We start from the raw sequence: 57,671 nt of genomic DNA on the forward strand, positions 1-57,671 counted from the left end.
AATTTTCAGTCTTCAAAAAAAGAGAATATCAATCGCAAAAATATGTGGCCTAGCTTGGACAATATCCCCAAAGGGGATGTTTTCATTTGTTGAACGCTTGTGTCAAGACTTCAAAGACCAGCCTGTAGTGAAGGAGATCCTTAACAACATTTATATAAGTTCAATGGATGTTGATGAGCTTTCAAAAATATCAGGAATGTTAGTGCGAAACCTTGGCGGAGATTATCTAGCCAAAACACCACCCAGCAAAAATATGGTTAAAGCTCTTCATCTTGCAGCAAGTCACTTTGACTATATTTCTATGCGCTATTTGGGATGGTGTTATATGATTGGGTATGGTGTAGATAAAAATTCAAGCCTTGCCTTCAACTTAATAAAAAGAGCTGTAGAAGGAGGAGATAATCATGCACTATATCTACTTGGTTATTGTTATAGCAAAGGCATAGGGATAAAAAGGAATGGAAAAAAATCTATTTATATTTTTAAAAAGGCATGTGAAATTGGAAGTTACCACTCTGCCTACCAACTCGCAGAATTTTACAGAAAAGGTATTTTTGTAAAAAAAGATATTGATAAAGCCATTAAATACTATAGTGAATTAATTGATTCCGACAAGACTGCAAGCACAATAGAATATGAAATAAAAAGGAATGCGCTATTTGAGTTGGCCAGAATCTACTCAAAAAAAGGAAATGAAGATAAGCTTCATTTGGAAACAGCTTTCAAACTCTACCTAAAAGCCTATGATTATGGCCACAAGAAGTCTGCTCGTTATTTGGGAAAATGCTATTTAAGGGGGTGGGGGGTTGAGGAAAACGTCAAGGAGGCTCTTGAGTATTATGAGTCATTTTTAGTTCAAGGTGGCTACCATAAGATAGCAAATAGTACTGATGGTGTAGGGATATTTAGTTTTGTTCTGCTTTGGCATTCATTGATAAATAGGTTCCCAGTAGATATTACCTTTCGATATATGCGACTTGTATTCAAAAGTAATTTTTTCATAGCAATCGTAATGTCAATAATAATGATTGGGGGCGGGGCTGGTCTAGTCCACAGGTCGGAAACAATTGCAATCTTGCAGGAAAGATGTGGAAATGATTGCGATCTTGTCGATTCACTTATAGTATTTTTTGAAATACTTCAGCGATATATTCAGTGGTAATTAAACGTATAATTATCTGTTCTTACGTGCGAGACATTGTTCTTAAATTCTCCTTCATCTGTTCAGAACAATAGATATTGCATCAACCGATCTAGCTTGCGAACGACCCTTGAAGCCAAAGATGTCTCCGATCCAATTGATGCGCTATGATACCTTCCCAGCAAGTTTGATTTTTGCAACAAACCAAACTCAATTACAATCTATGCAAGATGTCCCCTTTGTAATACATTTGAAATCAGAACGTCACTAAAGTGTGCTACCTGATTTCAAATACAAAGGGGCGATCTTGGCAAGGGAAACCGCTGTGCTTTCCCGTTGCATCCCTTTCGACTTTTTCTAATTTCGTCTCTCAATAAGAAAAATGTGTTGGCATGGCGTTGAGATAATTGAATAGGACTGCCAACAAAAACGAGTGAGCGTTTTATCCTCAGTTAAGGTAACCTTCGAGCTCCCTTAACAATCCCATGATCAAAGGTGGCATGCCATAGCCCCTCTGAACACCCTCGGTCAACCGTACGCCGATTGAATGCCGCCAGTGTTTCGCCGCTGGACTGCGACCAAGGATAGTCCTTGGATGCTATCTACTATTCAAAGTAATTCAGTATATCCATTTTTTTATGTGGTATGCCAATAACCGCGATACCATCACCATACGGCATATAAAAAATGACATGCTCACCTTGAGGGAAGGAGTAGTAGTCTGGAGCAACATCATCACGTAACTTGCCTATGTGGGGATTTGCAGCAAGCCAACTGAATTTACTGTAGAGCGAAGACACATAACTATCGGCTTGAGCTATGCCCCAAACATCTAGTGAGTAATTCCATATGCCTTCTAAATCTGCTTTGGCTTTAGGCGTGATATTAACGCGTGGCACGATCACGTCTTTCTTTAAATTCGTCCAGCATATCATCAAGGGATTGGTCTACAAATTCACCTTGCAGCGCCTGATTAGCTCCTTCAGCCAAGTGTGCACGCAATGAGTCTAGCTTTGTTTTGCGCTCTTCTAATGTGCGCAATGCATCACGTACAACCTCGCTAGCAGAGCCGTAACGTCCGCTGGATACCTCGTTTTTTATAAATACTTCCCAATGTTCTCCAAGGGATAGACTGGTAGTGGCCATGATATTTACCTTTATTCATATTTAACAATTATGAATATAGCATGGTCGTTGTTAACAACCAATGAAGAAAAAAGCCATAACATGTTTATCAACCTTTTTTGAATTAAGCAGCGCTCAAAGGTATGTCGTTAAATGCATGCGCATCGATAATGCGCACCAAAAGACGATAATGAGTTGAGGTGCTGTATTTTTTGCAATCATATACGTATCGTATTTATGCCTTATTCAATGTGAACCTTGGTTTTACCCTTCATTTCATCCTAACCGCTCTCCAAATCCAGTTGTGCCAGCACATGTTGGTTAAGCGTAACGCGTGTCATATCTCCCCCGCTGAATGCGATGTCTAATAGCGTTGCGAGTCTTACCCAGTTCGTCGTCTATACAAGCCTAACCCTATCGGCCAAATAAGGTTCGACCGTGTTCTCATACTTGCGAGCCGCACCACGAACCTATTTGGGGCTGGTATAGCCGCCTAGTGAACTGGGCTGGCCGTCTCTCCCGCGACATACGCGATAATCAACAGGAGAGAAATCATGACAACTTTATTTGCACAATCATACTTGTATAGCGACACTGGATTTTACTTTGAGAGCGTGGAGGAATTTGAAAGCGGCATAAAACGCCTAAACGCAAAAGGCATTGAAGAGGTTGAAATACAATTCATCGACGGTGAGCAATACGAAGCCAAATTATTCAGCGCCGCCGCTATATTCCAAAGCACCGTCCATGATTGGTTTGAGCACCTAGACGACTTGAGCGAATACACAGCCACGCAAATGATTTACCTGCTGGAGCTGGGCTATACCTTACAAGAAACGCTTGAAAAACATGAAGACGTACAGCTTTATTTCGGTAGCGCCAGTGACTACGCTCAAGAGCTTATAGAGGACACTACCTCAGATATACCAGAGTTTCTGGTGAACTATATCGACTACCGTGCAATCGCGCACGATATGACGCTCAATGGTGAAATCACCGAACTCAGCCACGCTTTATACGTGATTAACGCCCTCGAATTTTGAGTGCGTTAGTTAGCTACTCTTTAAAGGTTTGCATGAGGCAGAATGTCGATTTTTTTAAATAACATTATACCGACATATGTAGCTCTTCCTCATCCAAGCTTTAATTCGACATCACCAACGGTTTTTTGCTCAATTGGAATGCTATTTAATGCTTTTGGGATGTGGGTTGATAGTTCATCATGTGGGGTAGAGGAGTCTACATATACTACTAATACTTTAATTCCCGCATTATTGAACGCATAACCAACACCAGAAAAGCCTTGATAAACATCAAGGCGCTTGCCAAGCAGTTCTTTAGCATCATTGAATTGTTTATCTAATCTATTCATCGTTTTCACTTAACCATTGAAGGTCAAATTTTTCAAGGGATTTTTTAAGAGGGCAAATATATGAAGTAGGTAAATATTTTGTGCCTTTCTTCACTTTACCACCACTAAACACGATACCTACAGCGTATAGGGTTTTATCTACTTCACAAAATACTAGACTACCAGAGTCACCATTTGTTGAAAAACAATGTTCGGATACAGGTTCGACCTCAATAACATCTTCGAATTTAAGCCGCAATGGATTTTGATTGCTTTTTCGACTAACTGCAACTGGAAACTGTTTTATTCCCCAGCCAGTTACAAGGCCTCTCTTAAAGCCACTTTCTTTCCCGATCAGATAAACCATTTCAACTTGATTTTGCAAGTGATCGGGCAACAACCCGCAGATTTCTCTACCGTCGAATGGTGAGTTTAATCTTGGGACAATATTCCCAGAGTATTTAATACCTTCCTTAAGTTCGGCGAAAGCAGTATCTGCATCAATCAGCCACTGTTCAGATAAAATCGTACAATGGGATAAATTTGCGGCATGGTTTTGAGTGTCGGGTTTGTTGTCAGCTGGACCTGGGTGATATATGGGTTGCCCTTCAGAAGCAACTCTATTTTCTCCCGGGTGTATTCCAAGGACATGGCTGCAACCAATGATATGAATGTTTTCTTCATCATCAATTGCAAATCCTCCAAGCGTACCAGTCTGATATTCAGAGCCAACTGAATGCCCTAAAACTAGTTCATCTCTCTTCAGGTTTACTGGTTTTTTAAAATTAACAAGGTCTAGACCAGAAGCGATCTGAGGTTCATCTATCCTTGTTATATTAACTTTGCATTTTTTTTGCAGCTGCTCTTTTATTTTAAGAGCCACATCAGCAGTTTTTTTTGTATTTCTAGGTACTTTTATTTCAACCACAGCATCATCTGTATTAGAAAAACTGTAACCTACAGCAATATTTTTCCAGGAAGCTTTGTTCCTTAAACTATTTAGTTCACTTTGAAGACCTGTCGGTAGTCTTGAATCCACAGTGTCATCCATTTGATAAGCTTGATTTAATATATCGTCCCTAAGGTCTTGTATTTCTTCTAAGTTCATTATTTTGCTTCTATGGTGAATCAAAAGTTTCGTTGTTAAATAAAGGAAATAAAAATACCACTAACGGCACTAATACAGCGCCATATGTCGTATCGTATCCGTCAAAAGTTCTTTCAAAGACAGTTCCGTTAGCCATAGAAAAAACAATGAAAGAAATGCACATGATGAACTGTTGCTTCCATTTGACTTGGCTATCAGTTTTTTTTAGATAAAACCAATTTCCTACCACGACAGCCGAAAATACAAACCAATCAAAGATGAAAGAAAGCTCACTTTTATCTAAAATAATATTTATAAAAGTATATACAGCGATTGACTCTGCGGGGATCAATTTAGTCAGTCTATCTGTGTATGTATCAGGTTCACTATGGGCATCTGCTTGTGAATGGAGAGATACTGTACCACCAGAAATCCTTCTCATAATACTTCCCGAACGAATAGAGCTAATACTATCTAACTAAATATAAGTTTTAATGAGTAAAAAGTATAATATTTATTCGATTTTTTAAATGATTTTCATAAAAAAACATGTTCTTAGTTAAATTTCGGAAATCAGCAAGACTTTAAGCAGTTCTGTAAATATACATTTGTGCACAGTGTGCATCTGATTTGAACAAGCTTATCTGGTTTTAATAATAGAACTATTGTTTACTGTAAGTGAGGTCATGAAAAATGCACGCCGTTGTATATTAGGTTTAAATTAGGAGCTTTAATGCTGGAATTTTTGGAAAGCAATTTAGATGTATCGAACGCAATAATAGCCATATCTAGCGTAGTTATTGCCTTTTTTGCATTTGTTACTTCAACCCTTTCTCTAATTGTTTCGGTAAAAGCACTTGTGGGACAACGTAAGCATAATATATTGACCGTTCAGCCTATTCCTGAGATTAGCGTTGCTGACTATGAAAATAGCTTGAGGGTTAAGCTGCGAAACAATGGTAATGGTCCAATGTTTATTTCTAGTTTTCAAGTTGCAGGGAAGAACGGCGAGGCTAAAAAATCTATTATTAGCTGTATGAAAACTTTACCAGAAGGAAGGGCATGGACGCATTTTACATCCGATTTAGAGGGGAGGGTTGTAATGCCAGGTCACTTTTTGCCTTTATTAGAGTTGACTGCATCAGACAACGAAGCAAAATTTAGTGTATCTAGAGATCTGTGCCGAAATTGGTTGAAAGACCTCAGTTGTGAATTGCGATACACCGATATGTATAAAAGTAATTTTCCCCATTACACAAAGTCTTTGAAATGGTTTGGCCGTAATATATAAGCCAAACCATATGCTCAAAATATGATGCTTTGTATTAATGTATTCATTTCTATTACGGTTGATTGTTTAGCGTTATTCATAGCCGCAGTATCGGCACAGATAACCGTAAAACATGCCTCATAATGGCGTGGATGCGTTTGCTTAAATACGCTTGAAGGCCTTCCATCTGTTTTACTGATGTATAAGACACGCGATTAAATGAAGATGATAACGACATGATGATTTCCTTTTGTTTGGTGTTGCTTGCCAAGACCGAGGCCTTTTTCCACCCAACCCCAAAAAGGCAGACAGGTCTGTAACAACCACCAGAGGATTGAAATCTGCGCTTTAGCCCTTCATGAGCTAATTCGCATTAGCGGCCACCATCCATCACCATTGCAAAAAAAAATCCCGCCTTCAAAGCGGGATAAAGTTTTAGAACAAGGAAGAGCCATAAAATGACCACTTCCGCGTAAGCGGGGGCGCTTACGAAGTTAAATCTATCACGCAATCCTTAATAAATGATTAAGGGGAATACGCATTTAAAACTCTTCAACCCCATTGAAATCATAATGCCGCGCCCGTTAACCAAATATAAAGATGTTTCCAATACACTGGGAACAAACAACACGACAAGATGTTGTACGTTATGGGAGTTTCACTTGATTATGTTATGGGGCCGCTGCGGCGGATAAAAGATATGGCAAAGTCGCAAGACCAAAACGCCAAGCAAAGCGTAGACGACAATAAAAACGATTCTGATAAGTCTTTAAAGAAGCAGGAACGTGATATCAGCACGGCGAATAACCATGCGCGCATTGCTATGGGAAATTCAACGCCAGTTGAGGGCACCCTGAACGGCAGACGCGTGGATAATGACGGCCTGACCAAGGAAATTGACCGTGAAGACAGTCGCGTTAAAAAGGCGGAAACCGCGCATAAGCTCAAAAAGCAGATGGAAGAATTGCAAGATTACCTGATGCTTTTGCAACATCAAAAACAACAATTCGTTGAGCAACAACGCACCTTGCAAGATCTGGGTAAGCGTATTGCCATTATTAATAATAACCTGCTCAAAGGCCAGTTGCCTGAACTTGATGAAAATGGCGCATTGCTTGATACCGAAATGGAGAACCGCCTGCGTGAATATGAAGATCAGATAGGCGAAACCGTCGACCGCCACGATATGACGGCCATGCGCGCCGCATGGAAACAGATTGAATTGCAAAATGCCGAATCCGTCAACAATGTAGGGCACCGCATATCTTTGGCGGATAGTCAGATTGAACAACAGCAAAAAGAAAATGTTGCCTCGCGAACCGAGGCAACACGCTTGGATGAAAATGATGTTTTTTCTCGTCGAGGAAAGTGGGGACAAGGTAAAATTAGTCAAAACCGCGCTGAGGACTTAACGGGATTGCTAGACCAAGAATCTGAGAGTGATACTATGGATATGGGGCTTGATTCATTCGGCTTTGATGACATCGTGGCCACCGAACCGCCACCTGATGAAGAAATGGCGGCCTTCGCGCGTCAGGTTGGCTTGGCCGCGGCGGCGGATGACCCTGCCGCAGAAATTGCGCAATTAATTCAATCGTATCCGCAGGCTGCGCAAGAATATGCCGCTATATCACCGGATTCCGACGTTGCCAAAATGATGGATAATGCAGGCGATCTTGACATGCAGGGCGGCGCGCCGTCATGGGATGATCAGGGGCAATCATTCGATGTTGAACGCGCACATCAGGGCGCATCCCATATGAAACTGTCGTAAAACAAAAGATATAATTTAATCGGCTGATGGTGCCAAACTTGCCGTCAGTTGCCCGTCGCCGTTATTGAATGTACGCGGATTGATAGGTACTGTGGATGGGTCTACGTTCAAACGAGCCATTAGCTGTTTATACAGCTTTTGAACGGCCGCATTGACGGCTGCGCGATCCATTTCGCTTTGCGTATAGACACGGTTATTTGTGCGTCCATGTACATATACGGTCACACCATTGTCTGGGCCACCTGGAATGGCCAAGGTGGGAACGCCAGATGTATTGTTTTCTTGTGCCGCGATACCGGCATCAAGCAATCCTTTACCAAAATGATAGATGACGCGATGTTCACCGATTCCGCTTTGAATGATGTCTTCTGCGGTCATTGGCTCCTCGAACTCCGCACTGGCGCATTCATATCCCTTGTTGGGTAAAGTACAAAATGATCGCGCATCTGCCTCGGTGCCTGTAGCGTCATAATAGTCGGCTTCCTCTCGCGTCATATCGCGCGCGTAGACTAATGTTTCGGCCTCAGCCGTTGGGGAAAAGGGCAACAGCGCCGATAACGAGAGCATTCCCGCGGCTGCACGTCCACGCGTGCCATTTAGAAATTTATCTTTTATACCTTGCAAAGACATTACAACCTCTTTGCACCCTCTATCTCTGTTCGAATAATTATTTATATTTTTTATTATGGTTTTATCGTTACCATATTTTTGGAATAAGCCGCAAGGAAAAACTAAGCTTTTGGTTATATATATGCGCAGATTTTGAAGGGGGTAAAAGCCATGTTCAGGCGCGGAAACTGCCGCCATATAGAACAAAAAGTTCTTTAACTTATATTTGAAAGATGATAAAGGTATAATTGTCTGAGTAAAAGCAAGGTGTTACGAAACTGCGACCCTGTGCTGTGCGTATTCGTGATTCCTTGCTAACCCTTTGATTTTACTTTAAGGAAATCGATAATGCCAACTTTCAAATAAAAGTTGGGGGATGAATATTTTCCATTGTAGATGAAGTGAGGTGGCGTAACATGCAAAAAGGCCGCAATAGTAATCATCCGCCCAAAGGCTCCTGCATTAAAGTGCAGCCTTTGCGCTCCCTTGAAGAAATCGCACAGATCAAAGCGTTGCTTGCCGATCAGCCCCGTAATCTTTGTTTATTTACCCTTGGGATCAATACGGCCTATCGGGCTAATGAACTGCTGTCATTGACCGTAGGACAAGTGCGTGGGTTGCAGGTGGGGGATGTGCTCGACGTTAAGCAATCAAAAACGAATGAATATCGCATTGCGGTGTTGAATAGCATGAGTGTCACCAGTTTGGATAATTGGCTGAAACAACATCCGAGAGGGCAGTTTGATGATGCCCCATTATTTGTATCGCAACGGCGTAGAAACCGATCATTGACGGTCTCTGCGGTCAGTAACCTCGTCAAGAAATGGTGCCGCCAGATCAAGGCCGTTGGTAATTTTGGTTCGCATACCTTGCGCAAAACGTGGGGCTATCATCAGCGCATAGCCAATCACGCCTCTATCGCCTTGCTCATGCGTGCCTTTGGTCATCGCTCAGAGGCGCAAACATTGGAATATTTGTGCATAACGTCTGGTGAAGTAAAACAGCTATATATGGCGGTGGAGTTGTAGTGGAAATAGGTTCGGGAATAGTCAAACGAGAGGTTACCGTGTTTTCTTATAACATTCGGCTTGAAGAATTAACATTCTAGCGCATCCCATTTCTATAGTACGCTCATCAGGCTGGCCGCTAAGTGCTTGGTGAGGAATGTTGCAGATTGGATTTTCTACTTTTATGCCATCTTGTGCGGCTTCAAATTCATCAACGACATTATTCCAATGCTCACCAATATAATCTGCTATCCAAATAAGTTCATCTGTACCAGCATGTTCACCAGCTTTGATAAGATATTCGTGGTTGATGCTTGCTATATCTATGGCTTCAGAGAGGGCTCTATCTTCTTCCGGATGCAGACTTTTGATGTCACGACAATTTAATATTGCGGAGACTTGCATGCAGGCGGCTAAAGCTTCATCTAGTTTTTCTAGCACAAGAGGTGAAATAAAGGGCCGTTCTATATATTCTTCCCAGTCTTTTTTGAAATCCATATCTGGTAACGGAATGTTTGAAGATGGCTGCACAGCAAGCGGAGCAACAACAAATCCGTTCATAACTGGGACTACTTTATAGGGCCAAGTACTATTTAAATGACGATTTGCAGTTTCAATAGTGATTGCCATATATTCGGCATCGCTCTCAAAGTCATTAACCTCGACAGCAATTGCAATTTCTCTGGCAGGCCAAAATGGACTATCTTTCTCATCAATTGGTTTAGACCAACATTTAGAACTCCACCCTTTGTCAAGAAGGCTCTTTTCTATTGCCCTTAATTTTTGGTCAAACCTTTGATTTGCACTAATGATACACCGTCGAGAGGCTTGAAAAACGGCCTTTCCCGGAGAGCTATTCTGCGTATGTTTTATAACTTTCTGGATAGATGCGTTATTTTTGTTATAAGCAATTTCACTCAATATATATGAAATTTGGGTAAGCCTTTCAGTCAGTGCTAAGAGCTCTTTCGTTGGAGGATTTAAACTAGTTTTCCATATCTTGGATTGTAGATGAATCTGTGCCTGCATTGCTAAGTTTCCCGCAAAGACGGCTGCTGTTTTTGGGTTTTCCTCACCATTAACCCTGTTCATTCTGCCCAGTAGATTACCTAAAATTCCGGTGATTAGTGAGCCTAAAGAGTCATCAATCTCTTTTACGTTTGAAGGAGGTTGAGACATATCGTGAAATGGTGCTTCTGGGCTCGCATATGCAATCTTGTTTACAGATTGAATAATGTTATCAATTTCATCTACTAGTGTATTTATATTGGGAATTCTTTTTCCTCTAACCCATTTCTCACTAAAAGTTCGAAATATCTTTTCGGTACGCCTAACTAGCTCAGCCATTGTTTTTGTGTAGGTTGTTAGGCTATCGGCAGCTGATCGTGCTAATAAGATCTGACGAAAAGCTATATTCCAAGAAATACGTGCTTTTGCGACAATATTTTCCCTAGGCATATTTTTGGAGTAAAAGTTATATTCTCCGACAGTGACTTGCTGCCCAAGGGGGGTGATCGCGTCTGAGGCCGCTGCATCGGATTCTGGGGAAATAGCTATTAACGTCTCACATATGTTGCAAACACTTTCGTGAAGGTCTTGTTGGACATTATCAGATATTGTGAATACATCTGAGCGGACTGTTCTACCGTGTTTGCCTTTGGCATCAATTTTCGGGAAGGTAACCCATGGAGTTTGGGTGGAAAACCAACGAAATAAAGTTTCTTCTCCTCCGAAGCTTTCGACGAGACTTATGGCTAAAGCGGGACTAATTAGATATGCAGTAGCTAGAGCTTCTTTTACATCACGAATATCAGCTTCTCCGTCGCCGGAAATATTAGTTGATATATTAAGGTCAATAGATGCACCTCCGCAAATTGGAGAAAGGCAGGAAAATAGCTTGTTGATGTCACGAATACTTTGACATGGTGGTATTGAAATCTCAGTAAAAAGTTGGTTTAAGCAGAGCTGACGCAAATCCTGTTTTGGTTCACTACGGAATGATATTATTGCTTCTCGAATTGTTCCCCATTCTACAAGTGAGTCAAGTTTAGGAAGATCTATTTTCGGATCGCAAAACATTGACGCAAGGTTCCACTGTGCGCGCTGGACTCCATGTTGCTCCAATATTTTCATATATTTAACAACGTTTTTCTCTAGAGTGGCGAGCCCCAATCCAGTTAGAATCGCTATCCATACTTTAAGATCGTGGGTGTTTGCTAATATGCTTGATAATTTTGTTAATGTTGTTTTTTCATTGTCAATTGGTGTTGCCACAAGGATTGATTGAACAACTCTTGGCAAAGTTTCGTTGGTCACTGCAGGCAGACCTTGCCATAAAGAATTCTCGGTCGAGAAGATTGTTTGATCATGAGACGCTTCAACGAGTGCTTTTGATCTTAGTATGTGTAACCCTCCAAGAACTCCAGGCTTGGCTTCTCGTATTAAATGCTCGTCTATAAGACGGGCTAGAGCTTTGCTGGCGTTATCCGGTTCTATATCCAGTAGCTTGATAAGCTCACTAACCTTTATATCACCTCCTTCGGAATTTAAAATTGCTGCAACTCTAAGGATTTTCAACTCGTCGTTTCTATTTTCTCGCTGCCTAACTAATACTTGATCTTGAATAACGGATAAGAGGCGTACACCTTGTGTAAGGATGTGAACGTATTCAAGCATTAACCCTTCAGATTGTTCAAAAGGTTCTTTCCAGTGTTCCCACTCAGTTTGATGATCAGCTTTGAGTTTCAGCCATATATTTTTTGCCAAAATTTCATTTAGGCTAATTTCAATAACTTCAATGTCTGCAATATTTGATATTAAAAATATATCTTCTTTGCGTATTGTTCCTAGAAGGTAAATGTTAGAAAAGTTGCGAAGTTCACGTACAAGTACATCCCATAGGTCAGTATTTGTGGACCCTATATCATCAAAAGCTAGACCTATCGGGGATTTCTCTGATGGCCTACGGGCACGCAGAAAACGAATGATCGACTCTGCGTCTGAGGCAATAGAACTTGATGAGAGTTGAAACCACCGAATACTTCTGCTTAACCTTTCAACGGTTAGCCATAGCAAAGCTGACTTTCCAGCGCCAGATTGGCCTGATATGAGTACATTTCCTTTTGTTTTGAGTATGCGGACGACGTTTGCTTGGTCATTTTTTCTATTGAGAACAAGACCTGATGTAACATGGCCGGGAGAGACTTTTACGCCTTGATAAAATGTCGGCTCGAACTTTGGCTGACTAAAATCAACTGGCTTAAGTAAGCCTGAATATAATGCATGATCTATTGATGATGGAGCATAAGCATCAAGCTGCTCGAAAATTGTGCGTTCAATTTCAGATGTATTTATTCTTCGTCTATTCTCAAATGATAAGGATGTATTGTTTTCCGAGGCTGACGCTACTAATTTGTATAGGCTGCTAAGAATTCCTTCGGCAATAATCTCGGCCACACTCAGTTTTTTCTTGAGAATTTTGAGAGCGTCTTCTTGTGGAGAATTACATATAAGGACTTTGGGGTTATCTTTGACAAACAGATCCTCAATAGTAATGCTTTCAATCTCCAAACACGGTTGTTCTAAAACAGCAAAAATAATTCGCTTATTTGTTTCTTGAACCGAGTTAGCTTTGCTTTGAATTTCTTTCAGTATTTTTGTGACTTCTAAATCTCGAAAATTAGCTTTTTTTCTTGATTTAACTTGTAGCCAATATTCCTTCCCATGTGTCTCAACTACACAATCCTCTAACCCTTCCGGAACTAAATTTCCCACAGGAGCCATTCCTGCCCATTGTCGGACCAGAATTAATACTGAAAATAGGTGTTGAAAGTGAAAACCTCTCCCTGCCCAAGCACCTGAGCGCGATTGATTCCATGCCTCTATTGTGCTTGTTTTTTTTCTATCCATAACTCCAAAACCTGCGATTTAAAATAGATCTGTAAATTCGAATTGAATTAATTGGCAGTATGTTAAGTGTTGAGATCTGTATATTAAAAATTTAGCAACGACATGAAAATTAAGATTTACCGTAGTAAAGTTCTATCAACTTATTACAAGCTTTAGTCGCTTTCGAATGATCTCGTGCTACCGAGGCTCTAATCAAACGCTGAACGTTACTGTCTTTAAGTTGTAAGCTTTCGAGCTGTCTAGCTTTAACTTCGTAAGCCCACCTGTTAAAAGGCTTACTTTCGGTTAGCTTTTCCAAAATTCTAATGTCGCCAGGGAGTACTTGATTCAAATAATACTGCCAGCGATCATTGGTCACTTTATCAAGTATTTCTGACGCTACTGAAACTGCATTCCAAGCATGACCATAACGATTGCCAAGCATTATGCTTAGTGTCGCAGTCATGCAAGCGGGAAAAGCTGGGGTAGGAATGGTGCTTCCTAGTTTAGCTAAGCTGTTGATAGGGGAGAATTCGTTGTAGAAATTATTAGTACCATCATGTGCTCTTAAAACCGCTTCCGCAGTCTTTACAAATGTATCGCTTCTGAGGTTTTCGGGGACGTAGTCAAAACCCTTTACTTTCATTAAAGCTGTTTTAAGTGCACTAACTGATGATGTTTTTCCTTCCGAATAAACTTCAGCATAAGTATGTCCAACTTGCCAGCGCTCAGTTTCTCTGAATTCTGCCCATAAAATTGGAATAAGGGTATTTATATTTGCTAGAGAGTGCTCAAGTTGTGCGCCATTTTTTTGTTTGGCCGCGTTCAGTAATATACTTAAAGTGAGTTTTTTAAAGAAGTAAGGGGAAGAGATGAGCATTGCTAATTGAGGATCTTCCTCACGTAATGCTGTATTTTCAATTGTTTCTCTAAAAGTAACAAATTTCTTTGCGACTTCAATGCGAGGTCTTGCTAAAACGCCTCTAACACATGCTTTTAAAGACGATTTAGCTTCACTTTCTTCAATTTCCTCGATTTCACCCTCTTCATTATTTAATTGAGAGAAGTGATTTAGTAGCTCATTGGTATGCCTCAGCCTCATAGCTTCAGTTGATGTTATTACCCCTAGTTCTTCCGCCAGCCTAATCGCATCCTTAGTTGTGAGGATATCGTTGACGTCATCATCTTCATCTACATCTGTTCTACCAAGCATTTCTCCCAACAATCCAACGCCAACACTACCTAATTCATTTTTAAGTGCTGAAGATGTTCTATCCCAGAGGAAGGTTAGGCCCATTTCATAATGACCTGATTCAAAGGCAGATATCAGTTGTTTTTGTTCTTTGGGTTTTAGTTGAACTGCATACTTAGTAATTTCAGCCGGGGTTTTTGCTGTGGATGGTACTAAGTCTAGCGTATCATTTTCCCATATTCTTAATTCTTTACTCATGATTTTGCCTCAAATTCTGTCCACCCATCCTGTGATTGCATAAACGCTGCGTAAATCCCATTTTTTCCTACTTTAGACTTTAAGCTCGAATATGCCCTTTTTCGAGCCCCGCCAATAACTTTTGACTTTTGGCTGATTTTGATAAAGCAGTTGTATCCCAATAATCGACCTTTCCAGTCAAATAAAATAATACCATCTGAGTTCAACATTCCTTTTAGTAGCTCTATCTTACTTATCAAAAATTCAAACAAATTAGGGTCTTTATTGGCATCATCGACCAATTTTACAAAATCTATTGGCTCTTCAAGAAATACTCCATCTTCTTTCAATAACGCTGGGGCATCGTTTTTATTAGTGACAGCAATTAAGCAGCCATGGGAATCTCGCAATCCCTCGAATAAAACATTATTAAGGAAACTTTCAATTCTTTCTTTATCTCGAATATCTACTCGGTGACATATCGCTGTGACAAGATTCTTTAGGTGCTGAAGCGGAGGGGGACTGCTATCTTTTACATGATTTAGAAAGATGTAATGACTCATTTGATTATTACACTTGATTTCAACGCATTCATCTGCGACTTGGAAGACTTTAACTACGATTAGATCATCGGTTTCTGCAAGTAGAACATCATCAAGTGGGACAGCGGTTATATGTGAAGACCCCCTAAATACACCAAATTCAATTGTATCCCTTAAGTCATGAATGTAAATGCACCAAGGCCCAGTAGCAAGTGGTGCACATTTTTTAATAGCTTGCTTTATTCCTGACTCGTCAGATTGGCCGGAACCTATTTTGATTTTTTCTGCGTTTCCAATCATGGAATTGCACACATTGATATTGTTTGTTATGTAAACTCTAGGATGAAGGCCAACACCTTCTTCTTTATACCTTGATAGTAAAACTACAAGCTCAATGAAAGTAAGGGTATTTGTGAGTAGTGGTAGGCCGCTTTCAGAACAAAAGTCCGTTAATCCGCCAACTAATCCTGATCTAAAAGTGATATTACGTGGCACTTAATTAACCTCCTTGGGTAAGCTTTGAATCGGCTGTCGATTATTTATTGTTGTAAATCGTTATTGAAAGCCTGTTCAGTCAATTGAACGCTTTATTCAAGTGCATGCTTCTTTCTTTATATCCTAAGTTACATATCTTGTGGTTGAAAGACCTTTTTTGAAAAAAACTATAGAGCGTTTTAACACGTGTTCCCTGAAGTTGTTAGGTATCGTCTCACCACATCTCATTGTCAATCGTTAGCATCTTTATAGTGAAAAGGTCGGCAAGTCGTTTACTATGTGTGCAGTTGGAAGTTTTCATATTAAAAAGTACTTGCAACGATGAGGGCTCGTCTGTACCATGCGCGTCATTCGAGGTTGCAAGGCTAAGCGTTAATCGCCCTCCCGCAACCACATTCAAACCCTGAACAATGTTCAGGGTTTTTTTGTATCTAGGCTTTACCCAATCACCAAAGTTCTCACCTGATTATTTAGGTTTAAAACACTTTACTAAAAAGCACTTGCTTAAACGAATAGCTATTCGTTACTCTATTTTTTGCCTGATCAGCAGTACAGGGAGTGTTTTTTAGTCAGTTAGACTGAAAAATGGAATTAAACCTTTCTTTCAAGGAGTTAACATGGAACATTATCTTAAAGGTTGCTACATGCCTGGCGGTGGTGGCAACGACGATGACGATGATGAACAGAAAAAAGAAGACGATACCGTCGCTCGATAGTTGAGCCGTTATACCTGAGCCGTTATACCTGAGCAGTATAGCGTGGTAGGTGTAGTTTTTTTTCAACGTTCAATGTTTGAATGATTGCGAAAAAGTGCACTTGTGGTGTGTACTGCTCAGTATAGAGAACATGTAAGTATGAGTGCGATGACAGAGTTTTTAACGCTAGCAGAGCGTTATAGTTTTTATGCTTGCGTTGTTGCGCTGTTTATTTCATGTGTCTTGCGCGACAACAAGTGGCGGCTTTTTAACTTGATTACCTGTCTCTCATTTGCAATTGCTTATGTTTTAGACGATAGTGTTAAGAGTCAAGACCCAGACAAAACATGGCGGTATGTGTTTTGGGTGTTGAATGATAGTGTGTGGTACGGGCTTATATATGTGTTTTGGCAACGTGGGAAAATTTACGATCACCAAGCGGTAATCGCAGGTTTAGTCGCGTTGGCGCTGATACTGTTGAATGGTTTGCGTTTTATCGACAGACACTTTTTTGAACTTGCCTTCACAACTAGCTTTTACAAGCCATTTTATCCAGCAATAACCCTGTTAGTGGTACTGTTGTGTTGGCTTCCCGTTATTTCATTGAGAAGGAGTCGTTAATATGGAAATAGCGATTTGTTCAGCCATTTTAATTCTCTCTGTTGGTTTTACTTTGTCTCGCTTTTTACGTGTTTACGGTAAAGTGGAGCAAAAAAATACTTCGGTTGAAGTGTCGAAAGAGTTTTACGACGCAGCAATGGAGGTGCATTACGCATTTTGTTTGTCTAAATCTGTGTCAGAAAAAAATGCAAAGCTACCCAGCGCCGTGATTAATCTAGACCGAGCGATCATAAAAATGAACCAGCAGACGGTGTCAGATAATCTAAAGCAAAGCACTACAGCAGAGTGTTATTCTAAGTAAGTGACAAAGCGCTCGCGAGTGAGTATAAAAGCAGGATTAACTGCAATAATCTCGCAATAGGGTGAGAAAGCGATCATCTGCGGCTTCTCTGCCTTGCGTTGATGCTGTTTTCAAGCAAGCCGAGAATATCGAGGCCTTTTGATAAATGTCATTCACCCCAGATTCTTCTAAAACCATATCGATTCGTCGGTAAACCCATTCAATATCGCTTATACTTGGAGAAGCTTCATACCCAATTGGAACGGCTGCTTCGTCTAAGCCATTTTCCCAAACAAGAATAGAGGCAGGTATGCCCAAAGTGATTGAAAGCGAGTCGATCGTTTCTGATTTTATTGGTTTGTTGGTATGAAGAAGGTTACTGATTGTGGTTTTGTGTATAGGAACCCCTTTTTTTACCGATAAATCATGTAGCGCTTGCATATTGTAGCCGCGGTGTAGCATCAAGCGATGTAGATTTTGTCTCAAGTTTTCGCGCATGCTCATAGCGTTATCCGATTTTTTCGTTGATCTACCGATGTCCGTAATCGGGCACGTATCAATAACTATATGAATATATTACTATTGTAATGTAATAAAACAACGTTTTTATGACTGATATTAAAAACTAAAGCGGGATGCGTCTAGACGAAAATTTGAAAATGTTATGTAAGGCATCCATTTGTTTAGCATGAACTTTTTTTGCTTATTAGCGTAAATATGCTTGAGTTCCAATCAGTCGCATAGTATCAATATTCGTTCATCAGGCGTTTTCTAGTACTAGTGACGTAAAACAACAATTAATAAATAGCGGCAAAAACCGTATGTGGGTAATCATTTTATGTTGCAATGGCTAGTTTCTCTGTTTCAAATTGATGACGTGTCTCTTGTCATGCAAGGCGAATACAGTGTTGCTTTAGTACTTCTGTCTATCTTTATCGCGATTAGTGCATCTTTCATGGGCTTTTACGTCGCGAATCAAGCCAGTCGCTCATCGTCTAAACGCATGCATTATAGCTTGGTTACTGCTGGGAGCTTGGCCTTGGGCGTGGGGATCTGGTCAATGCATTTCATTGGTATGCTTGCTTTCGAACTGTGTACGCCCATTCATTATGGTATAGAACTTACGTTAATTTCACTGATCCCCGGTATCGCGGCGGCATGGGTCGCGTTGCAGCAATTAACTAATCAAACAGTAAAAGCCCATCATATTCTATTCGCTGGCATACTTGTGGGTGCCGGAATAGGTACAATGCACTACAGCGGCATGGCGGCCATGGAAATGGCGCCGCTGCTGCGTTATGACCTCTCGATGTTCTTATTGTCGATTGTGGTTGCTGTGGCACTAGCAATGTTGTCTTTGTGGATTCGTTACGGCGTGGTGGCGCGCAGCAAACGCAACAGCAATTCTCTGGCTATTAATGCTTTTGCCAGTGTTGTTATGGGGCTAGCAATTGCAGGCATGCACTACACGGGAATGGCAGCGGCGCGATTTGTTCGTCCACCAGGTCTGGAATTGTCTAGTCAGGACGAGCATATAAGCTGGTATCTCGCGGCTTCGGTCACGTTTGTTACCTTTGTCATTATTGCCTTTGTGCTGTTTTTCACTCTGTTGCTTAAGTATCGCCAAAAATCTCATCAAGCAAACGAAAGTGAAGTACTGCAACGTGCCATTATGAACACTGCGATTGATGGCGTGTTAACCGTTGATCGCGAAGGTAATATTGTTTCGATGAACCAAGCCGTTACCGATATACTCGGCTGGCAATCCGAAGAACTGATTAACAAATCAGTGTATAAACTCATCCCTGAATCTCGCCAACATTTGTATGGCGAGCATTTCTTCGAAACCGCGAATCAAGAAAACAGCGATATCATTGGCGTCAGTCGCGATGTAGAAATGGTCGACAAGCAGGGTAGACACGTGCCTGTTCGCGTGGGTATTGGCTATTCAAAGATTCGTAATGAACATTATTTCGTAGCATTTATCTCGGATATTCGAGAGCGCTTGGAAATGGAGTCTGCGTTACGGGAGAATGAACAAAAGTTGCGTTCATTGGTGTCTAATATCCCAGGTATTGTATATCGCTGCCTGAACAGCGGCGATTGGCCGATGGTTTTCATCAGTGATGCTGTAGAACAAATGACTGGTTATTCGGCCAGTGACTTTCTATTGCCACACCCCAAAATTAGCTTCTCTCAGTTGTACATCAAAGAAGATATACCCGCTATTGAAGCGGCAGTCGTTGAGCAAAAAGAGTTTACTGTGGAGTACCGTATTCGCCGTAAAGATGGCGAAATTCGCTGGGTTCGCGAGCAGGGTAAATTCGTTTATAACGACGACGGCACTATCTGGATCGACGGTTTTATTATGGATATTACAGACCGTAGACAGATGGAAGACGCACTTGTAGACGCCAGAGACGTGGCAGAACGAGCAGCGGCATCTCGAGCTGCCTTCCTCGCTAATATGAGTCATGAAATTCGCACACCTATGAATGCCATTATTGGCTTCAGTGATATTTTACTCGACACTCATATGAATCCCGAGCAGTTCAAACATGTGTCTACGATCAACCGGGCAGCACGGTCATTGTTGCACTTGTTAAACGATATTTTAGACAGTGCCAAGTTAGAAAAAGGTAAGTTGGAACTAGAGCTGCGTGACTTTGTGTTGTCAGAAGAGGTTGATACTGTCATTTCTACGTTCTGGCTTGAAGTTAAGCGCAAGGGCTTAAAATTAACGGTTGATGTTGCCCCAGAACTTGCGCCTGCTTATCGAGGTGCGCCAGAACGTATTCGACAAGTGCTGAATAACTTAATTGGCAATGCTGTGAAATTTACCGAGTCAGGTACTATAAGTATTCGAGTAGAAGCTGAACAGAACAACGTGACTATTTCGGTCACAGATTCAGGTATCGGCATGTCGGCTGAACAAGTCACCCGAGTCTTCGACGCTTTTGCGCAGGCTGACGCATCGATGAGCCGGAAATTTGGTGGTACAGGCTTAGGCACGACGATCAGCAAACAACTTGTGGAATTAATGGGCGGCACTATTGGAGTGAGCAGTGAGTTGGGTAAAGGTACGACCTTCTCGTTTACTATTCCATTGGAGCCACTAGATGAAGCGGCAGGAGAAACCGAAAACGGTATTTTGGATTTACCTTCGTTGCGCGTATTAATTGTTGACGATATCGAGCAAAATATTGATTTGCTTACCGTATTGTTAAAGCGTACTGGTCATGTTATCGATACTGCACGCGATGGGCAGCAGGCGCTGATGAAAATGCAAAGTCACGAATTTGATATTGTGTTGATGGATGTGCAAATGCCTGTGATGGACGGGTTAACCGCTGCAACTCAGCGTAGAGCCTATGAGCAAATGCACAATTTACCGAGATTACCTATCGTTGCGTTAACGGCTAGCGTATTGCCTGAAGATAAACATGCAGCAGAAGCCGCAGGCATGGAAGGATTTGCCAATAAACCGGTGGATTATCCCGTTTTGGTCAACGAAATGGCCCGAGTGCTTAAGATTAAAGGGGCTAAACAGGTTAAAATCAACGCCGTGAAAACCGGCGCTGCGCTTATAGATTGGCGCAAAGGCGAGATGTTGTGGGGCGATAAACCCACTCTGATACGCGAAATTAAGGGGTTTATGAGCGAGTGGGCGAGAAGTAATACGGCACTTAATGACGCTTATGAAAAAGGCGATTTTGAAGATATTTATCAAATTAGCCACCGAATAAAAGGTGTCGCGGGCAACTTAGGCCTAATGCAATTAATGGATGTATGTGGTCAACTGGAAGTCGCGGCAAGAAAAGACAATGCCGCACCCTATGCAAAAGATGAGTTTATTGCGTTGTGGGACCAAGTGGACAGTTTGCTCACTTCCCATGACGAAGCGAGCGCACCAGCGAAAGCGGTGAATTTTGATGAAGGGCAGCTGCTTTCTGCACTGACGCGTTTACTCGATGCAGTTGTACAAAATCAATTGAATGATGAAGATTTATCAGCATTGATTGAATTACCTGACCATCCTTATTCAGAGGCCGTTGCTAAGATTGCCGCGGCAATTGATGATTTTGAATTCGACGATGCCCAAACCCAATTATCTACACTAATTAAAAGGTTAACTGAGACAAAATAATGATTCGTTTAGACAAGCCAGCAACCATCCTTCTGGTCGATGATGAGCCAGTAAACTTGCGTGTGCTTAAACACTTACTTTCTCCTTATTACAATTTGGTTTACGCCAAAAATGGTGAAGAGGCGCTACGGATAGCCGAATCTCAATTGCCTGATTTAATCTTATTAGATGTGATGATGCCGGGAATGACAGGGTTTGAGGTGTGTCGCGCGCTCAAACAAAAATCGGTTACTTCAGTAATACCGGTTATTTTTGTTACTGCATTAAACGAAGAACACGACGAAGCCGAGGGCTTTAAAGTGGGTGGGGTTGATTACATCACTAAACCCATCTCTCCGCCGATCGTGTTAGCGCGGGTTAAAAACCACTTGTCGCTGGTAAAAGCGGATGAGTTGAAGCGCACTCGCTTGCAAGTTGTACAGCGATTAGGGCGAGCGGCAGAATATAAAGATAACGAAACCGGTATGCATGTATTACGCATGAGTCACTACGCGCGGGTACTGGCTTTGGCCTATGGTTTTAGCGAACAACAAGCTGAAACTATTTTGCATGCTGCGCCAATGCATGACATTGGTAAAATAGGAATTCCAGATAGTATTTTGCTCAAACCCGGTAAACTTACCGAAGAAGAATTTGAAGTGATGAAACGCCATCCTCAAATTGGTGCAGAAATCTTGGGTGACGCAGACAGTATCCTGTTAAAAGTAGCGAAGTCAGCGGCGTTAACTCACCATGAAAAATGGGATGGAAGCGGTTATCCCAACGGGTTGGCTGGCGAAGATATTCCGGTTGAAGGGCGCATTGTGGCGATTGCCGATGTGTTTGACGCGTTAACATCGCCACGGCCGTATAAGCCTGCTTGGTCGATAGAAAAAACCATCAACCATATACGCGAGCAAAGCGGTAAGCACTTTGAACCCAAGCTCGTGACACTGTTAGAAGAAAATCTCGACAAAATTCTTGAAATAAAAGCGCGTTGGCGAGAAGAGTAGGGGCGACCACGGCTGATTGGCGGCGCGACAAAAGGGCAAGTCGGCGCTTTGTTCGATAAATCGCAGTTAGATACGGCAGAAACCCATAGGTTGGTTGCGTATTGTGTTTGAGAGCAGTATACTATGCCCCACATAGCGCGAGCGGGCTCCCTCAATTGGTTAGGATAGTAACGCTGAGCTACAGGCAAACCGTAGCCAAATGAGTTATTGCTCAGGTTTGTCGCTGCCAAATATGGCAGTTATGGGTCCAGATTTTTGCAAAAAGCCCCGCTTGTACGGGGCTTTTTGTTGTGCTGGTACTCAGTTACATAGGGTGCTGTTGTCAGTATCATTACATTGGGCTTTACGCCCTTTTTTCGTTTTTGGAGGTATCGATTGTCACAATTAGAGCAACGTCTGACTGACATGCTTAATCCAGCAGTAGAAGCGCTAGGGTTTGAACTTTTAGGCGTGGAATTCGTTCGCGCGGGTAAACATTCAATCCTTCGGGTTTTTATCGACCATGAAAATGGCATTACTGTTGACCATTGCGCAGATGTAAGTCATCAGGTGAGTGCAATTCTGGACGTCGAGGATCCGATTACTACTGAATACAATCTGGAAGTATCATCACCGGGTATGGACCGTCCATTATTTAAAGAGAAGCACTATGCCGACATCGTGGGTGAAGTGGTTTCTGTTCGATTAACCATGCCAATGGATAATCGTCGCAACTTTAAAGGGCGTTTATTAGCATGTGAAAATGGCATGTTAACCGTCGAAGTCGATGGTACAGAGTTTGAGCTGGCCTTTGCCAATATTGAAAAAGGCAATCTGGTTCCAACGTTCGAATAAGGAAAAAGAAGCATCTCTTAGAGAAGTGCGATCAGTGAGGCAGAAATGAATAAAGAAATTTTGTTAGTGGCGGAAGCCGTTTCCAATGAAAAACAAGTGCCCAGAGAGAAGATTTTCGAAGCGTTGGAGTTTGCAATTGCCAGTGCTACGAAAAAGAAAAACGAAGGCGAAATTGAAGTGCGTGTGTGCATCGATCGCCAAACGGGCGATTTCGATACATTCCGTCGTTGGATGGTTATTCCTGATGATCAGGAACAAGAAAACCCATTCGCCGAAATCACTATTTCTGCTGCTCAAGTAGAAGAGCCAGAAATTCAATTAGGTGATTTTGTCGAAGAACAAATTGAATCTATCAAGTTCGACCGAATTACTACGCAAACGGCGAAGCAAGTGATCGTACAAAAAGTACGTGAAGCTGAGCGTGCGCAAATGATTGCTGAATACGAAGACAAAGTCGGTGAGTTGGTCACAGGTACAGTTAAGAAAGTGAACCGTGACAACATTATTATCGACTTAGGCAACAACGCAGAAGGCGTGATTTATCGCGACGATATGCTTCCTCGTGAAACATTCCGTCCGGGCGACCGTGTTCGCGGTTTGCTTTATGTGATCCGCCCAGAAGCGCGTGGTGCACAGTTGTTCATCAGCCGTACTCACCCAGACATGTTGGTTGAGCTTTTCCGCTTAGAAGTTCCTGAAATTGCAGAAGAAACGCTTGAAATTAAATCAGCGGCTCGCGATCCAGGTTCACGCGCAAAAATTGCAGTGAAAACCAACGACAAACGTCTTGACCCAGTGGGAGCGTGTGTTGGTATGCGTGGCTCACGTGTACAAGCCGTTTCTGGCGAGTTGGGCGGAGAGCGCGTTGATATCGTATTATGGGATGAAAACCCAGCACAATTCGTTATCAATGCCATGGCACCAGCCGAAGTGGCTTCAATTGTTGTTGATGAAGACAGCAACACCATGGACGTAGCGGTAGAATCTGACAACCTAGCCCAAGCGATTGGTCGCAGCGGTCAGAACGTACGTTTAGCCAGCCAACTTACGGGTTGGGAATTGAACGTGATGACAGTAGAAGACCTGAACTCTAAACACGAAGAAGAAAACGCGAAAGTGTTGAGCGTGTTTACTGAAGGGTTGGATATTGATGAAGACTTTGCGTCTTTGTTGGTAGATGAAGGCTTTACCACGCTTGAAGAAGTGGCATATGTTCCGGTAAGTGAATTATTGGCTATTGATGGCCTTGATGAAGATACCGTTGAAGAGTTGCGTAATCGTGCCCGAGCAGCTCTAACAACTCAAGCTCTGGCAAATGAGGAATCTCTAGAATCAGCAGAACCTACTGAAGAACTGTTGAGCCTAGATGGCATGGACAAACACCTGGCTTATGTACTGGCCAGCCGTGGTATCACCAGTTTGGAAGAGCTGGCAGAGCAGGGCACTGACGATATCAGCGATATTGAAGATCTTGATGAAGAAAAAGCGGGCGCATTAATTATGGCAGCTCGAAATATCGTCTGGTTTAACGAAGAATAAGGTCAACAGGGGGAATCACATATAATGGCAGAAGTATCCATTGAAAAACTCGCCACCGACATCGGTACGAGTGTTGACCGACTGGTTTCTCAGTTCAGCGACGCTGGTATTAGTAAAAATGCTGGTGACAATGTAACTGAAGATGAAAAACGCAAGTTGCTCGACTTTTTGAGTCGTCAACACGGTGGCGCGGGTTCTGAAGAACCTAAGCGCATGACGCTGAAGCGCAAATCTACTAGCACGTTAAGTGTGGGTAAGTCTAAGTCGGTAAAAGTTGAAGTGCGCAAAAAGCGCACATACGTGAAGCGTGAAGATATTGAAGAGCAGAAGCGCAAGGAAGAGGAAGAAGCTCGTCTGAAGCGTGAAGCGGAAGAAAAAGCAGCCGAAGAAGCACGTAAAGCAGCTGAAGAAAAAGCGCGTAAAGCGGAAGAAGCTCGCAAGCAAGCTGAAGAAGAACGCGCTAAGCGTGCTGAAAAAGCACGTTTGGAAGAAGAAGCCCGTAAAGCGGCTGATGAGCCTGAATTGACTGAAGCTGAAAAAGCGGAACAAGAAAAGGCACGTCAGGAAGAAGAGCGTCTTCGCAAGCAGCAGGAAGAAGAAGCACAGAAGAAGCTTGAAGAAGAAGCGAAAAAAGCGGCTGACGAAGCGAGAAAACTGGCTGAAGAAAACGAACGTCGCTGGAAAGAAGAAGAAGAGCGTCGTAAGCAAGCTGAAGCTGAAGAAGTGCACCTTCACTCAAACAAATACGCGCAAGAAGCGGAAGACGAAGAAGACATGCAAGTTGAGCGTTCTTCACGTCGTCGCAAGAAATCTAAGAAGCAAGCTGCAGATCACTTGAAGCACAAGTTTACTAAGCCTGCTTCTCCTGTTGAGCGTGTGGTTAAATTGGGCGAAACCATCACCGTTGGTGAGTTGGCTAGTCGTATGGCAGTGAAGTCGAACGAAGTTATCAAGACCATGATGAAAATGGGCGAGATGGCGACGATCAACCAAGTGCTTGACCAAGACACAGCAACACTTGTTATCGAAGAAATGGGTCACAAGTACGAGTTGGTTAACGACAATGCGTTAGAAGACGAATTGTTGGCTGGTTCGGCGTCTGGTGATAAGTCTGGTCGTGCACCTGTTGTGACTATCATGGGTCACGTTGACCACGGTAAAACGTCACTACTTGACTATATCCGACGCGCCAAGGTTGCCGCTGGCGAAGCAGGTGGTATTACACAGCACATCGGTGCATACAGTGTAGAAACTGACTCAGGTAAGATTACTTTCCTAGATACACCTGGACACGCCGCGTTTACCGCAATGCGTGCTCGTGGAGCAACGGCAACGGATATCGTTGTATTGGTTGTGGCAGCAGACGATGGCGTAATGCCACAAACCAAAGAAGCGGTTCAGCACTCTCGTGCTGCAGGCGTACCTTTGATTATTGCTGTTAACAAAATGGATAAAGAAAGCGCTGACCCTGACCGTGTGAAAACTGAGCTTTCTCAGCTTGAAGTTATCTCAGAAGAATGGGGCGGTGAGCATCAGTTCGTTAACGTATCTGCGAAAACAGGTATGGGCGTTGATGAGCTTCTAGAAGCTATCTCGTTGCAAGCTGAAGTACTTGATCTACAAGCAACACCAACGGGTCCAGGTCGCGGTATCGTGATCGAATCACGTCTTGATAAAGGCCGTGGTCCAATCGCTTCTGTACTTGTACAAGAAGGTGAAGTGAAGTCTGGTGACATCCTACTTTGTGGTGAAGAGTACGGTCGTGTTCGTGCAATGCGTGATGAAAACGGTAACGAAGTAAAAGTCGCAGGCCCATCTACACCAGTCGAAGTATTGGGTCTTTCAGGTGTGCCTGTAGCGGGTGAAGATGCATTGGTAGTACAAGACGAGCGTAAAGCCCGTGAAGTTGCCGCTAAGCGTCATCAGAAGAAGCGTGAGCTTAAATTGGCTCGTCAGCAAAAAGCGAAACTTGAAAACATGTTTGCGAACATGGAATCAGGTGACGTGAGCGAGCTGAACGTAGTGTTGAAAGCTGACGTTCAAGGCTCTGTTGAAGCGATTTCTGAATCACTTATCAAGCTATCAACTAGCGAAGTAAAAGTGAACATCGTAGGTAGCGGTGTCGGTGGTATTACCGAGACTGATGCGAGCTTAGCCGCTGCATCAAGCGCTATCGTGGTTGGCTTTAACGTTCGTGCCGACGCTACTGCGCGTCGCGTGATTGAAGCTGAAGAAATTGACTTGCGTTATTACAGCGTTATCTATGACTTGATTGATGAAGTGAAAGCGGCCATGAGTGGTATGCTTGCACCAGAATTCAGACAAGAAATCATGGGTCTTGCTGAAGTTCGTGATGTGTTTAAGTCACCGAAATTGGGTGCTATCGCGGGCTGTATGGTTACTGAAGGTTCAGTGAAGCGCAGCAATCCAATCCGTGTACTTCGCGATAACGTGGTTATCTACGAAGGTGAACTAGAGTCTCTACGTCGCTTTAAAGACGACGTACAAGAAGTTCGCAACGGTATGGAATGTGGTATCGGCGTTAAGAACTACAACGACGTTAAAGTCGGCGACCAAATCGAAGTCTTCGAGGTTGTTGAAGTTAAACGTGAAATCTAGTTGTTAGCTGGCTGACACAGAATAGAAACGGGGGCCAGCGCCCCCGTTTTTGTCTCAACGATATTTAGGATATCACCATGGCTAGAGAATTTTCTCGTACAGACCGCGTGGGTCAACAAATCCACAAAGAAGTCGCGAGCATTCTACAAAATGAATATAAACATCGACTTGTCGATGTTCCCTTGATGACAGTATCGGGTGTTGAGGTGTCTCGCGACCTTGCTCACGCGAAGATCTACATCACTATCTACAATGCAGACGCTGACGAAACCAAAGCTCACATCAAAGAGTTAGTTGAGCACAAAGGTTTCGTGCGAAGTCTGTTGTCAAAGCGCTTGCGTATGCGCTCTGTGCCCAACTTGCATTTCTTCGCTGATGTTTCTATCACTGAAGGTATGCGTATTTCTAATTTAGTGTCTGAAACGGTTGCTCGCGACAAAGCGCGCCAAGTGAATGATGACACTGAGCAGGATGATTCACAGGACTAATTATGGCGCGTAAACGCAAAGGCCGTGCAGTTAACGGCATTGTGTTGTTAGACAAACCTTTAGGCGGTTCGTCGAATCAAATCCTACAAAAAGTGCGCTGGTTATACCAAGCAAAAAAGGCTGGGCATACTGGCGCACTCGACCCGCTAGCATCGGGCATGTTGCCTATCTGTTTAGGCGAAGCGACCAAGTTCTCTCAGTTCTTACTCGATGCCGACAAAACGTATCAAGTTACCGCGCATTTAGGTATTCGTACCACAACCTCTGATGCTGATGGCGAAGTGGTCACAGAATTACCCGTTACTTGTTCAGAAGACGAAGTTAAACAAGCGTGTTTATCTTTTCTTGGTCAGAGCAAGCAAATTCCATCGATGTTCTCGGCGTTAAAATATCAGGGGAAACCTTTGTATTTTTACGCGCGCCAAGGCATAGAAGTGCCGCGCGAAGCACGTGACATTACAATATATGCCTTGACTATTGATCGCATTGCGCTGCCAGAAGTGGATATGACGGTAACGTGCAGTAAAGGTACCTATATTCGCTCTTTAGTTGATGACATCGGCCAGCAGCTCGGATGTGGTGCTTATGTAACCCGTTTACACCGCACCCAAGTGGCTGACTATCCTGTTGATCGTATGATTGGACTGGATGAATTAGCGGCGATGGTGTCTGAGGATGTAGCAGAACGTGAATACGATGGCATAGATGAACTACTCTTGCCGATGGATACGGCGGTGAAACCTTTGCCAGCTTTGTACTTAGATGCCAACGAAACCCATCGTTTTAATCATGGGCAAAGCGTACAAGGTGAAACAGGCGAAGCGCTCGTTGCTGAACAGTACTACCGAATTTACGGTGATTTTGGTGACGGTGAAAAGGTCTTTTTAGGCGTCGGTGAAGGGGTGATTAACCCAAAAGATCAAAAAGCAGAAGGCACCTATGTTTTCCCGCGCCGTCGTGTTGTTTACGACGAACAAGCATAGCGGCTATTTTTTACCTATCTGTTGGGAAATACTTGCTTAGCCCATAAGGGTAAGTATAATACGCCCCTCTTTGCACCGCTGAATTAGTGATCGGCGGTGTGTTAACTCTCAATCTGGAGAATATTATGTCACTAACTAAAGAAGAAACCGCAGCGATCATCGCTGAGTACGGTGTGAAAGAAGGCGATTCTGGTTCTACTGAAGTTCAAGTTGCTTTGTTGACTCACAACATCAACAAGTTGCAATCTCACTTCTCTTCACACAAGAAAGATCACCACTCACGTCGTGGTCTTCTGCGCATGGTTAGCCAACGTCGTAAGTTGTTGGATTACCTTAAAGGCAAGAACGTTGAACGTTACCTTGACCTTATCAAGCGTTTGGGCCTACGTCGTTAATCGACACAGTCTCAAAAGAAAAGCGCCTTTACGGCGCTTTTTTTGTGCTCGTTGACCCATCCTAAATAGCGTTTCTCTTCCTGTAATGACAAGGCGTTGGTGTCGCTTTATCAGACTGGTAAAGAGACCCAACAGCGCGTGGCCTTTGTGCTAAAAAAAGCCGATGTTTCTATTTAACGGCAAAAGTTCCCATCATAATTTTTTCTTATCAAAGCCATAATGAAAGCGCCATTCAAATGGTAATAGTTCTCATTTATTATTCTTTGCACAAAAATAACAAAACGTAGCCGAGTCGGTCGTCAAATACGTTTTACCTTGCAGGCCATGCTCAAACATCGAAGTGTAAGAGTGATTTACACGGAATTTTCCAACTTAAACCGTCAATAAGTTTTTAAAGCAGATGTTGAGTTAATCACTGAATTCAAATTATTAGCATTTGTATTCGTTTTCTAATTGGTTGGCGCGTTAAACATAAAAAGCACCAAGCTATCGGGACACACTGTTAGATAGCTGCAAAGCGTACAACTGAAATTAAGGGATTCTATTTCATGCCTATTTCAAAAAAACATTTATTACTTACGTCACTTTTTCCCATGCTTTCTGTCGGTGGCGTTGTTGCACAAGAAACCAGTGACATCGAAACCTTGGAAACCACGGTAGTAAAAGCGGCGTCAGAAGAGTTAAAGCAAGCGCCTGGTGTGTCGGTTATTACTACGGAAGATATGAAACGTCGACCCATTACCAATGATATCGCTGAACTGGTACGCACCATGCCAGGTGTAAACCTAACCGGTAACTCAAGCTCAGGCCAATATGGCAACAAACGTCAAATTGATTTACGTGGGATGGGGCCGGAAAACACGTTAATCCTGATTGATGGCAAGCCTGTTCTTTCGAGAAACTCGGTAAAAATGGGCCGCGCAGGAGAGCGAGATACACGCGGTGATAGCAACTGGGTACCAGCAGAGGCGATTGAGCGTATTGAAGTTATTCGTGGCCCTGCAGCAGCACGTTATGGCTCAGGCGCATCTGGTGGTGTGATTAATATTATTACCAAGGCACCAGAAACAAGTTCAGCGTCGATTACCCTACAAACAGAGCAACCTGAAAACTCAGATGAAGGGGCGAATAAGCGAGCGAATGTTGTATTAAGCGGTCCATTAAGTGAGCGCTTTTCACAGCGCACCGTTTTAAACTACAACAAGCAAGATGCCGACTCACCCGATTTAAACCGCGAAGACACAGTAGAAGGTTCTAATGTGGCTGCGGGTAGAGAAGGGGTAGAGAATATTGATTTGCGCTCTCTTGTGCGTTTTGAACAAGACGAGAGTAACGTTTGGGAACTCGAAGCTGCCTATAGTCGCCAGGGTAATATCTATTCGGGCGACAACGCATTTCAAGGTGTCGACCATACTGCAACGCAACTCTATATCGGTGAAGAAACCAATATCATGCGCCGTAAAACAGCAGCATTAACACACAAAGGTAACTTCTCCTTTGGTGATTCATTTAGTTACCTTCAATTTGAACAAACGGAAAATACCCGTTTAAGTGAAGGGGCAGCCGGTGGTGGCGATGGTGCCATTAATACCACAGAAGGCGAAATGAAAACCGTTATGTTGCGTAATATCACGGCAAAATCAGAGTGGAACTTACCGCTTCAGCTTGCAGGGCTTAACCAAACAATGACGATTGGTGCTGAATACCGTGGCGAACGTCTAGATGACAGTGTTTACAATCAGTCTTCGATTGCCGTTGTTGATTCAAGTGAAATCGAGGAAAACGTCGATGTAGAAGACCGCCCTTCGGTTACTACCGCAGATTTGGTTGGCGTGTATGTTGAAGACAACATTATGGTAAGCGAAGCCTTAACGGTGACGCCAGGCGTACGTTTTGATAACCACAGTGAAGCGGGCACTAATGTGTCACCGAGTTTAAACATTGCTTACAGTGCATCGTCTAACCTCACTTTTCAGGCGGGTATTAGCCGCGCGTTTAAAGCGCCTAACTTATACCAACTCAACCCTAACTATGTATATACCACACGCGGTAATGGTTGCCCTGTTGCTTACCCAAGTCAAGGTAGCGGGTGCTCAATTATTGGTAATCCAGATCTTGAGCATGAAACCTCGATCAACAAAGAATTGGGCGTGAATTACACCAATGATACGGGCTTAAACGCGGGTATTACCTATTTCCATAACGCTTACCACAACAAAATAGGAACAGGTAATCAGAGCCCTGTTTATATTTTAGACGGCACGCGTGGTGGTTACGTACAAGTCTTCAAATGGGCCAATATTCCTAAAGCCGTGGTAGAAGGTTTAGAAGCCAACTTGTCATTGAAACTCACCGATAGCATTGAGTGGTCTACCAATGCCACCGTGATGTTGGAATCAAAAGACAAAACCACCGGCGAGCCTTTGTCTATTGTTCCAGATTACACCATCAATTCACTGATCTCTTGGCAAGTTACGGACGATTGGGAAGTGGTGTTGAGTGGTCAACACTATGGCAAAACAGAAAGCCCAGAGTACAGCGCCACCTCGGGTGAAGAACTGGAAAATCCGAAAGACAGAGAGCCATACACCATCGTAAACCTGAATACGGTTTACGAATTAACCGACTCTCTGCAATTTACTTTCTCTGTGAAAAACCTGTTCGAAGAAAAGATTCGTCGAGAAGGTACGCAGACGAATGCAGGCGCAAATACGTATAACGAGCCTGGCCGAAGCTTCTTATTAGCGGCCACGTATCGCTTTTAAGTCGGTCTGTTTTAGACGTTTTAGCACCAATAGCACGAGCGTTGCTATTGGTGCTTGTGTCTTGTTAAAACGCTCATAATACGATGGATAGTAATGATGTATCGGTACTTAATGGCAGTAATACTGCCGCTAATGACAGCGCCCGTTTTTGCACAACAAAGCATAGATGAAATTGACACCCTGACTGAGCAATGGATAAAGCTTGAAAAACAAACGTATCAGTTAACTAATGAATGGCAAGAACAAGCACCGGCGATGCGTCAACGTATCCAGTTGTTAAAAGCAGAACAAGCTCAGCTAAAGGCAATTCTTGCACAAAGTTCAGATACACAAGGCGATGTAGAGCAGCAAAGAGACGCTTTATTGGCCCAGCAGAGTGAAATGGAAATTCAGCAAGAGAAGGTTAGTCGCACGTTAGCCAAAATCGTGGCGCAAGTCGATAGTTTGTACGACCAATTGCCAGCTCCTGTAAAGGTGCAGTGGGACGATGAACAAGCCCAACTTACTGAAGAGAATGACACTTCAACATTGATGCAAGTTGCGCTGGCCAAGCTGTCGAGTTTACAGAAATTTGACCAACAGCTCACTGTAAACGAGACCGTTATTACTACACCAGATGACAAAGAGGTGTTGGTGAAACAGTTTTACTTGGGTGCTGGTTACGCATGGTTTACCAATGCTGACGGGCGCTATCGCGGATATGGTAATCGAACATCGGGAACATGGCAGTGGACCTTTGACGAAAATATCGATTTTCAGGCGATTCAACAAGCCATTGCTATTTTTGAAAAGAAGCAAGAGCCGTCATTTGTTGAGCTACCTGTTGTTATTGCGACTCAATCAACAGGAACAGAATAATGAAGCGTTTTTTAATTGTTTTAGGGCTGTTGTTGCCATCGTTTTTACTTCATGCCGCCACGCCACAAGAGGCGCTATTGGCGAATATTAAGCAGGCGAAAGCAGAGTTAGCGCGTACTGAAAAAGCAATAACTAAAGAGCGTATTGCGTTAGGCAATACGTTGCGCACACTAGAGCAAAATGTGATCGCTTTGCGCAATGAAACCGCAGTTGCACGGCGAAAAATGGACGAGCGTACATTAGGGTTACAACAGCTCGAAGAGCGTTTGGCAACATGGCAAACACAGCAAGATTTTCAGCGTAACTTACTTGATCGATTCTTGCTGCAAAACGGGGCAGTGTATTCAACGTTAGAATCACTAACACTGAGCGAAAAAGTGAGCCAAGTGGGTGAATCTACCACATTAATACAGCAGCGCCTGCAACCCAAATGGCATGATCAATCATTGGTTTTACCTAACGGCGAGGTAACACAAGCGAGTACCTTGCGCATAGGGCCAGTGACCTGGTTTGTCGAACCTGATAAGCAGGTGAGCGGCTATGCGGGCAAGCAAAAAAACTTACTCGTTGCGGCTTCGGTTGACAGTGGTGAGCGGTATGAGCAGTTGCTTGAGTTAAAAAGCCAGCAGCAAGGTGATATTGCATTCGACCCAACACTTGGCCGAGCGATCACCAAAAGCGAGGTTAGCGAGTCGGTAATTGAACACGTTGTAAAAGGCGGCATTTGGGTGGTGCCTATTGTGTTATTTGCTTTCATCGCTACCGCAATAGGCTTGTATAAAGTCACTCAACTTTGGCGTTTGCCTGCCATTATCGCAGTAAACTCTTACAATCAGTTGCGCGCAACATTGAGTGCGAACGGGGCTAATGCTTTCAAAGGTATGCAAAAGCAATTACTCGATATTAGCCATAAAGCTGGGTCGTCGAGAGAGCGAGACGATGAGCTGTTTGTACAATTACAAGGCCAAAAATCTCAGTTAGATAAATGGATTAACACGGTAGCGATTACCGCTGCTGTTGCCCCCTTGCTCGGCTTACTGGGTACGGTTAGCGGCATGATAGAAACCTTCCGCATGATGACAGCCTTTGGTTCAAGTGATCCTGAAGTGATATCTGGCGGCATCGCGAAAGCGTTAGTGACCACAGAACTCGGTTTGGTGGTTGCCATTCCCGCGCTGATTTTAAATGCGGTGCTTTCGCGCAAAGCAAAATCGTACTACGAGAAACTGGAAAATTTCGCACTGTTGTTAAGCAATGACAATACCGAACAAGCGAGCAACGATGCCGAAATAGCCAAAGTAGAATCAGCCCAAAGTGCAGGGGCAACATCATGATCGAACAAGTACTGAGTAATTGGATTTGTTGGTTCATGCTCGTGGTAGCTTGGGTGGCTTATTGGCAAATTTTTACTCTTTTTGTTCATCGTAATCAGGTGATTGATAACGATGACACCTTCGCGGAACAAATAGAGAAAAAACAGTTCATGCCCAGTGTTTTAGTCAGTGCATTACCTTTAATGGGGTTACTGGGCACGATAGTCGGCTTGCAAGGCAGCTTTACAGGCATGATGACACAAGGCGTTGATAGTCAGGTTGTCAGTGCGGGGATCGCCGATGCGTTATTAACAACGCAAATGGGGCTAGTACTAGCTATACCCGGCTGGCTGGCATTAGCGATGGTGAAAGGTGCGGTTGCCCGCGCTTGGCAATTGAGAGCGGAGCATCAGCATGGCTAGCCGACTCAAGCGCCGTCTTGACGCGCAGCAAAATCAAACCATCGACATGTCGCCATTGCTCGACGTGGTCTTTATTCTGCTTATCTTTTTTATTGTCTCTACCGTGTTTGTCAAAGAAACCGGCGTAGAGGTTGACAAGCCACAAGCAATATCAGCACAAAAGCTCGACCAAATGGCGATATTGATTGCAATCACTCGTACCGGTGAGGTGGTATACGACGGCGCCAATATTGGTGTGAGTGGTGTGCGCTCTACGGTTGAGCAGTTGTTGCTTAAAGATGTCCGCCCGGTTGTTATTCAAGTGGATAAAGCGGTGCGAGCAGAGCAACTGGTGGAAGTGATAGATGAAGCCAAGCTTGCCGGGGCGAAAACGGTCAACATTGCCACGTTGAAAGCGTAGCGGAAGGATTCGAGGTCACTTGTGAAAAAATTAGCCGCACCTTTGTTCAGCTTCGTTTTATTGCTTTGTGCAATGGGCATTATGTGGCTTGGGCATTATTTAAGTTCGTTGTCTGGGCAAGAGCTAACAGTACGCACGTTGGATATTGCGGTTATTCCACCGCCGCCACCGCCACCGCAAAGTCAGCAAATAGAAGCGGATACAGAATTGACCTTACAAGTTGAAGGCGCTGGCGTTGAGCTTACTATGGCTGATCTCCACGTAGAGCCTGATGTACAGATTGCTCGCCCTGACATGCCTAATGTCACCGTTGACAATACTGAGTGGGAAATGCCAGAAGTCGATTGGGATGCCTATGGCCTCAGCGAACTTGACGGTAAGCCAACATTGCTCACGCCGGTAAAAATACGCTTCCCCAAAAAGTTAAAGCATCGAGGTATCGACCGCGTTGTTGTGAAACTCGATGTAATGATCGACGAACATGGCAATGTCAATCTTATTGATATTGTTGAAAACCCTTATCACGAATTACGGCAAGAAATTCTTCGATTTGTTAAGGGCAGCAAGTTTACCGCCCCTTATAAAGCGAATGAAGCAGTACGAGCACGCTTTATTTGGCCTGTAGTGATTGAGGCGTAATTAGGAATACACCATGACAAAACTAAAAATCATCTCGCGCAGCGTAGCAACCTTGTTTGCTATCGGGATCGCCTCTATTCACAGTGCTTATGCCAGTATATCGGTTTCATTAGAAGAGCCCGATTGGCATTTTGTGTTAAAGCAAGACTTTGGTCAGGGGCAGGGCAAGCGCGGTAAGGTTTCTCGCGAAGAAAGTAAATTCATCCACACGATTCAACCCTTGCTTAGTCAGGGCAATTATCAACAAGTGATCAGTGCATTTGACAGCGCCAATATAGAAAACCCCAGCGCTTCTTTGTTGGAGTTAAAAGGCCAGGTGTTGCTGAATCTGAAGCGATATCAAGAGGCAGAGAGCGTGCTGAACGCGTCGCTGAAAGCCATGCCAGGCTCAGCGGTAGCTCATCGCAGTTTGAGTATGGTGTATTTGCTCACTGATCGACTACCCGAGGCGCAAATTCATTTGGTGAAAAGCATAGAACTGGGCGCAATAGATGCTCAGTTATACGGTCAGCTCGCGTACGTAAATTTACAGCTTGGCAAGCCGGTGACGGCTATTAGTGCATACCAACATGCCATTATGCTTGAGCCTAAAAATCGTCAGTGGTATCAAGGGTTGTTGTTCGCTTATATTGAAAGTGACGCCTTACCACAAGCGGAAAATTTACTCAGTGAATTACTGCTTGAAGAGCCGAACAATCAACAATTGTGGCTACAAAGAGGGCAGTTGGCGTTAAAGCAAGCTAACTATGTAAAAGCGATCGCGAGTTTGGAAAGTGCACTCACACTGGGCGACGACAGTTTGTCGAACCTTATTTCGTTGGTCAAATTGCACATTACCGAAGGAAGCCAGCAGCGCGCAACCGATATTCTCTCCACCCATGTCAGTGCGTTTCTTTCCGATCAACAAGGCGAAGGTTTTGAAACAATCAGCCGTGTTGCCAACTACCTAAGCGCTAAGCAAGGGTGGCAATCACTGTCGGTATTACTCAAAGCCACGGCGACACAAACAGCTCAGTTGTCGAAAAACCAGCAAGCCCAATTGGATGTATTTAAAGCCAAATTAGCCTTAGCCAATAACCAGTCAACATCGGCGATGTCGTTATTGCAATCAGCAGTTGAACAATTGCCGAACAACGGCGAAGCATTGATGACGTTAGCGCAGTTATATCGCGACAACAAAAACAGTGAACGTGCCGCCATGTATTATTTGCGCGCAGAAACACTCGAAGGCTTTAAACCACAGGCCATGTTGGGGCGAGCTCAACTTGCCATTAATCAACGTCAATACCCTGAAGCCCTTACCTTGCTGCGCAAGGTGTATAAAGAAAACCCCGCGCGTACCGATTTGTTGTCCAACATTCAATCGTTGGAAAACTTAGTGCGCAATACACTGTAAACAATGAATATCGAATAATGAAAACCTCAACTGTGATTGCTCACCCCAAGACCTTGGTTACCCTGCGTACCCTTTGTGCCGTGTTAGGTGGCTATGCTGCATCTGCTGCCATTAGTTTGTTAATCAGTCATTTTTCTGGCCTTGAAGGCCGACAAAGTGAATCGCTCATACGACTTGTTTTTTTCGTTGCCTATTGCACGGTTATCCTTTGGTCTTTTGCGATCAATTCCCACCGAAAAGCCTTTACGCACATGGCGATATTAAATGTCACGACATGGGCCGGTTATTGGCTTTTAGCAGGAGGTGAAGCATGACGGGTTCATTAAGACAGTCGATGACGTGGCTCCACACTTGGAGCAGTATTACTGCTGGTTGGCTGCTTTTTGCCATATTTTTAACCGGCACTTTGTCGTTTTTTCGCAACGAAATTACCTATTGGATGCAACCTGAGTTGCATCAAAGTCAACCGGCTGAAAATACCATTGAAGTGGCATACGATTACTTAGTTCGCCATGCGCCACAAGCGGAGCAATGGCAGATAAGTTTGCCTGATTCGCGCAAAAATACGGTTGATCTTTCGTGGAATATACCCGGTGAACAAGTAGAGCGCAGGCGTGGGCCTCGGGCGCAATTAGACGCGACAACGGGCGAGGTATTGACCGCAAGGCAAACCGCCGGCGGCAACTTTTTGTACCGTTTTCATTTTGAGTTGTACGGTATGCCTCGTGACGTGGCACGTTGGCTAGTTGGTATTGTTAGCATGATGATGTTTGTGGGCATCATCAGTGGCGTGATTATGCACAGAAAGATATTCGCCGACTTCTTTATGTTCCGACCCAAGAAAAAGCTCTTATCGTGGATCGATGGCCATGCCATCAGTGCAGTGTTAGCACTGCCATTTCACATCATGATCACTTTTTCAGGCTTAATTTTATTGGGGAATACTTTATTGCCTTGGAATGGTGAAGGACATTTTGGCGGTGGCGGAGGCCCAAATAGAGATCGTGGGGGGGCACGCCCTGCTGTGGTGGCCAAGGTGGTAGATAAATCCTTTGAGCCACAACCGCCTTTTGATGCCATGTTCACACAATTTGAGTCTGAGTTTGGGGTACCGGTAGACACCGTACGCATCGCCAAACCGGGCACGGATAAAGTGCAATACACCATTGGTGGCGGCAATCGCACTGAACTCAGTGCTGGTCGTGGCGGTGAAACGTCGGTTGTATTTAACCAAAATGGCGAGCAAGTAAAGCAAAATCCAGCCAATACCGAAAGTAATGCTGCACAAGCCGTTTACAACTATTTGGATATGTTGCATCAGGCGAGATTTGCTGATGTAACAACCCGATGGCTGCTCTTTTTTGCGGGTTTATTGGGCACAATCATGGTGGGAACCGGTTCGATATTGTGGGCGGTTAAGCGCAGTAAAAAACAAATGGGGCAAAAGGGCTATGAGCTTATTCGAGGCTTAAATATTGGTACGATTGGCGGATTAATGACCGCCTGCGGTGCGTATTTTTGGGCGAATCGTTTGTTACCTGCTGAACTCTCTACGCGTTCTAATTGGGAGATTTCGAGCTTTTTCATCGTTTGGGCGATCACCATTGTGGCTGGTTTAATTTGGCGTGATCGCAAAGGCTGGAAAGTGCAACTGATAATAGGTGGTGTGTTGTTCACTCTGTTACCCCTATTAGATTCTGTTACTTCGTCAACCTCTTTGATTACCGCAATCATGCATGCCGATTGGTTGCGTTTAGGATTTGATCTTTGCGCCTTACTGATCGCGGCCACAATTTGGGCCAGTGTCTATTATCTATCTGTACAAAAGAAAGGGCGAAAAAGACAACCCCAACCCAGAACCAGACCTGTGCAAGGTGTGAGGAGTGAAGCATCATGATCAGTTTAATTATACTCGCGTTGCTGTGCGCCATATTGGGGTTCACTTTGTTTTCGCTAGCCAATAAAAAGCACTATGCCGTTGCGTTTACCGACGCGGAGCCAAGCACAGCGTGCCAAGTTGTTTTACACATAGTCGGATGGATGTTTCTGGTTATCGCATTGACACTTTGCGTAAAGTTATGGAGCGGTGAAATCGGTACCACGGTGTGGGTGGGTATGTTGCAACTCTCAAGTGTGTTGGTGTCGGTGGCACTTACGTATGCGCCGCGTATTTATCGTGGCATATGTCGTTATGGCATGGTCGGCATTATATGGGCCCGACATTCGTGATGCTATTCACTCGTCGTGCCTTTTTCTTTCCTCGTTATATCGCAGCCTGATTGCTAATCAGAACACGCTTTTTCCGCATGCCGTAAGAGTGGCGATGTGCAGTAGAAATTGTACAGAGCACGACGCAATGTCATGCCAAGAATATGAAGGCGTTATAGATTTAACTAATGGCATATTGCTATTTGCTAATCACTGGTAAGACGCTCGTTGTGACAAAATAAAACGTATATTTAGTAGTAAGTAAAACACATGATAAAACCTACTTGGATAAGAACATTTAGAGCATTGGTCGAAGTGAAAAACTTCACTCGTGTCGCCAATAAGCTTGATATTACCCAAGCCGCGGTGAGCCAGCATATTCAATTGTTGGAAAAAGAGCTAGGCCCTTTGGTGATAAGGACAAAGCGCGGTATCGAGCTTATGCCAAAAGGAAAGGCTTTTCTAGAGTATTGTCTGGAAGTTGAGGGGGCGGATAAACGGTTAGAGAATCGCCTTAACGAGTTTGATAACACGTCGGGTAATGTCAGTGTTATTTGTCCAGGTAGTTTGGGTTTGCGGATAAACCCTTTGCTATTGAATTTTCAACAGCAAAACGAAAACATTTATATACACAATCGCTTTGCACCCGACAACGAGGTGATCGACCAGGTGCTCGCTAATCATTATGAAATTGGCTTTGTGGCTAACCGACCTGATGAGAGCCGCCTGAACATTGAGCCTTTTACGCAGGAAGGGTTAGAGCTGGTTGTGCCCGCGGATGCAGACGTGCATGATTGGGCAGATCTAATGCAGTTGGGGTTTATTGACCATCCTGATGGGCAATCTATGGCGTCTAGGGTGCTGAGTCGTTTGTACCCGAATGAGTTTTCGCTTTCTGCCGTTAAGCGCACGGGGTTTAGCAACCAAATTAGCCTCATTTTAGAGCCGGTTTCTCGCGGGTTTGGTTTTACCGTTTTGCCGAGTTACGCGCGTCAGGCGTTTGCAAAACAAGATAGAATTAAAGTGATTAATACCGGAGAAACCTACAAAGAGCAATTGTGGCTGATCTATCGCAATGAGTGGCCTCTCTCAGGTAAAGCCTTGAATGTGATAGAATACCTGCGAGCAAGTTTAGCGAATTAACATACTGAGGGTGCCAGTAACGCTTTGTTACAATTACAGGGAATGAATAAAAAGAGAAGGCTCTAGCCTTGCTAGGTTTCGTCGTCGTGCACTGATATATTGTTGGAAACGACAATCAATAAGAAAACGATGAAAAAATCCAGTTTACTCTCATTAATCCCATTAGCGGCAGCGACAAGCTTGATCGCTGCATGTTCTCAACCTGAAACGTCCTCTAATGTCTCATCGGCTCCTGTAGCCGCGCAGCAAGGTTTTGCTGTGAACTATGAAAAGTTTACCCTTGATAATGGCCTAGAAGTAGTGTTTCACAAGGATACTTCTGATCCTGTCACTGCGGTGGCGTTGACCTTCCATGTGGGGTCGGCGCGGGAAATTGAAGGCCGTACCGGCTTTGCTCATTTATTTGAACATTTACTCTTTCTTGAATCAGAAAACTTAGGTAAAGGCGGGCTAGATAAAATGAGTTCGCGCATTGGTGGTTCTGGCGCTAATGGCTCAACCAGTCGCGATCGTACCAACTATTTTCAAACTGTACCTAATGACGCACTAGAAAAGATGATTTGGGCAGAAGCGGATAAGCTGGGGTTTTTTATCAATACAGTAACCGACGCGGTATTAGCCAAAGAAAAACAAGTGGTCAAAAACGAAAAGCGCCAAAGTGTCGATAATCGTCCTTATGGTCACGCCAACTATGTGGTGGGTAAGAACATGTACCCAGCTGACCACCCTTATAACTGGCAGGTGATAGGCTCTTTAGAAGACCTGCAAAATGCCACTTTGCAAGACGTGAAAGACTTTTACAACAAATGGTATGTGCCTAATAACGCCACGTTGGTGATTGCCGGTGACTTTGATTTTGCGCAAGCGAAAACGTGGGTACATAAATATTTTGACGATATTCCTCGTGGTGATGACATTGCACCGCTAGCAGATCGACCCGCTAAGCTGACAAAAACCATTAAGCGATACTACGAAGACAACTTCGCACAATTACCAGAATTGCGTTTAGTGTGGCCAGGCGTTGATCTTTATCACGACGATGCCTATGCATTAAACATCTTGATGGCACTGCTATCTGAAGGGAAAACAGCGCCTTTAAACAAGGTATTAGTAGAAGATAAAGAATTGTCTGCTAACGTTTACATGTATAGCAGTAATTCGGAAATTGCAGGTGAAGTAACCTTTATTACCCGCGCATACCCTGGCACCGACCTCGATGATGTAAAAGCGGCAGTCGATTCGGCATTTCTGCAGTTTGAGCAGAATGGGATTAGCGATGACGATCTTACTCGAATAAAAGCAGGGCTTGAAACAGAGTTTTATGATGGGTTGTCGAGCGTCTTGGGCAAGGCTTTTCAATTGGCTCAATACAATATTTTTGCCCATGATCCTGGGTACATTAACCAAGACTTGCAAAAATCACTCGCGGTGACCAAACAAGACGTCATGCGTGTGTACAACAAATACATTAAGGGCCAGCCTTTTATTGCGACTAGCTTTGTACCTAAATCTCAAGTGAATTTGGCGTTAGAAGGGGCGAAACCGGCCACAGTTGTAGAAGAAAAGATTGTGGCCAATGCCGAGGGTGAGGCATTTTCTTTGCCTGAAGAGAGTAGCTATACACGCACTGAATCCAGTTTCGACCGCAGTGTTGAACCAGCTTACGGTGAGATGCCAACGCCAGCCGTTCCCGATGTATGGCAAGCTCATCTCGACAATGGCTTAGGTATCTACGGTATTGTTAACACTGAACTGCCTTTGGTCGAGTTTGCACTGAGCTTACAAGGCGGGGCAATGGTGGAAAGCCCTGACAAAGTGGGCGTGTCGAGTTTATTAGCGACCATGCTTGAAAAGGGCACAGCCAACAAAACCCCAGAAGAATTAGAGAAAGCCATAGACCTGCTGGGTGCTGAGATAACGGTTTCGGCTGACCGACAGTCTTTGATGATTAGTGGTACCACGTTGGCTAAAAACTATGACGCCACTTTGGCTCTAGTGAAAGAAATGCTGTTGTCACCGCGTTGGGACCAGCGCGAATTTGCTCTGGCTAAGCAAAGTACGTTAAGTGTAATTGCCCAGCAAAGTGCGAACCCCAACAGTATTGCCGACAATGAATACTATGCGCTACTTTACGGCAAAGGGCATATTTTGTCGTTTAACCCAATGGGAACTGAAGCGTCAGTTGAAGCCATTACGCTTGATGATCTCAAGGATTATTACGAGACTTATGTGTCGCCTTCAGTGGCTGACTTTCACGTTGTTGGCGCAGTGAATACCAAAACTGTTATTAATTCCTTGTTGCCTTTGGTCGCTGACTGGCCGGCGCACGAAGTAACGATCCCTTCTTTTACGCCGCCAGCCAGACCAGAAAAATCTACAGTGTATTTTTATGACGTGCCGGGGGCGAAGCAATCGGTGCTGCGGTTTGGTTATCTAGCGATGCCGGAAACCGATCCAGATTTCTATCCGGCAACAGTGATGAACTACAAATTGGGGGGAGGAAGTTTTGCCTCTCGATTAACCCAAGAATTGCGCGAAGGAAAGGGTTACACCTACGGCATTTATTCGCGCTTTAGCGGCTCTGATTTGGCTGGCCCATTCACTATTTCAAGTGGTGTGAGAACCAATGTTACGTATGAATCGGCGGCGCTAGTGAAATCTATCCTCACAGATTATCCCGCGACTTTCAGCGAGCAAGACTTACTTAACACCCAGAGTTATTTCTTAAAGAGTGCGGCACGTCAATTTGAAACCTCTGGAGCAAAATTGACCATGCTTGAGAAAATCAGTCAGTATGGCTGGGATGCGGACTACGTGAGAAAGCGCCAGAATGTCGTGCAGGAAATTACCCAGCATGATGTGCAGCAACTCGCGGCAAAGTATGCCGACCCAAATCACATGATATGGTTAGTGGTTGGTGATGCAGAAACACAACTCGCAGGGCTAGAAAAGCTCGGTTTTGGAAAGCCAGTGCTTTTAAACCCAAGTAACTAAAACCGAATTAATCGCATAAACAAAAAAGGAGGCGACTGCCTCCTTTTTACGTTTTGAATGGGGAACGCTGAAAACCTAGTTAATTGGGTCTGGGTTTGCTGGCGATGGCGCACCATTTGGTGAAGCATTTGCGCTTGATGAACGGCTAGCCAATTGTGTTGCCATTTCCCTCAGGTCGTTTTCGAGTTTACCGATACGGCCGGAAAGGGCGAGGTTGCGTTGTTCCAACACTGCCAGTTTATCCGACAAGTTTTTATCTGAACGCTCAAGTGCTGCTTTATCCGCTGCGGCCTGTTCTAGTTGTACGTTAAGAGCAAGCATTTCGTCAGCGATGCTGTCTAGACGAGAGGTAATAGCAGCAATTTGGGTTTTTTGTCCATCGGTGTTGCGAGAAACTTGCGCGATAGATTCAGACAAATCGCCTTGTACTGATTTGAGCTTTTCGCCTAAATCGGCAATTTCTTTTTGGTTGCGGCGCCATGCAGAAGCCCATAGCTTGTCCATTTGTTCCCACAACTCATTGGTTTTGTTGGATAACTCGGTCACTTTTACCTGTAGTGCCACCGTTGATTCACCAATTTCTTCACCGGTAGCCGATAACTTGCTTTCTAGCTGGGCAATACGTTGGTCAGCTTGTGCAACCTCTTTCACCTGCAATTGCAATTGGGTATATAGGTAATAACAACCACCGCTTGCTGCGAGTGCTATCAAGGCTACCAAAAATATCCAAACACCATTTCCACCGCTTTTGCTCGGTGTCGATGAATCAGGTACGGGTGTACCGGTAGTCGATGTTGGTTTGGCTTGAGGTTGTTTTTTTTGTTGGTAGGCACGACGATCTTCATCATCCAAGCGAATGGTTGGGAAATCATCGTTGCGTTTATCAATTGCCATATACCCTCTTAATGACTATAGATTTGTATGATAGTTTTCTCGTTCTTACGCGATGTTATCGTTATTCTTGATGCAATACCATGCCTGACGCTAATTTGCTTGCATTTCCCATGACATTAATGGGTATTCGGGCAAGATAAGCGGTGCGTCTGCTTGGTATTGGTACAAGTTGACTAAATCTTTTTGCAAATGATAACGGTAACTGCGTACTTCATCCCAAACTGCATCTAAAGTGGGTTGTGCTTGGCCCGCTTTTTCGCGTTCAAGCATTGGCCCTAATAGTTGATAAGCCCGATATAACCGCATAGTCTGTTGCTTTTCAAATTCGCTCACAGTTAGTCTTTGCGTTTCAGGTACATTGACCACAAACCAGTGGCGTTGGTTTCGCATGAGGCTGAGATATTTATTTAACGCTGGCATTGATTCACTATGAGCGCTTTGCCAACGTTGTACTGAGTCGCGATTAACCACCATTTGGCTAACGGGGTCGACAATCAGTAACGACGGCGTACCAAAATAGGCGGGATGATGAATTTGGCTTAGTTCTTGGGTGAGGCCAGTAAGCCACTGGGCATTTATTTTGTACACAACGTAGCCCTCACTGAGTGTTTTCTTCACGCGGGGCGAAGAAAAATAATCGGCAAGGGCAAGTGAATCGTGGCACCAACCCGCACCGACCAAGACCAATAATAATTTGTCTTGAGTTTGGGCCAACTTCATGGCCTCTGAGAGCGTAGGAGGTTGGGAATCACTGGGCTTATAAAATTGCGCTAATTTTTCATCGGATGTGGCGTTCACTGCGCTGCTCCATAGTGTCGCCAAGAAAAGGAGAGCGAAGAATTTTATTTTTATTGGCATAGTTCCGTTCCCTGAATGACAGAAAGAAGCAAGCTGTATTTAGCCAGCTTCTTTCTGTTTATTCAAGTATTTAGCGCATTGTGTGCTTGCTCAGTCACCACCAATCCATTCAACGCGATAGAGGTCGCGGCGTCGGTCGAGATAATTTCTCACAGACCCTTCGTTTTGCAGTTTGGTTAACTTGTCGAGGTCGAGGTCGACAATCAAGGTCATTTCGGTGTTAGGCGTGGTCTCAGACACAATGGCATCGTGAGGGAAGGCAAAATCAGAGGGAGAAAACACCGCCGTTTGACCATATTGAATATCTACATTGTCTACTTTGGGGAGGTTACCAACACTACCGGCAATGGCCACATAGCATTCGTTTTCTATCGCCCTGGCTTGCGCACATCGACGAACGCGCAAATAGCCATTCTTGGTGTCGGTCCAGAAGGGCACAAACAATATCTGCATTTCTTGTTCTGACAACACACGAGCTAACTCTGGAAATTCGACATCGTAACAAATGAGCACGCCAATTTTACCAAAATCAGTGTCAAAGCAGCGCAGATGATTCCCGCCTTTCATGATCCAGTCAGTCTTTTCGTGAGGCGTAGGGTGCAGTTTATATTGGCTTTCAATTGTCCCGTCTCTACGACAGATATAGCTGACGTTGTATAATTCTTCTTCCTCGATCACTGGCATCGACCCACCAATGATGGTGATATTGTACGATACAGCGAGATGCGACATCGCAGTCAATATTTCGTCTGTGTATTGGGCTAGATGCCAAATGGCATCAATTGAGGACTCTGTTGGGCAAAGGCCCATTAGCGGGGCGTTAAAAAACTCTGGGAAAAGCGCTACATCGCAGTTGTAGTCTGACAAGGCGTCTACGAAGTACTCTACCTGCTGAAGCAACTCTTCTACGTTTTCAAAATAACGCATTTGCCACTGCACGCAACCAATTCTTGCGTTGCTCTTGCGCGCGTTAATAAAACTTGGGGTTCCGGGTTCGTAGTAAATATTGTGCCATTGCAATAAAGTTGCATAACCTTTTGATGCTTTGTCTTCCGGCAGGTAAGCCGTCATCACTTGTTTTACTTCAAACCCATTCGACAATTGAAATGTCAGGATCGGGTCGTAAATATCTTTGTTTTTGACTTGTTCAATGTATTCATAGGGGCTGATATCGTCAGCATACTTACTGTAATTCGGGATGCGGCCACCCGCCATTATCGATTTGAGGTTGAGGTTGCGGCACAGTTCCTTGCGTGCTTCATAGAGCCGACGTCCAAGGCGTAAACCACGGTACTCGGGGCATACGATAACCTCAACACCATAAAGCACATCGCCGTTTGGATCATGAGTGGTAAGGTAGGCATCGCCAGTAATCTCATCGTAGCTGTGCTTGTCGCCAAATTTGTCGTAATCAACGATGACCGAAATTGCGAAAGCAACCACTTTCCCTTTGTCTTCAATACAAATTTGCCCATCGGGAAATGTGTTTATTTGTGCTTTGTAATTTTTATAGGGCCAAGCGCCACCCACATTGGCATACACTTTATCCATCAACTCTTTTACGTCTTGATAGTCGTCGAGTGTTAAATGGCGCAGCTCTAGGTGATGTTCTGTTTCTTCCGTATACGTCTCTTGGCTCATATATGTCCTCTTGGGTACGATTACACAAACATTCTATTTGTCTATCATGATTGAAGTTCTGTGTTGTGTATACCTATTCATCAACGGCTTAGATCGTTTTGTTGGTTTTACGTCCGATGCAAGTAGGGCGTTACCAAGGATAATGCGCGCTGAAAATCGAATACTGAAATTGCATCAACAAAAGCAATCAACTCGTGTTCTGGCATCATTGCCGACAGCAGTTGCTGGCATTGGTCGATATCGTCTTCATTAAAATACTGGTAACGTTCAAGTGCGTTAACCAATTCGTCGAGTGAAAGCGTGTTGGTACTACGCTCACTTTTGATGATATCGGGCGTCGCGTCGATTGCTGCAATCGTATTGTTTACCCCAGCCAACAAACTGTCTAATCGCTCAAACACGGTATGAATGTGCTCGTTTTGAATGATTTCCATCTGTTCATACATGGCACAAGTCGCACTTAGCTCTTCGTCGCCTACAGTCATCGACAGCCCTTTAAGAGAGTGCATAAATCGGTGACGACTGCTTTGGTCTCGTTCGCAAACTTCGTCGCCGGTCAAGCCGTTGTATTGCACAGCGAAGCTTTTCAATACGCCAATAAAGGTGGTCACGTCTCCATCTAAACGCTTTAACGCATCGTGCGTATTGGCGCCGTGTATATTTTCATGAATGATATGGATACGCCGTTGTAATTGAACGGTAACAGGTGTTTCCGGTTTTTCTTCATATTCGATTACCGCGTATTCAGGCAAATAGGTTTGTAAGGTATTGATGAGCTTGTGATAGTCAACAGGCTTGGGAATGTGGCCATTCATACCGCACTCTTTTACTCTGGTAATGGCGTCTGGCGTTGTAGCCGCAGACATGGCGACGATGGGGATAGTCTTGCCCGATGTCAGTTGACGAATGGCTCGTGTGGCGGCAAATCCATCCATAACAGGCATTTGTAAATCCATCAAAATGATATCGATAGGCGCGCGTTTGAATATGTCGATAGCCATATCACCATCAGAGGCAATAAGCGGGGTAATACCGCATTTTTGTAACATTTCTGTGGCGACAAATTGGTTGGTCGGGTTGTCTTCCACCAGCAGAACTCGGCAGTTTTCAAACTTAATTTGATGTGAAGGCAGATTGTCGGTTTTGACGTTTTGACCGAGCACTTCCATCAGCGCCTTGTCGATGTCGGACGGCACATAAGGCGTAATTAAACGTACTATCTTATCCAACTGTTGTGCTGGCTCACAATCCGCTTTAAATCCATGACGGGTGATCAGGATAACGCCCTGTTTAATTTGCTTATTGTCACACATTTTTTTGCAACGCTGTTCAAGCATGCCGGCGAGGCTTTCGTGTTCTTCACTGATGTCTAAAATCAACACGTCGGCACGTATTGATTCCATTGAATCCATACTCGGGTCGAACGTTGATTGGACAATGTCGGCGTTTGGCTGATGATTAAAATAATGCGCTAAAGTGGCAACATCTGTTTGATGAGTGGCGATATGAATGCGCAAATTAGTGATGTCGGGCCGTAATACACGTTTGTTCGGAGCGCAGGCTTGTAATGGCAGCGTTAAGGTAAAAGTGCTCCCCACATCGGGTTCACTGGTGACAGAAATTTCACCTCCCAGTAGTGAGGTGAGTCGCTTACAAATGGATAATCCCAAGCCGGTGCCACCGAATCTGCGGTCGATAGAGCTATCGGCTTGAGTAAAAGATTCAAATAATTGTTCAAGCATGTCAGGTTTAATGCCAATACCGGTATCTACAATATCGCATTTTACTGTGTAGAGGTTGGCGTCGCTTTGCTGCGAGGCTCGCAACCGCACCAATACGTTCCCCGATTGTGTGAACTTAATGGCGTTACCAATTAAGTTATTTAATATCTGCCCAATTCTCACGCTGTCTCCAAGGAAAAAACGTGGAGTATCAGGGGTTATATCGGTATAGAGGTGGAGCTTTTTGTCCCGCGCATTGACGGAAAATAGTCGAAAGCTGTCGGATACCGTTTGATATAAATCGAATGGCTCGGTGAGCACCACCATTTTTCCCGCTTCGAGTTTTGAGTAGTCGAGCACGTCGTTGAGCAATTGTAAAAGCAAGCGAGAGGAGGCGTGTACCTCTGCTAAATAGTTGCGTTGTTGATGGCCAAGATCCATGTCTCTTAGCAACTGAGTGAGGCCAAGAATGGCGTTCATTGGGGTGCGGATTTCATGGCTCATGTTGGCTAAAAATTCGCTTTTAGCGGTGTTTGCCTTTTCCGCTTTGTCTTTGAGTTCCAACAAGTTGTTTTGCATGTTTTTTAATGGCGTGATGTCTAAGAAACTGCCCATCAGCAAAGACATTTTATCTCTGTCTGTCCAGTCGAAACCCACATGCCGAGCCAACAGCCAAATCCAGTGTCCATTGGCGTGCTTAAAACGATACTCAAGTGTGAAAATATGGGCCTGATTATTTGGTCGCATTAGCTGGCGATAGTGACGCATCAACCGGCGTCTGTCCTCAGGGTGAACTAATTGGATAAGCCCGGTAAATTTGGCTTTTTGTAATTGAGCCTGAGAATAACCGGTAATGTCGGTATAACGCTCGTTGATGTATTGGTTTTGACGCCGGTTCATATTAAAAACGAATACACCGGCAATGGATGCATTGAGCGCTCTCTCGATGAGTTTTTCTTTTTGCCGTAGCGCAATGTCAGCGTGTTTTTTCTGAGTAATGTCGTTAAACACTAAAATTAAGCGTCCCGGATTAGACTGAAACCCGCTGATTTCAAACACCCGCGCCTGACCGTGAACGATAAAAGTAATTTCCCGGCTCTCAAAGGTTTTACCTTCAATGGCAGTTTCGATGTACTGGTTGAGTTCAGAGGGTTGCGACACCATGGGGAATATCTCTTTAATCGAGCGCCCAATAATGCCGCCTTGTGATTTTTTGTCATATCCCAGCATTCTGTCTGCCGCTTGATTACTTTGGGTAAGCCGCAGCATGCTGTCGGTATGTTCAAAAATATGCAGCCCAAAGGGAAATGACGCGATAATTTGCTGGGTGGCATTTTCACTTGCCTGACGAGCGGCTTCTATCCTCAGACGTTCAGATATATCTTGCAAAGACACAAACACCATAGGTTCTTTGTGATAGGTGGTGTGTGTGAGGCGCACTTCAATTGGTATTTTAATGCCTCGCTTTGAAATTCCATACACCACGCGGTCTTCAGCCATGTTGCGATTGTCTTCTTCACGCATAAAGCCAGAGACAAGTTCAGTGTGCTTGTCTCGAACAGATTGCTCCACCAGACTGTTAATGTGTTTCCCTTCTAATTCGGTGGCGTCGCGGTAATGGAAAATCCGACAAACTGCTTTATTGGCCACTTCAATGAGACCGCTCTTGTTCACCACAATAATGCCGACGTGTGCACTGTCTGTCGATTCTCTGAGAATGGCGTCTTGTTCCCGCTGGCTTTCCACTTTTAAGCGTTCGAGTTTTTCCTGGTTCGCATTTTCAAATGCTTGAGTTAGCTGGTCGGTAGTGGGGATTTTCAGCGCAGCCGGCATTGACTTAAACACCTGATAAGCGGTGATACAAGAAATGATCGCGGTGGCAAACTTCGTCAAGCCATGAATACCATAGGTGCCGTGCCAAATAACGATAATGCCCACAATGTGGGTAATGCCACAAAGCAAAATAAATGCGGAGAAAAGCAAGGCAACGCCGCGAAACTGAATGTCTTTTCTCTTTTTTACGAAGTAATAAATCGCGATAGGAATAGAAAAATAGGAAACGGCGATGAGGAGGTCAGACACCACATTGAGCCATAGTATTTCCGGTTTCCACCAGTAACAATGTCCATGTGGCATATAGTCAGTACGAAATAATGACCCAAGTATATTTTCCATAATCGTCAATATAAGCTAGCTTTAACTCAAGCTTATGTTGAAAAACATACTTTTGCTAAATTTTCACTAGCGCAATGACAGGGATAGGAGCCCTTGGGAATGGCCACATCGACTATGCATGTATTAGTTATCGATGATGACATTAGTATCATTCGTTTAATAGCCGAATCGCTTAAAAATGATTACGCAATTGTAGTTGCCACGACTGCGGAAGAAGGGTTGACGCAAGCCATTAAAACCCAACCTCACCTGATATTGCTAGACGTGCTCATGCCTGAAATTGACGGGTTTGCCTTGTGCCGCGCATTAAAGGCCGACCCCAAAACCCAGCAAATTCCCATTATTTTCGTCAGCAGTTTGATTGAAATTGATGAACAAACCCGAGGGTTTGAACTGGGGGCAGTAGACTACATTACTAAACCGATACAAGTGCCTATTTTAAAAGCGCGGGTGAATACACATACGCGGCTCTATAAGCAGGCTCAACAGCTTTCAACATTAGCCGCAACCGATCCATTAACTAACCTTGCCAATCGCCGCAAATTTGATGAAGTGCTAGACGCTGAATTAAAACGCAGTGACAGAAATGGCGGTAATCTCTCGTTGTTGATGATTGATATTGACGACTTCAAACAATACAACGACGAATTTGGTCACGGAAAGGGTGACGATTGCTTAATTCAAGTCGCCAAAATCCTAGCCAAAGAAGCCTGTAGGGCTTATGACACCGTGTCTCGGCTAGGCGGGGAAGAATTTGGTATTATTATTCCCGAGGGCGAACAGGCAGGTAGCACTATTATCGCCGAAAACATACTGCGACATTTTGCGCAGTTGCACTTACCACATGCCGCCAACGCGCGTTTCGATTATGTCACCGTAAGTATCGGTATTGCGATAAAACCCAATACCACCCTCTCTGCCAGAGCATTTTTAGACATGGCAGACAAAGCATTGTATGCGGCAAAAGCCAATGGCCGCAATCAATTCTCAGTGACCACCACGCCAATTATCTCCTCCGACGCAGGGTAGTTTTATCGTGGCATCGTGTGCCACCAGTCGGGTTACATGCCACGGTTTTACCACGTATTAGATTGTGCAACATCAAAAAACAAGTGATAGTATGCCAAAGGCGGCCAACACCAATTATCACCGCCAAAAACAACAGGCTCTGAGAAGCCTGCCGATATATAAACAAATAACATTGAGCGCAACAAGTCATCATGAAGGAACATATCGAAGCTCCCAAAGCAATTCATGAACTCAAAGTATTGATTGTTGATAATCAGTCTCTGGTGCACGAGCAAATTGCTTCTGCGTTAAAAGAAATTGGCGTGTTCGGCGTTGAACATGCACACAATGCCTACAACGCCGTGCGAGCGTGCCAAGAAAACACCTTCGATATCGTTTTATTGTCTTTTAATGTTAGCCATGACAAAGACGGCTTTCATTTATTTGAAGAGTTTAAACACCATCAATACATCACTGAGAAAACCACCGTGGTTTTTTTGAGTGCTGAAACGTCTGCTGAGTTAGTTAATTGTATCATAGAGTTACAACCTGATGATTTTTGGGCCAAACCGCTTGGTCGTCAAAAAATGCAACAGCGGTTACACGCACTAATTGAAATGCGTCGTAAACTTAATAAGCTGTTGCATTGCCTTTACAGCGAAGATTATGCCGCCGCGATTTATCATGCAGAGCGACAGCTCGTCGACCCTATGATGGCCGATCAATACCCCAGAATGAAACGCATAGTGGGGGAGTGCTTGATGAACTTGCGTGAGTATGCTCAAGCTGAAAAATACTATGCCAGTCTGACCGACGAATACCCACATGCATGGGTGCAAATTGGGTTGGCTAAATCACTGTTGCGCCAAGACAAAACCGAAGCGGCCGACACATTGATCGAAGCATTACTGCTGCGCGATGATACCCGCTTTAAAACCTATGATTTGCTGGCTCAGTATTACATTGAAAAAGCCCAATTTGATGTTGCGTACGAGCAAATGAAACAAGCGGTGCGCTTAGCGCCAAGAAATATCGAGCGCAATAAAAAACTGTGGGATTTAGCCCGTTTGAATCGCGACAAAGCGGGCCAATTAGACGCCGTGCAAAAAATGGCGAAATACGCCAAAAACTCGATTCATGACTCTCCCGAACTCACGCTTAATGTTGCACGCTCAATGCTTGATTTGGCGTCGACTGCTTCGACTATCGAAGCTGCAAAACTTATTCAATCGATTGAAAAAGAGTTAGAGCCACTGCACGAAAATGTCACGCTCAAGCGCCAACTTAGTCAGCAACTATCGGTAATTCAAGTGCGCTCAATGTGTTTGAACAATGAGAAAAATGACGCAGAACAATTGATAACGGGATTGTTTGACGGCAGTGAAACTCATTTAACGATGGAAGATAATCTCGATTTGATGAAGGCCTATCATCAATTGGGAATGCGCGAAAATTGTTTACGCATTTTAGATACATTGCGAGAGCAAATTGCGGGTGACAGTTTTTCTAGTCGCGTGGTTGATGAATATCTCCAACAAGAAGCAATAGAGCGTAGAGAGATTCAATTTACGACCAAAGAGCTAAAAGACATGGCTGCGGTGAATTATCGAGAAAACCGCTTTGGCCCCGCTTATCATAACTTGAGACAAGCATTAGTACTCTCGCCAGAAAACAAGCAAATTGCGTTGAGTATGTTAAAAGTGATGGTTTTGTTGCATCGCAAAGAGCATCTAGATGAAGAACAACTTTCCGATGCGCGTATGGCGCTCGACTTGTTGGAGGCCTCAGACTTGGGGCAAGTACAACGGCAAAAATGTGAAGAGTACGCGTATTTATTGGGGATTAACAAGCAGGATAGCGTTGAAAAACCAGTATAAATAAGGCCTCAAAGTGTCGAGTGTTAAACCGAATTTTCTCTGCTAACAAGGTAGGCATGGTCGTTGACAACTTGATCAGCATACTGATAGCAGGCATCAACTAACTCGTTTTTAATAAAAGGGATCGTAGAAACGGCCGCGGTCTCAAATCGAGTTGTACGTCTGTCTCCCCGGCAGTGAGCAAGGGCGAGGGCTTCCCCACAATAAGCCGCGTAGCGGGCAAACCCGCCTTTTAACGCTTTGTTGCCGCATGCAATATCAATAGGGTCAATGCCGACGCGGGCGTGGTGCCTTGAGCGGATCAAAAAGTGCTCGCCTTGCCATGCCACTTCATCTAACAGCAAGTCTGGCTTTCGCTGCATTCTACGTTGACATCGGGCGGTTAAATGCGCGGGATTGAGCTGATTCACTACACTTAAATCGTCAAAATAAAATAACGGCGCGGCAATACGCTGTTGCTTTACTTCGACAATATGGCAATCGACCAAGTGTTTTTCTTGTATAGGATGTTGCGGCCCAACTAAAAAATAGTACCGCTGCATATTCACCGACCCCGTACCGGCGTTCAGCCGAGTGACAATATCGAGCACTTTATCATCCATGTACGGCGAAAACGCCCGATTAAGCGTATCGTATTGGGTATGACTGAGCCGACTAAATTTATCGGGCTTATGTGCAAAGCCGAGTACGCCATCTTGCAGTGTTACTGATTTGGCCAACGCACTTTTGGTCAGAAATGCCTCGCCACCGGCTGCTCGTTCACGGGCTTTTTGCCATAGCTTGTGCAATTTACTGCTGTGATCGATGTCGTTTATTGCGTCCTGCAGATGTTGAGCATCACTGAGTGCTTGCTGGCATACCGTTAAATATGCACCAAAAAATTCATCAATGGCATCGATCAGAGAGGCTTCTGTCACCACGGGTTTATCTATTGTTGTGTCGGTGAATCGATAGCGACCAGAACTGATCCCTTGGCAATGATCAACAGTGAGCATTAACGACACACAAAAGCGCATCAAATCCCAAATAGCGTGGCCAATGCACGCGTCATCAAAGTCGTTAGGACTAAAAATGACCTGATCGCCATGAGAGCCTTCTTCGGTCAGAAAGCCAAAGTTGGAAACGTGACAATCGCCCATGATGGTGGTCAGCGGCATACGCTGCGCTAATTTAGGCGTTGGTAAGTGACCGTGTTTTAAATCGGCGTAAAAAAGTGGCGCACTGCCACGTAGAAACACAAATGGCGACAGTGCCATTTTTTGATGTTTGGCGAGCCCTTGTCCTGGCTTCACGTCGTCGACGTTGAACAATACATCATCAATAAAACTGTGTCGCTCGGCGCTCATTGGTGTCTCTTAAGGTGTGATTATTGGCGTAATGTAACGCACTGAGCACCTAGACGACAATGACTTGTATCAGTGTTGGTCGTCAAACCCGCTGGTAAAACAACATTTATTCAACCTAGTGAGATCAAAAAGGTGTGATTCACCGTTATTAAACTGTCATTTAACACACCTATGTTGATATTTAATACAAGGAGCCTATCTCGATCGTTGAGCGGGATTTTTAGGTTGAAAGTGACGTTAAAAAATGACACACTTTAATTGGAAATATCGCTCACAAAAAATGCAATCAATTGGTTTTTTGAATCAAAGGCTTCAACTTTATCAATTATCTTTTTTGGAGGAAGGCGATTATTCTTATCCACGAAGTCAACAACGAACCAAGTGCTACACTGAATCGTGTCGCTTTGTGGAACAGGTTTCTTGATAAGTGGAGAAGTTAACGACTTATCAATTTCGTAAAGACAAAGTGTTTAACAACATCAATTTAAGCAATTGAACTTTTAGGAGAAAAGTAAAATGGCATTAATCAACACACAGATTAAACCGTTTAAAGCGCAAGCATTCAAAGATGGCGAATTCGTAGAAGTAAGCAGCGAAGACATCAAAGGTAAGTGGGCTGTATTCGTATTTTACCCAGCTGACTTTACTTTCGTATGTCCTACTGAGCTTGGCGACATTGCTGACAAGTACGAAGAGCTTCAATCACGTGGCGTAGAAGTTTTCTCAGTATCTACTGACACTCACTTTACTCACGCTGCATGGCACGCGTCTTCAGAAACTATCGGCAAAATCAAATTTGCAATGATCGGCGACCCTACTGGTGAGATCACTCGCAACTTCGATTGTATGCGTGAAGAAATGGGTCTTGCTGACCGTGGTACTTTCGTAATCGATCCAGACGGTATCGTTCAAGCAATGGAAATCACTGCTGAAGGTATCGGCCGTGAAGCAGACGACGTAGTGCGTAAAGTGAAAGCTGCTCAGTACGTAGCTTCTCACCCAGGCGAAGTTTGCCCAGCTAAATGGAAAGAAGGTGAAGCAACACTAGCTCCTTCTCTAGACCTAGTTGGTAAAATCTAAGTCAACGCTTAGAGCAACAGTCTTATGCGGGTGTGGGCAGCGGTTTGCCCACACCATCCTGACAACAAGTTAAAAGGCAGAGAACCGTGTTAACTAAAGAAATATTGCAAGCATTGAAAGGCTACACCGCATCAATGCAAAAAGAAGTAACGTTTGTCGTGCAAACCGGTGAACATAGTAAACGTGAAGAGCTTGTCTCGTTCCTGTCAGACATTGCAGGAGTGAGCGACAAGATTAGTGTAGTCGAGCGTGACACAAGCGGCACATTGCGTAGCCCAATCAGCTTCCTACTTGAAGCTGATAAAGAAGACACAGGTATCCGTTTCTCAGGCATTCCTGGTGGTCATGAGTTTAACTCATTGATATTGGCGATTTTGCATTCGTCAGGTACAGAATTGAAGCTAGACGATAGCCTGAAAGGCATCGTTAAAGCAGTAAAAGAAGATTTGCACTTTGAAGTGTTCATCAGCCTAAGCTGTCACAACTGTCCAGATGTGGTTCAAGCGTTGAACCAGTTTGCACTAGTTAACCCGCACATTACGTCTGAAATGATCGACGGCGGTTTGTACAAAGAGCTCGTTGAAGAACGTGAGATTCAAGGTGTACCAAGTGTTTACTTGAATGGCGAGTTATTCGCTAACGGTAAAGTAGACGCAGCAACATTACTCGACAAATTACTCGAGCGTGACCCGAGCCTAGCAAAAGCAAACGCGGGTCAAACAATGCCTCTACAAGACGTAACTGTTATCGGTGGTGGCCCTGCGGGTGTCGCATCAGCAATTTACAGTGCGCGTAAAGGCTTAAAAGTCACTTTGGTTGCAGACCGTTTTGGTGGCCAAGTAAAAGATACTATGGGTATTGAAAACTTAATTTCAGTACCAAAAACCACAGGCCCTGAGCTTGCTGGTAACTTAATGGAACACTTAAAAGATTACGAAATCACGTTGAAAGAACATTTACGTGTAACTGAAATCGAAAAAGGTGACATTAAAACGCTAACCCTTTCATCTGGTGAGCAAATTAAAACGCGCACTTTGATTGTGGCAACAGGTGCTCGCTGGCGTGAACTCGGCGTTCCGGGTGAGAAAGAAAACGTGGGTAATGGCGTGGCGTACTGCCCACACTGTGATGGCCCTTTCTTCAAAGGCAAAGACGTAGCGGTAATTGGTGGTGGTAACTCAGGTATTGAGGCGGCGCTGGACTTGGCTGGTATTGTGAAGTCAGTGACTGTGTTTGAATTTATGCCTGAGCTTAAAGCTGACAAAGTGTTGGTGAATCAAGCTGAAAAGCGTGACAACATCACGATTATCAAGAACGCGGCAACACGTCAGATTACCGCTGAAGGCGGCAAGGTTAACGCGATTGAATATCAAGATCGCGCCACTGAAGAAGTACATACATTGCCATTGGCAGGTGTCTTCGTACAGATTGGTTTGGTACCTAACAGCCAGTTTATGAAAGGCGTGGTTGAAATGTCACCACACGGTGAAATTATCATCGATACTAAGTGCCAGACTTCTGAGCCAGGTATCTATGCGGCTGGTGACGTGACAACGGTTCCTTACAAGCAAATCGTCATTTCTATGGGCGAAGGCGCGAAGGCATCACTGGCAGCGTTTGAA

General features: G+C 44.1%; 46 protein-coding genes (2 of these 46 cut by a window edge). 31 read left to right on the forward strand and 15 right to left on the reverse strand.

What is annotated here, in order from left to right; translation table 11 throughout:
• A protein-coding gene (locus ACXAH6_RS01380) for a tetratricopeptide repeat protein (RefSeq protein WP_474874827.1) crosses the window boundary here: on the forward strand, positions 1–1,162 show its 3' end. 2,150 nt of this gene lie to the left of the window's left edge; only the last 1,162 of its 3,312 coding nucleotides appear in the window; the start codon falls outside the window, past its left edge; the stop codon is at positions 1,160–1,162.
• Positions 1,163–1,746: 584 nt separating this feature from the next.
• Here the strand turns inward: ACXAH6_RS01380 and ACXAH6_RS01385 are convergent.
• Together ACXAH6_RS01385 and ACXAH6_RS01390 are read right to left on the reverse strand one after the other, a co-directional pair.
• Entirely contained in the window at positions 1,747–2,040 is a 294-nt protein-coding gene (locus tag ACXAH6_RS01385) for a type II toxin-antitoxin system RelE/ParE family toxin (protein ID WP_474874828.1), read from the reverse strand.
• On the reverse strand, positions 2,027–2,287 hold the full coding sequence (locus ACXAH6_RS01390; RefSeq protein WP_474874829.1) for a type II toxin-antitoxin system ParD family antitoxin: 261 nt from the start codon (positions 2,285–2,287) through the stop codon (positions 2,027–2,029). Before ACXAH6_RS01390 ends, ACXAH6_RS01385 begins: the two co-directional genes overlap by 14 nt.
• 533 nt (positions 2,288–2,820) lie before the next feature.
• On the opposite strand from ACXAH6_RS01390, the gene ACXAH6_RS01395 reads away from it, so the two are divergent.
• The gene (locus tag ACXAH6_RS01395) at positions 2,821–3,309 is read left to right on the forward strand and encodes an antirestriction protein ArdA (protein ID WP_474874830.1); all 489 of its coding nucleotides are present in this window, start codon (positions 2,821–2,823) and stop codon (positions 3,307–3,309) included.
• 89 nt (positions 3,310–3,398) lie between these two features.
• Here the strand turns inward: ACXAH6_RS01395 and ACXAH6_RS01400 are convergent, their stop codons facing one another.
• Genes ACXAH6_RS01400 through ACXAH6_RS01410 form a run of 3 tightly spaced genes read right to left on the reverse strand, consistent with a single transcriptional unit; the run spans position 3,399 to position 5,146 of the window.
• The gene (locus tag ACXAH6_RS01400) at positions 3,399–3,638 is read right to left on the reverse strand and encodes a hypothetical protein (RefSeq protein ID WP_474874831.1); all 240 of its coding nucleotides are present in this window, start codon (positions 3,636–3,638) and stop codon (positions 3,399–3,401) included.
• Positions 3,631–4,725 carry a hypothetical protein gene (locus ACXAH6_RS01405; RefSeq protein ID WP_474874832.1) on the reverse strand — a complete coding sequence of 365 codons (1,095 nt, stop codon included), beginning with the start codon at positions 4,723–4,725 and terminating at the stop codon, positions 3,631–3,633. The genes ACXAH6_RS01400 and ACXAH6_RS01405 overlap by 8 nt, the downstream gene beginning before the upstream one ends.
• Before the next feature lie 10 nt (positions 4,726–4,735).
• A complete protein-coding gene (locus ACXAH6_RS01410) occupies positions 4,736–5,146 on the reverse strand; it encodes a hypothetical protein (RefSeq protein ID WP_474874833.1) in 411 nt (136 codons plus the stop codon).
• A 291-nt stretch (positions 5,147–5,437) separates the two neighbouring features.
• Here ACXAH6_RS01410 and ACXAH6_RS01415 point away from each other — a divergent pair, with 291 nt between their 5' ends.
• Positions 5,438–5,995: a hypothetical protein gene (locus ACXAH6_RS01415; protein ID WP_474874834.1), complete on the forward strand. Its 558-nt coding sequence runs from the start codon at positions 5,438–5,440 to the stop codon at positions 5,993–5,995.
• A gap of 679 nt (positions 5,996–6,674) precedes the next feature.
• Positions 6,675–7,748: a hypothetical protein gene (locus ACXAH6_RS01420; RefSeq protein WP_474874835.1), complete on the forward strand. Its 1,074-nt coding sequence runs from the start codon at positions 6,675–6,677 to the stop codon at positions 7,746–7,748.
• Between the two features lie 15 nt (positions 7,749–7,763).
• Here the strand turns inward: ACXAH6_RS01420 and ACXAH6_RS01425 are convergent, their stop codons facing one another.
• Positions 7,764–8,378 carry a hypothetical protein gene (locus ACXAH6_RS01425; RefSeq protein WP_474874836.1) on the reverse strand — a complete coding sequence of 205 codons (615 nt, stop codon included), beginning with the start codon at positions 8,376–8,378 and terminating at the stop codon, positions 7,764–7,766.
• A 395-nt stretch (positions 8,379–8,773) separates the two neighbouring features.
• Here ACXAH6_RS01425 and ACXAH6_RS01430 point away from each other — a divergent pair, with 395 nt between their 5' ends.
• A complete protein-coding gene (locus ACXAH6_RS01430; protein WP_474874837.1) occupies positions 8,774–9,385 on the forward strand; it encodes a tyrosine-type recombinase/integrase in 612 nt (203 codons plus the stop codon).
• A gap of 33 nt (positions 9,386–9,418) precedes the next feature.
• On the opposite strand, the gene ACXAH6_RS01435 is transcribed toward ACXAH6_RS01430, so the two are convergent.
• The 3 genes from ACXAH6_RS01435 to ACXAH6_RS01445 all read right to left on the reverse strand — a co-directional run bounded on the left by ACXAH6_RS01435 (position 9,419) and on the right by ACXAH6_RS01445 (position 15,718).
• The gene (locus ACXAH6_RS01435) at positions 9,419–13,273 is read right to left on the reverse strand and encodes an ATP-binding protein (RefSeq protein WP_474874838.1); all 3,855 of its coding nucleotides are present in this window, start codon (positions 13,271–13,273) and stop codon (positions 9,419–9,421) included.
• A gap of 109 nt (positions 13,274–13,382) precedes the next feature.
• Entirely contained in the window at positions 13,383–14,702 is a 1,320-nt protein-coding gene (locus tag ACXAH6_RS01440) for a hypothetical protein (protein WP_474874839.1), read from the reverse strand.
• Positions 14,699–15,718, reverse strand: coding sequence for a hypothetical protein (locus tag ACXAH6_RS01445; RefSeq protein ID WP_474874840.1), 1,020 nt, complete (start codon positions 15,716–15,718; stop codon positions 14,699–14,701). Before ACXAH6_RS01445 ends, ACXAH6_RS01440 begins: the two co-directional genes overlap by 4 nt.
• A gap of 854 nt (positions 15,719–16,572) precedes the next feature.
• Here ACXAH6_RS01445 and ACXAH6_RS01450 point away from each other — a divergent pair.
• Positions 16,573–17,034: a hypothetical protein gene (locus ACXAH6_RS01450; RefSeq protein WP_474874841.1), complete on the forward strand. Its 462-nt coding sequence runs from the start codon at positions 16,573–16,575 to the stop codon at positions 17,032–17,034.
• A gap of 1 nt (position 17,035) precedes the next feature.
• A complete protein-coding gene (locus ACXAH6_RS01455) occupies positions 17,036–17,335 on the forward strand; it encodes a hypothetical protein (protein WP_474874842.1) in 300 nt (99 codons plus the stop codon).
• 36 nt (positions 17,336–17,371) lie between these two features.
• Here the strand turns inward: ACXAH6_RS01455 and ACXAH6_RS01460 are convergent, their stop codons facing one another.
• Positions 17,372–17,818: a hypothetical protein gene (locus ACXAH6_RS01460; RefSeq protein ID WP_474874843.1), complete on the reverse strand. Its 447-nt coding sequence runs from the start codon at positions 17,816–17,818 to the stop codon at positions 17,372–17,374.
• 334 nt (positions 17,819–18,152) lie between these two features.
• On the opposite strand from ACXAH6_RS01460, the gene ACXAH6_RS01465 reads away from it, so the two are divergent.
• From ACXAH6_RS01465 to ACXAH6_RS01560, 20 genes are all read left to right on the forward strand, one after another.
• Complete coding sequence (locus tag ACXAH6_RS01465) at positions 18,153–21,461, forward strand: MHYT domain-containing protein (protein ID WP_474874844.1); 3,309 nt, start codon at positions 18,153–18,155, stop codon at positions 21,459–21,461.
• Positions 21,461–22,453 (forward strand): response regulator, encoded by a 993-nt coding sequence (locus ACXAH6_RS01470; RefSeq protein WP_474874845.1) that lies wholly within the window; start codon positions 21,461–21,463, stop codon positions 22,451–22,453. The genes ACXAH6_RS01465 and ACXAH6_RS01470 overlap by 1 nt, the downstream gene beginning before the upstream one ends.
• 375 nt (positions 22,454–22,828) lie before the next feature.
• Entirely contained in the window at positions 22,829–23,287 is a 459-nt protein-coding gene (gene rimP / locus ACXAH6_RS01475) for a ribosome maturation factor RimP (protein WP_474874846.1), read from the forward strand.
• Positions 23,288–23,332: 45 nt separating this feature from the next.
• Positions 23,333–24,826: a transcription termination factor NusA gene (gene nusA / locus ACXAH6_RS01480; RefSeq protein WP_474874847.1), complete on the forward strand. Its 1,494-nt coding sequence runs from the start codon at positions 23,333–23,335 to the stop codon at positions 24,824–24,826.
• Between the two features lie 24 nt (positions 24,827–24,850).
• Entirely contained in the window at positions 24,851–27,445 is a 2,595-nt protein-coding gene (infB, locus tag ACXAH6_RS01485; protein WP_474874848.1) for a translation initiation factor IF-2, read from the forward strand.
• A gap of 77 nt (positions 27,446–27,522) precedes the next feature.
• Positions 27,523–27,933 (forward strand): 30S ribosome-binding factor RbfA, encoded by a 411-nt coding sequence (gene rbfA, locus ACXAH6_RS01490; protein WP_474874849.1) that lies wholly within the window; start codon positions 27,523–27,525, stop codon positions 27,931–27,933.
• Between the two features lie 2 nt (positions 27,934–27,935).
• Entirely contained in the window at positions 27,936–28,916 is a 981-nt protein-coding gene (truB, locus tag ACXAH6_RS01495) for a tRNA pseudouridine(55) synthase TruB (RefSeq protein WP_474874850.1), read from the forward strand.
• 125 nt (positions 28,917–29,041) lie between these two features.
• A complete protein-coding gene (gene rpsO / locus ACXAH6_RS01500) occupies positions 29,042–29,311 on the forward strand; it encodes a 30S ribosomal protein S15 (protein WP_474874851.1) in 270 nt (89 codons plus the stop codon).
• A gap of 548 nt (positions 29,312–29,859) precedes the next feature.
• Positions 29,860–32,076, forward strand: a complete 2,217-nt coding sequence (locus ACXAH6_RS01505) for a FepA family TonB-dependent siderophore receptor (protein WP_474874852.1) — start codon at positions 29,860–29,862, stop codon at positions 32,074–32,076.
• A 111-nt stretch (positions 32,077–32,187) separates the two neighbouring features.
• On the forward strand, positions 32,188–32,934 hold the full coding sequence (locus tag ACXAH6_RS01510; RefSeq protein WP_474874853.1) for a DUF3450 family protein: 747 nt from the start codon (positions 32,188–32,190) through the stop codon (positions 32,932–32,934).
• Positions 32,934–34,268 (forward strand): MotA/TolQ/ExbB proton channel family protein, encoded by a 1,335-nt coding sequence (locus ACXAH6_RS01515; RefSeq protein WP_474874854.1) that lies wholly within the window; start codon positions 32,934–32,936, stop codon positions 34,266–34,268. The genes ACXAH6_RS01510 and ACXAH6_RS01515 overlap by 1 nt, the downstream gene beginning before the upstream one ends.
• A complete protein-coding gene (locus ACXAH6_RS01520) occupies positions 34,265–34,669 on the forward strand; it encodes a MotA/TolQ/ExbB proton channel family protein (RefSeq protein ID WP_474874855.1) in 405 nt (134 codons plus the stop codon). The genes ACXAH6_RS01515 and ACXAH6_RS01520 overlap by 4 nt, the downstream gene beginning before the upstream one ends.
• Complete coding sequence (locus tag ACXAH6_RS01525; protein ID WP_474874856.1) at positions 34,662–35,069, forward strand: ExbD/TolR family protein; 408 nt, start codon at positions 34,662–34,664, stop codon at positions 35,067–35,069. Before ACXAH6_RS01520 ends, ACXAH6_RS01525 begins: the two co-directional genes overlap by 8 nt.
• Before the next feature lie 21 nt (positions 35,070–35,090).
• Complete coding sequence (locus tag ACXAH6_RS01530) at positions 35,091–35,708, forward strand: energy transducer TonB (RefSeq protein WP_474874857.1); 618 nt, start codon at positions 35,091–35,093, stop codon at positions 35,706–35,708.
• 13 nt (positions 35,709–35,721) lie between these two features.
• Entirely contained in the window at positions 35,722–37,104 is a 1,383-nt protein-coding gene (locus ACXAH6_RS01535; RefSeq protein WP_474874858.1) for a tetratricopeptide repeat protein, read from the forward strand.
• A gap of 17 nt (positions 37,105–37,121) precedes the next feature.
• The gene (locus ACXAH6_RS01540) at positions 37,122–37,418 is read left to right on the forward strand and encodes a hypothetical protein (protein ID WP_474874859.1); all 297 of its coding nucleotides are present in this window, start codon (positions 37,122–37,124) and stop codon (positions 37,416–37,418) included.
• A complete protein-coding gene (locus tag ACXAH6_RS01545; RefSeq protein ID WP_474874860.1) occupies positions 37,415–39,001 on the forward strand; it encodes a PepSY-associated TM helix domain-containing protein in 1,587 nt (528 codons plus the stop codon). Before ACXAH6_RS01540 ends, ACXAH6_RS01545 begins: the two co-directional genes overlap by 4 nt.
• Positions 38,998–39,333: a DUF3325 domain-containing protein gene (locus ACXAH6_RS01550; protein ID WP_474874861.1), complete on the forward strand. Its 336-nt coding sequence runs from the start codon at positions 38,998–39,000 to the stop codon at positions 39,331–39,333. Before ACXAH6_RS01545 ends, ACXAH6_RS01550 begins: the two co-directional genes overlap by 4 nt.
• A 249-nt stretch (positions 39,334–39,582) precedes the next feature.
• On the forward strand, positions 39,583–40,455 hold the full coding sequence (locus ACXAH6_RS01555; RefSeq protein ID WP_474874862.1) for a LysR family transcriptional regulator: 873 nt from the start codon (positions 39,583–39,585) through the stop codon (positions 40,453–40,455).
• Positions 40,456–40,584: 129 nt separating this feature from the next.
• On the forward strand, positions 40,585–43,449 hold the full coding sequence (locus tag ACXAH6_RS01560; protein WP_474874863.1) for a M16 family metallopeptidase: 2,865 nt from the start codon (positions 40,585–40,587) through the stop codon (positions 43,447–43,449).
• Between the two features lie 75 nt (positions 43,450–43,524).
• On the opposite strand, the gene ACXAH6_RS01565 is transcribed toward ACXAH6_RS01560, so the two are convergent.
• The 4 genes from ACXAH6_RS01565 to ACXAH6_RS01580 all read right to left on the reverse strand — a co-directional run bounded on the left by ACXAH6_RS01565 (position 43,525) and on the right by ACXAH6_RS01580 (position 50,738).
• A complete protein-coding gene (locus ACXAH6_RS01565) occupies positions 43,525–44,343 on the reverse strand; it encodes a hypothetical protein (RefSeq protein WP_474874864.1) in 819 nt (272 codons plus the stop codon).
• Positions 44,344–44,433: 90 nt separating this feature from the next.
• Positions 44,434–45,141, reverse strand: coding sequence for a thioredoxin family protein (locus tag ACXAH6_RS01570; protein WP_474874865.1), 708 nt, complete (start codon positions 45,139–45,141; stop codon positions 44,434–44,436).
• A gap of 150 nt (positions 45,142–45,291) precedes the next feature.
• Positions 45,292–46,842, reverse strand: a complete 1,551-nt coding sequence (locus ACXAH6_RS01575) for a GNAT family N-acetyltransferase (protein ID WP_474874866.1) — start codon at positions 46,840–46,842, stop codon at positions 45,292–45,294.
• Positions 46,843–46,949: 107 nt separating this feature from the next.
• Positions 46,950–50,738 (reverse strand): PAS domain S-box protein, encoded by a 3,789-nt coding sequence (locus ACXAH6_RS01580; RefSeq protein ID WP_474874867.1) that lies wholly within the window; start codon positions 50,736–50,738, stop codon positions 46,950–46,952.
• A gap of 99 nt (positions 50,739–50,837) precedes the next feature.
• On the opposite strand from ACXAH6_RS01580, the gene ACXAH6_RS01585 reads away from it, so the two are divergent.
• The gene (locus ACXAH6_RS01585; RefSeq protein ID WP_474874868.1) at positions 50,838–51,767 is read left to right on the forward strand and encodes a GGDEF domain-containing response regulator; all 930 of its coding nucleotides are present in this window, start codon (positions 50,838–50,840) and stop codon (positions 51,765–51,767) included.
• 191 nt (positions 51,768–51,958) lie between these two features.
• Positions 51,959–53,623, forward strand: a complete 1,665-nt coding sequence (locus ACXAH6_RS01590; RefSeq protein WP_474874869.1) for a response regulator — start codon at positions 51,959–51,961, stop codon at positions 53,621–53,623.
• A 23-nt stretch (positions 53,624–53,646) separates the two neighbouring features.
• Here the strand turns inward: ACXAH6_RS01590 and ACXAH6_RS01595 are convergent, their stop codons facing one another.
• The gene (locus ACXAH6_RS01595) at positions 53,647–54,969 is read right to left on the reverse strand and encodes a DUF2252 family protein (protein ID WP_474874870.1); all 1,323 of its coding nucleotides are present in this window, start codon (positions 54,967–54,969) and stop codon (positions 53,647–53,649) included.
• A gap of 516 nt (positions 54,970–55,485) precedes the next feature.
• On the opposite strand from ACXAH6_RS01595, the gene ahpC reads away from it, so the two are divergent.
• Positions 55,486–56,049 carry an alkyl hydroperoxide reductase subunit C gene (gene ahpC / locus ACXAH6_RS01600; RefSeq protein WP_474874871.1) on the forward strand — a complete coding sequence of 188 codons (564 nt, stop codon included), beginning with the start codon at positions 55,486–55,488 and terminating at the stop codon, positions 56,047–56,049.
• Positions 56,050–56,135: 86 nt separating this feature from the next.
• On the forward strand, positions 56,136–57,671 hold the 5' portion of the coding sequence (gene ahpF, locus ACXAH6_RS01605; protein WP_474874872.1) for an alkyl hydroperoxide reductase subunit F. The gene runs 39 nt beyond the window's last position; 1,536 of the gene's 1,575 nt are visible here — the first part of the coding sequence; it begins with the start codon at positions 56,136–56,138; its stop codon lies beyond the right edge, outside the window.

The organism is Alteromonas sp. ABE4_545 (assembly GCF_056161325.1).

What these genes read in the sequence shown, in the direction of transcription:
- ACXAH6_RS01390 (WP_474874829.1), bottom strand. Translation starts at nt 2,287, where the DNA reads ATGGCCACTACCAGTCTATCCCTTGGAGAACATTGGGAAGTATTTATA.
- ACXAH6_RS01395 (WP_474874830.1), top strand. Translation starts at nt 2,821, where the DNA reads ATGACAACTTTATTTGCACAATCATACTTGTATAGCGACACTGGATTT.
- ACXAH6_RS01400 (WP_474874831.1), bottom strand. Translation starts at nt 3,638, where the DNA reads ATGAATAGATTAGATAAACAATTCAATGATGCTAAAGAACTGCTTGGC.
- ACXAH6_RS01405 (WP_474874832.1), bottom strand. Translation starts at nt 4,725, where the DNA reads ATGAACTTAGAAGAAATACAAGACCTTAGGGACGATATATTAAATCAA.
- ACXAH6_RS01410 (WP_474874833.1), bottom strand. Translation starts at nt 5,146, where the DNA reads ATGAGAAGGATTTCTGGTGGTACAGTATCTCTCCATTCACAAGCAGAT.
- ACXAH6_RS01415 (WP_474874834.1), top strand. Translation starts at nt 5,438, where the DNA reads ATGCTGGAATTTTTGGAAAGCAATTTAGATGTATCGAACGCAATAATA.
- ACXAH6_RS01420 (WP_474874835.1), top strand. Translation starts at nt 6,675, where the DNA reads ATGGCAAAGTCGCAAGACCAAAACGCCAAGCAAAGCGTAGACGACAAT.
- ACXAH6_RS01425 (WP_474874836.1), bottom strand. Translation starts at nt 8,378, where the DNA reads ATGTCTTTGCAAGGTATAAAAGATAAATTTCTAAATGGCACGCGTGGA.
- ACXAH6_RS01430 (WP_474874837.1), top strand. Translation starts at nt 8,774, where the DNA reads ATGCAAAAAGGCCGCAATAGTAATCATCCGCCCAAAGGCTCCTGCATT.
- ACXAH6_RS01435 (WP_474874838.1), bottom strand. Translation starts at nt 13,273, where the DNA reads ATGGATAGAAAAAAAACAAGCACAATAGAGGCATGGAATCAATCGCGC.
- ACXAH6_RS01440 (WP_474874839.1), bottom strand. Translation starts at nt 14,702, where the DNA reads ATGAGTAAAGAATTAAGAATATGGGAAAATGATACGCTAGACTTAGTA.
- ACXAH6_RS01450 (WP_474874841.1), top strand. Translation starts at nt 16,573, where the DNA reads ATGAGTGCGATGACAGAGTTTTTAACGCTAGCAGAGCGTTATAGTTTT.
- ACXAH6_RS01455 (WP_474874842.1), top strand. Translation starts at nt 17,036, where the DNA reads ATGGAAATAGCGATTTGTTCAGCCATTTTAATTCTCTCTGTTGGTTTT.
- ACXAH6_RS01460 (WP_474874843.1), bottom strand. Translation starts at nt 17,818, where the DNA reads ATGAGCATGCGCGAAAACTTGAGACAAAATCTACATCGCTTGATGCTA.
- ACXAH6_RS01465 (WP_474874844.1), top strand. Translation starts at nt 18,153, where the DNA reads ATGTTGCAATGGCTAGTTTCTCTGTTTCAAATTGATGACGTGTCTCTT.
- ACXAH6_RS01470 (WP_474874845.1), top strand. Translation starts at nt 21,461, where the DNA reads ATGATTCGTTTAGACAAGCCAGCAACCATCCTTCTGGTCGATGATGAG.
- nusA (WP_474874847.1), top strand. Translation starts at nt 23,333, where the DNA reads ATGAATAAAGAAATTTTGTTAGTGGCGGAAGCCGTTTCCAATGAAAAA.
- infB (WP_474874848.1), top strand. Translation starts at nt 24,851, where the DNA reads ATGGCAGAAGTATCCATTGAAAAACTCGCCACCGACATCGGTACGAGT.
- rbfA (WP_474874849.1), top strand. Translation starts at nt 27,523, where the DNA reads ATGGCTAGAGAATTTTCTCGTACAGACCGCGTGGGTCAACAAATCCAC.
- truB (WP_474874850.1), top strand. Translation starts at nt 27,936, where the DNA reads ATGGCGCGTAAACGCAAAGGCCGTGCAGTTAACGGCATTGTGTTGTTA.
- rpsO (WP_474874851.1), top strand. Translation starts at nt 29,042, where the DNA reads ATGTCACTAACTAAAGAAGAAACCGCAGCGATCATCGCTGAGTACGGT.
- ACXAH6_RS01505 (WP_474874852.1), top strand. Translation starts at nt 29,860, where the DNA reads ATGCCTATTTCAAAAAAACATTTATTACTTACGTCACTTTTTCCCATG.
- ACXAH6_RS01510 (WP_474874853.1), top strand. Translation starts at nt 32,188, where the DNA reads ATGGCAGTAATACTGCCGCTAATGACAGCGCCCGTTTTTGCACAACAA.
- ACXAH6_RS01515 (WP_474874854.1), top strand. Translation starts at nt 32,934, where the DNA reads ATGAAGCGTTTTTTAATTGTTTTAGGGCTGTTGTTGCCATCGTTTTTA.
- ACXAH6_RS01520 (WP_474874855.1), top strand. Translation starts at nt 34,265, where the DNA reads ATGATCGAACAAGTACTGAGTAATTGGATTTGTTGGTTCATGCTCGTG.
- ACXAH6_RS01525 (WP_474874856.1), top strand. Translation starts at nt 34,662, where the DNA reads ATGGCTAGCCGACTCAAGCGCCGTCTTGACGCGCAGCAAAATCAAACC.
- ACXAH6_RS01535 (WP_474874858.1), top strand. Translation starts at nt 35,722, where the DNA reads ATGACAAAACTAAAAATCATCTCGCGCAGCGTAGCAACCTTGTTTGCT.
- ACXAH6_RS01540 (WP_474874859.1), top strand. Translation starts at nt 37,122, where the DNA reads ATGAAAACCTCAACTGTGATTGCTCACCCCAAGACCTTGGTTACCCTG.
- ACXAH6_RS01545 (WP_474874860.1), top strand. Translation starts at nt 37,415, where the DNA reads ATGACGGGTTCATTAAGACAGTCGATGACGTGGCTCCACACTTGGAGC.
- ACXAH6_RS01550 (WP_474874861.1), top strand. Translation starts at nt 38,998, where the DNA reads ATGATCAGTTTAATTATACTCGCGTTGCTGTGCGCCATATTGGGGTTC.
- ACXAH6_RS01555 (WP_474874862.1), top strand. Translation starts at nt 39,583, where the DNA reads ATGATAAAACCTACTTGGATAAGAACATTTAGAGCATTGGTCGAAGTG.
- ACXAH6_RS01560 (WP_474874863.1), top strand. Translation starts at nt 40,585, where the DNA reads ATGAAAAAATCCAGTTTACTCTCATTAATCCCATTAGCGGCAGCGACA.
- ACXAH6_RS01565 (WP_474874864.1), bottom strand. Translation starts at nt 44,343, where the DNA reads ATGGCAATTGATAAACGCAACGATGATTTCCCAACCATTCGCTTGGAT.
- ACXAH6_RS01575 (WP_474874866.1), bottom strand. Translation starts at nt 46,842, where the DNA reads ATGAGCCAAGAGACGTATACGGAAGAAACAGAACATCACCTAGAGCTG.
- ACXAH6_RS01580 (WP_474874867.1), bottom strand. Translation starts at nt 50,738, where the DNA reads ATGGAAAATATACTTGGGTCATTATTTCGTACTGACTATATGCCACAT.
- ACXAH6_RS01585 (WP_474874868.1), top strand. Translation starts at nt 50,838, where the DNA reads ATGGCCACATCGACTATGCATGTATTAGTTATCGATGATGACATTAGT.
- ACXAH6_RS01590 (WP_474874869.1), top strand. Translation starts at nt 51,959, where the DNA reads ATGAAGGAACATATCGAAGCTCCCAAAGCAATTCATGAACTCAAAGTA.
- ACXAH6_RS01595 (WP_474874870.1), bottom strand. Translation starts at nt 54,969, where the DNA reads ATGAGCGCCGAGCGACACAGTTTTATTGATGATGTATTGTTCAACGTC.
- ahpC (WP_474874871.1), top strand. Translation starts at nt 55,486, where the DNA reads ATGGCATTAATCAACACACAGATTAAACCGTTTAAAGCGCAAGCATTC.